This window comes from Methylobacterium tarhaniae, assembly GCF_001043955.1.
GTDB classification, from domain to species: domain Bacteria; phylum Pseudomonadota; class Alphaproteobacteria; order Rhizobiales; family Beijerinckiaceae; genus Methylobacterium; species Methylobacterium tarhaniae.
Genome location: NZ_LABZ01000012.1, coordinates 1 through 57671 on the forward strand (window position 1 = coordinate 1; position 57671 = coordinate 57671).

A 57671-nucleotide genomic window follows, 5' to 3' on the forward strand; every position below is an offset into this window, starting at 1 on the left:
GCGCGCCGGCGCGCGGGGTCGTGAGGGCGGTGGAGAGGCGCAGGATGGCGCGCATGGGATGGGGCATGCTGGAATCGGCGGGAGTGGGGGCGTGGGATCCGGCCTGCATCTATCTCACTCCGCCGGCTCGGGCTGTCGCGCCGGTGCGACAGGCGCCCGCGGACGGTGCCGCGAGAAGGCTGCGATCAGCACCGGCAGCACCACCAGGATCAGGATCGGGGCGAGCAGGATGCCGCCGACCACCACGAGCGCGAGGGGTTTCTGCACCTGCGAGCCGATGCCGGTGGAGATCGCCGCGGGCAGGAGGCCGACGCAGGCCGCCACGCAGGTCATCATCACCGGGCGCATGCGCACGTCGGCGGCGTGGTGGATGGCCTCTGCCCGCGCCCAGCCCTCGTCCATCAGCTGGTTGCAATAGGAGAGCAGGATCACGCCCTCCATGGTCGAGATGCCGAACAGGGCGATGAAGCCGATCGCCGCCGAGACCGAGAACGGCGTCCCCGTGAGGACCAGGGCGAAGATGCCGCCGATCAGCGCCATCGGGATCACGCTCAGGGTCAGCAGCGTGTCGGTGAGCGACGCGAAGTTGACGTAGAGCAGGAGCGCGATCAGCCCGATCGTCACCGGCACCACCAGCTTCAGCCGCGCGATGGCGCCTTGCAGGTTGCTGAACTCGCCGACCCATTCGAGGTGGTAGCCGGCCGGCAGCTCGACCTGTTCGGAAACGCGCCGTTGCGCCTCGATCACCGCGCCGCCGAGGTCGCGCCCGCGCACGCTGAACTTGACCGGGATGTAGCGCTCCTGGTTCTCGCGGTAGATGAAGGCGGCGCCCGACACGAGCTGGACCCGGGCGATCTCCGAGAGCGGCACCTGGACCACGCCGTTCGGCGCGCTCACGCCGACCGTGATGTTGCGGATCGTCTCCAGCGAGCGGCGGTAATCCGGCGCCAGGCGCACCCGCATCGGGAAATGGCGGTCGCTGCCGTACTCGTAGAGGTCGCCGGCGGTCTGGCCGCCGATCGCCGCCGAGATGGTGGTGGCGATGTCGCCGGGAGCCAGCCCGTAGCGGGCGGCCCGCGCCCGGTCGATGTCGATGCGCACCGTCGGCTGGCCGAGCGAGGTGAACACCGCGAGGTCGGTCACCCCCGGCACCGTGGCGAGCGCCGCCTTCACCTCCTCGGCGGTGCGGGTGATCTGCTCGAGGTCGGTGCCGTAGATCTTGACCGAGTTCTCGCCCTTCACGCCGGAGGCCGCCTCCTGGACGTTGTCCTGGATGTATTGCGAGAAGTTGAACTCGATGCCGGGAAGTTCCTCGCGCAGGCGGGCCGACATCTCCTCGATCAGCTTGTCCTTGGTCAGCCCCGGGCGCCACTGGTCGGCGGGCTTCAACGGCGCGAAGATCTCGACGTTGAAGAAGCCGGTGGCGTCGGTGCCGTCGTCGGGCCGGCCCTGGTGCGAGACGACCGTGGTCACCTCCGGGTAGGAGCCGATCAGCTTGCGCATCCGCTCGACATAGGGGTTGCCCGCCTCCAGCGAGATCGAGGCCGGCATCGTGCCGCGGATGTAGAGGTTGCCCTCCTCCAGGGTCGGCAGGAATTCGAGGCCCAAAGTCCGCATCGCCAGCCCGGTGCAGCCGAGCATCGCCACCGTCACCAGGATCGTCAGGATCTGGTTGCCGAGGGTGAAGCCCTGGAGCGGCCGGAACAGGGCCCGCAGCATCTTCACGACGATCGTGTCGCGCTCCTCGACGTGGTTCGGCAGGATCAGCGCCGAGAGCGCCGGCGACACCGTGTAGGTGGCGATGAGGCCCCCGATCAGGGCGTAGGCGTAGGTCTTCGCCATCGGCCCGAAGATGTGGCCCTCGACGCCGGTGAGGGTGAAGAGCGGCAGGAAGCCCACGATGATGATCGAGGCGGAGAAGAAGATCGCCCGGTTCACCTCGCGCGCGGCCGACGCGATCAGCCCGAGCTTGAGCCCGCTGCCGGCTTTCGCCGGCCCCTTATGCTCGGCGAGGTGGCGGAAGATGTTCTCCACCATGATCACCGTCGCGTCGACGATGAGGCCGAAATCGATCGCGCCCAGCGACAGGAGGTTGGCCGATTCGCCCCGCGCCACCATGATGGCGATGGCAAAGCCGAGCGCGAAGGGGATCGTGGCGGCGACGATGATCGCGCTCTTCAGGCTGCCGAGGAACAGCCACTGCACCAGGAATACCAGCACCACGCCGAAGACGAGGTTGTGCATCACCGTATGGGTGGTGGTGTGGATGAGCGCGCTGCGGTCGTAGAGCGGCACCACCTTCACGCCCGGCGGCAGGATGCCGGAAGAATTGATCTTCTCGATCTCGGCCTCGACCCGCTGGATCGTCGGCAGGCTCTTGCCGCCGCGGCTCAGGAGCACGATGCCCTCGACGATGTCGCCGTTATTCTCGTGGCCGACGATGCCGAGCCGCGGCGCGTTGCTGACCTGCACCTCGGCCACGTCCTTGATCAGCACCGGCACGCCGTTGATCTGCGTGATCATGGTGTTGCGGACGTCGTCCATGTCGCGGATCAGGCCGACGCCGCGCACCACCGCCGATTGCTCGCCGACATTGAGCGTCTGGCCGCCGACATTGGTGCTCGAGTTGTTGAGCGCGGAGACGACCTGGACCAGGGTCAGCCCCTGGGCCTGGAGCTTGTGCAGGTCGACCGCAACCTCGAATTCCTTGGTCTTGCCGCCGAAGGCCGAGACGTCGACGACGCCGGGGATCGCCTTGAAGCGGCGCTGCAGCACCCAATCCTGCAGGGTCTTCAGGTCGGTCGAGGAGAAGCCCGGCGGTCCCGTCACCTGGTAGCGCATGATCTCGCCGATCGGGCTCGTCGGGGAGATCTGCGGCTGGGCGTTGTTCGGCAGCGGCGGCAGCTGCGACAGCCGGTTGAGCACCCGCTGCAGCGCTTCCTGGTAGGTGAAGTCGTAGGTGAACTGGATCTTCACGTCCGACAGGCCGAACAGCGAGATCGTCCGCGTCACCGTGGCGTTGGGGATGCCGGCGAGCTGCACCTCGAGCGGGATGGTGATGTAGCGCTCGATCTCCTCGGCCGACTGGCCCGGATTCTGGGTGATGACGTCGACGAGCGGCGGCACCGGATCCGGATAGGCCTCGATGTTGAGCTGCTGGAAGCTCGCGTAGCCGATCCCGAGCATCGCCAGGAACAGCAGCAGCACCAGCACCCGCTGGCGCAGCGCGAAGTCGATCAGGCGGTTCATGCGGGCGCGATCCTCAGGAGGCCGACGATCAGGACGCTTTGTCGCCGGAGGCGGCCCGGTCGATGAACAGGCTGCCGCGGGTCACCACGCGCTCGCCGACCTTGAGCCCGTCCACGACCTGGACGAGGCCGCCGCCGGTGAGGCCCAGCGTGACCTTGCGCGACGTGATGGTGCCGTCGGGCCGCTCGATCCACACCCGGGCCCGGGCGCCCTCGTAGACGATCGCGGAGGCCGGGATCGCCGGGGCGCTCTCGTCGCGGCCGGTCAGGATGGTGAAGGTCGCGAACATCTCGGGCCGCAGCAGGCCCTCGGCATTGTCGATCTCGGCCCGGACCGGCAGGCGGCGCGTCGCCGGGTCGAGGGCGGCCGCCATGTAGCTGATGCGCGCCTTGAACACCCGGTCGGGGAAGCCGATCACGCTGGCCTCGAGTTCCTGGCCGAGCTTGATCCGCGGCACCTCGGTCTCGCGCACGTTGGCGACGAGCCACACCGTCGAGAGGTCGCCGATGACGAAGGCCGGATCGCTGCCCGAGCCGAGATATTGGCCGAGGCCCACCTTGCGCTGCACGATGGTGCCGGCAATCGGCGCCCGGATCTCGGTCTCGGGGCTCATCACCCCGCTCCGCGCGAAGGCGTCGATCTCCGCATCCGACTTGCCGAGGAGGCGCAGGCGGTTGCGCACCGCCTGAAGGGAGGCTTCGGCCGAGCGCTGGTCGCTCTGGGCGGCGATCACGTCGTTCTGCGCCTGCTGCCAGTCCTTCAGCGCCACCGCCTTGGCCTGGAACAGTTCCTGGAGCCGGGCCGCCACGGTCTGGTTCAGCTTGAGCAGGGCGGAGTTCTTGGCGAGCGCGTTCACCGCCGCCTGGTAGTCGTTGAGGGCGGAGACCATGTCGGCGGCCTCCAGGGTGAACAGCACCTGGTTGGCCTTCACCCGGTCGCCAGCCCGGACCATCACCTTGGTCACCCGGCCCGCATAGGGCGAGTAGACCGGGATGTTGTCGTCCTCGTTGACGCCGATCCGCCCTTCCGCGAAGCCCTCGGGCCGGAACTCCCGGGCCTGCACGGTCTGGATGCCGAAGCTCGCGAGCTGCTGCTTCGTCGGCCGGAAGACCGGTGCCGCGTCGGCCTCGGGCGCTTGACCCGAGGTTCCTTGGCCCGAGGTTCCTTGGCCCTCGACCCCCTGGCGCTGCGCCAGGAGGCCTTCGAGCCGCTCGCGCAGGGGGACCAGGGCGGGCACGAACCAGAGTGCCGCGCCCGCGCCCGCGAGGATCAGGATCGCGACGGTCCAGCCGAGGCCGCGCCGCCGCCGCGCCCGAGAGGTCGGGGGCTCCTTGGTCAGGGGATTGTTGGTGTCCATCGCGCGCCGACCGTTCGCCGGGGCGGTGCGGCCGGGTCCTCGGGACCTCCGTGACCCGCCCCGCGACGGGGTGACGTCCGAGCGGTCTCCGGTCCGGCCGACCGGCCCTGTCTGGTATCTCGAATCCGGGATCTGCCGGACCTCCTGCCCTGTCCCAGCGTCAGATCCATGACAGGAGCGGACGACCGAGCGGAATCCGGGCCGGGGTGCCGGGCCTCTCGGACGGCACTCCGCGGTCGTCTCTTGGCGAGCAAATCGAAGCCAAGTCAAGATTGGCCGGGGGCGGTGCGTCCTGCCGTGCGGGCATGGGCCGGAGCCCTGACCCGGGGGGTGCGCCGCAGCGGAAACCGCTTTGCCACAACGGGATTTACGGAGTAGAAACAGTATTTTGCGACGCTCGGATTAAGCCGTTCGGCCAGGGTCGTGCCGAACTGTTAGATCGTGAGGCTTCGGTCCGGCGCCTTGACCCTGCGACGGGTGTGGCCGAATTTCGACGACCAGGCGCGAACGTTCCGCGCGCAGAGCCTCGATGACCCGCATGTCCGTCCGCGACCCGATTCTCCACAGCGTGCCGATCGCCGAGCTGCGCCCGACCCAGATGACGGTCGGCTACCGGGAGGTGGAGGCCAAGCGCCGGCGCTGGCGCGAGATCGACGACAAGGACCGCGAGGCGTTCCTCAGCTCGCACATGATCCCGGTCCTGCTCGGGCCGAAGAAGCGGCGCTACGTGATCGACCACCACCACCTCGCCCGGGCGTTGCAGGAGGAGGGGGTGGAGAACGTGCTCACCACCGTGGTGGCCGACCTGCACCACCTGGAGAAGGACGCGTTCTGGGTCCTGGCCGACCACCGCGCCTGGGTCCATCCCTACGATGCCGACGGCGTGCGCCGGGACGTCGCCGACCTGCCCAAGCGCATCGAGGACCTGGCGGACGACCCCTTCCGCAGCCTCGCCGGCGAGCTGCGCCGGGCCGGGGGCTTCGCCAAGGAGACGACGCCGTTCAGCGAGTTCCTGTGGGCCGATTTCCTGCGCCGGCGCATCAAGCGCAAGGACGTGAAGCAGGATTTCTCCGAAGCCATGGAGGAGGCCCTGTCGCTCGCCCGCTCCAAGGCGGCGGTGTACCTGCCGGGCTGGTGCGGGCCGCACGAGGATTGAGCGCACCTCACAAGACTCCCGCTGCGCCGACGCAGCCATAGCGAGCCACGACAGCGATCGGGAGTTTCGGGGGAGGCACTGAGCCTCAGGCATTCCCGCCCAACTCCCATCAAGTTTATTTGCCGCAGGCCATCCGTCCGGCCTAATCTCCGTTCCGGCGCGACCCTGTCGCGCCGGAACGGGGGACCTCCGTGATGTTCGACTCGCTCCTGAAGAGCATCGGCGCCGACCCGGTCGACAACGAGACCCACTTCTACAAGTTCGTGCCCAAGCCCGACATCACGGCCTACGAGCTCGCCCTGATCCTCCAGCGTTTCGGCGCCCTCACGGCCGGCGCGGCGCCGTTGCATGGCGTGATGCTGATGCCGTGGGAGACCCTGGACGAGGACTACGCCCGGCATTTCGAGCTCGCGCCGCACGGCATGTTCCAGGGCTGACGGCACGGGCGCGATCCGCGCGGCATCGTGGCAACGCTCGGTTTACCATTCCGTCCGATGGTCGGGGCTGGTGAACGAGGGTCCTACGCAAGCCATGATGTCCCGCGCGGAACGCTCGCATCTCGGCGACTGGTGGTGGACCGTCGACCGGGCATTGCTCGCCGGCCTCGGCGTGCTGATGACGGCCGGTCTGGTCTTCCTGATGGCCGGCGGCCCGCCGGTGGCCGAGCGCCTCGGCCTGCCGACCTTCCACTTCCTCAACCGGCAGGTGATGTACCTGCTGCCGACGATCGCGCTGATCCTGGCGGTGTCGTTCCTGTCGCTGCGCCATATCCGGCGCATGGCGCTGGTCACCTACGGCCTCGGCATCGTGCTCTGCATCGCGGCCACCAAGTACGGGCCGGAGATCAAGGGCGCGCATCGCTGGATCCAGTTCGGCCCGATCGGCGTCCAGCCCTCCGAATTCGTGAAGCCCGCCTTCGTGATCCTGGCCGCCTGGGCCTTCGCGGAGGGCGCGCGCCGGCGCGACATGCCCGGCGGCACCCTGGCGATCCTGCTGCTGCCGATGACCATCGTGCCGCTGATCCTGCAGCCGGATTTCGGCCAGACCATGCTGGTCACCATGGTGTGGTGCTGCATGGTGTTCGTGGCCGGGCTGCACTGGTTCTGGGTCGCGGGCCTCGGTGGGGCCGGCCTCCTCGGCGTGGCGGCGGCCTACGAGTTCCTGCCCCACGTGCGCGCCCGCATCACCCGCTTCATGGACAAGGAATCGGGCGACAACTTCCAGACCTTCTGGTCGCAGGAATCCTTCAATTCCGGCGGCTGGTTCGGCACCGGCCCGGGTGAGGGCGTCGCCAAGCGGCATCTGCCCGACGCCCATACCGACTTCATCTTCTCGGTGGCGGGCGAGGAGTTCGGCGTCATCGTGTGCATCGGCATCGTGCTGCTGTTCTGCTTCATCGTGATGCGCGGCCTGGTGCTGGCGCGGCGCAGCGACGACATCTTCTGCCGGCTGGCGATCACGGGGCTCACCGCGCTGTTCGGCCTCCAGGCCTGCATCAACATGGCGGTGAACACCCGGCTGATGCCGGCCAAGGGGATGACCCTGCCGTTCATCTCCTATGGCGGCTCGTCGCTGATCTCGCTCGCCCTCGGGATGGGCTTCCTCATCGCCCTCACCCGGCGCCGCCCGCGCACGACGCTCCTCAACCGCGACGAGGGCCTGGCGCAGTGAGCGTCGCGCCCCGGGGGTGACCGCGGGGCTCCGCCGTGACACACGGAGGCCCGCCGACCTGACCGGAGACCGCATGTTCGAGCCCCGCACCCGATGACCGTCGCCCAGCCCCTCGTCCTGCTCGCCGCCGGCGGCACCGGCGGCCACCTGTTCCCGGCCGAGGCCCTGGCGTTGCGCCTGCGCGAGCGCGGCATCCGGGTCGTGCTCGCCACCGACAGCCGGGTCGCCGCGCTCTCCGGCGAGTTCCCGGCCGCCGAGATCGTCGCGGTTCCCTCCGCCACCCCGTCGAGCGGGCGCTCGCCCCTGCGGCGCGTCACTGCCTTCGCGACCCTCGGGCGCGGCTTCGCGGCGGCGGTCCGGGCGGTGCGCCGCCTCAACCCGGCCGTGGTGGTCGGCTTCGGCGGCTATCCCACCGTGCCGCCGCTCCTCGCCGCGCAGATGCTGCGGGTGCCGACCCTGCTGCACGAGCAGAATGCGGTGATGGGCCGCGCCAACGGGTTCCTCGCCCGCGGCGCCGCGGTCATCGCCACGGGCTTTCCCGAGGTGCGGGGCGTCCCCGCCAAGGCGACGGCGCGGCGCGTCCATACCGGCAACCCGGTGCGGCCGGCGGTGCTGGCGGCCTCCGCGATGCCCTACCCGGCGGTCGGGCCCGACGCCCCGCTCCAGCTCCTCGCCTTCGGCGGCAGCCAGGGCGCCCGGGTGATGAGCGACGTGGTGCCCGACGCCGTGCTGCGCCTGGCCCCCGCCTTGCGCGCCCGCCTCACGGTGATCCAGCAGGCCAGGGCCGAGGATCTGGCCCGGGTGCAGGCGCTCTACGAGGGCGCGGGCCTCGCCGCCTTCACGGCGGCGCCGTTCTTCAAGGACCTGCCGGCCAAGATGGCCTCGTCCCACCTCGTGGTGGCGCGGTCCGGCGCCTCGACGGTGGCGGAGCTGGCGGTGATCGGGCGGCCCTCGATCCTGGTGCCGCTGCCGGGCTCCCTCGACCAGGACCAGGCGGCGAATGCCGCGGTGCTCGGCGGAATCGGCGCCGCCTTTCCCAGACCACAAACGGACTTCACCCCTGAGCGGCTGGCCGCCGATCTCGGCGCGCTGCTCGGCGATCCCGACCGGCTCGCCAGGGCGGCCGCCGCCGCCAAGGGGGCCGGCCTGCCCGACGCCGCCGAGCGCCTCGCCGCCCTGGTGGTCGAGACCGCCCGTGCGGCCCGTTAGCGGCCGCCGAAAGACAACGTTGGCCCGTTAGCGGCCGCCGAAAGATCACGTCGGCCCGCTCGCGGCCGTTCATCGACCCTGCCGGCCGGCTCGCGGCCGCCACACGAGACGATTCAAGGACCCCGACTCCATGAAGCTGCCGAACAAGCTCGGACCCATCCACTTCATCGGCATCGGCGGCATCGGCATGTCCGGCATCGCCGAGGTGATGCACAATCTCGGCTACACGGTGCAGGGCTCGGACGCGTCCGACAACGCCAATGTGCGCCGCCTGTCGGAGAAGGGCATCCGCACCTTCGTGGGCCACCGGGCCGAGAACCTGGCCGACGCCGCCCTGGTGGTGGTCTCGACGGCGATCCGCCGCGACAACCCGGAGCTGGTCTCCGCCCGCGAGCGCCGCCTGCCGGTGGTGCGCCGGGCCGAGATGCTGGCCGAGCTGATGCGCTTCAAGTCCTGCGTGGCGGTGGCCGGCACCCACGGCAAGACCACCACCACCTCGCTCGTCGCCACCCTGCTCGATGCCGGCGGCCTCGATCCCACGGTCATCAACGGCGGCATCATCAACGCCTACGGCACCAATGCCCGCATGGGCGAGGGCGACTGGATGGTGGTGGAGGCCGACGAATCCGACGGCACCTTCCTGAAGCTGCCGGCCGACATCGCCATCGTCACCAACATCGACCCCGAGCATCTCGACCATTTCGGCTCGTTCGACGCGATCAAGGACGCCTTCCGGGCCTTCATCGACAACATCCCGTTCTACGGCTTCGCGGTGATGTGCATCGACCACCCGACGGTGCAGGACCTCGTCGGGCGCATCGAGGACCGGCGCATCGTCACCTACGGCGAGAACCCGCAGGCCGACGTGCGCCTGATCGACGTCGACCTGAAGGGCGGCCAGAGCCGGTTCCGGGTGATGATCCGCGACCGCCGTCCCGGCTTCCGCCTGGAGATGGAGGAGCTGGTCCTGCCGATGCCGGGCAAGCACAACGCGCTCAACGCCACCGCGGCGCTCGCGGTCGCCCACGAGCTCGGCGTGTCGCCGGAGGCGATCCGCAAGGCCCTGGCGAATTTCGGCGGCGTCAAGCGGCGCTTCACCCGCACCGGCGAGTGGAACGGCGTGCAGATCTTCGACGATTACGGCCACCACCCGGTCGAGATCCGGGCGGTGCTGAAGGCCGCCCGCGCCTCGACCGACGGTTGCGTGATCGCGGTGGTCCAGCCCCACCGCTACTCCCGCCTCGCCTCGCTGTTCGACGATTTCTGCACCTGCTTCAACGATGCCGACACGGTGATCGTCGCCCCCGTCTACGCCGCCGGCGAGGCGCCGATCGAGGGGATCGACCGCGACACCCTGGTGGCGGGCCTCACCTCCCGCGGCCACCGCAACGCCATCGCGCTGGAGCGCACGGAGGACCTCGCCGGCATCGTCGGCGGGCTCGCCCGCCCCGGCGACTACGTGGTGTGCTTAGGGGCCGGCAACATCACGCAATGGGCCTACGCGCTCCCGGGCGAGCTCGCCTCGGCCGGCGAGAAGGCGGCGTGAGCCGCCGCCCTCAGGGCGCGTCCGGGACGAGATCCTCGATCTCGACCCCGAGCACCCGGGCGAGCCGCCGGTAGAGCTGGACGTCGCCGATGCTCTCGCCGCGCTCGACCGCGCTGAAGCGCTCCTCCGGCACGCCCGCCTGCCGGGCGAGGTCCGCCACGCTCAAGCCCCGCTTGCCGCGCCAGAAGGCGAGGGGGGTCGGCGCGGCACGCAAGGCGTCGAGGTCGTCCCCGCTCAGAAGCTCTTCCTCGCCGGCCTCCAGGCGCGCGAGGGAGGCGGCGAGGGCGCGGGCATCCGCGGCTTCCTCGGCGAGGTCGCGCAGCCGCTCGAACTCCGCCTCCGGCAGGATCACGATCGCCTCGCCGGAGGGCGTCCTGGTGCGGACGACGGTCATGCCCGGTACCCTATTCGTAGATCGAGCCGCGCGGCCCGACATCGTGCACAATGATCCGCTCGTCCTCGCTCGTGAAGAGGGCGCGCCAATCCCCGACCCGCAGCCGGTGGCCCGGCATTCCCTTCATCGCCCGGATATTGTTGGCGAGCGAGCCGGGATCCCGGGCGACCTGATCGCGCTTTCCCCGGATCAGCGCTTCGGTGTCGGGCGGCATCCGGGCGAGAGCGCGTGCCGCCTTGCGGGTATAGACGACGGTCCTGGCCAACTGCGCCGGCCTTCCTGTGCCCTTGCGTCAACTCTAGAGCGCTCCGCCCCCGCGCGTCGAGCCGGAACCGAACCATGACCTCCGCCGCCATCCTCGCCGCCCTGGAGCCCGCCGCCTTGCGCGGTCGCCTCCTGCCCGACCATCCGCTGGCCGACCTGACCTGGTTCCGGGTCGGGGGGCCCGCCGACGTGCTGTTCACGCCCGCCGACGAGGACGACCTCGCCGCCGCCCTCTCGGCCCTGCCGGCGGAGGTCCCCGTGACGGTGATCGGGCTCGGCTCGAACCTGATCGTGCGCGACGGCGGCGTGCCGGGACTGGTGATCCGCCTCGGCGGCAAGGCTTTCGGATCGATCGCGATCGAGGGAGAGACGATCCGGGCCGGCACGGCCGTGCCCGACATGAAGCTCGCCCGCGCCACGGCGGAAGCCGGGCTCGACGGGCTCGCCTTCTATCGCGGCATCCCGGGCTCGGTCGGCGGGGCGCTCCGGATGAATGCCGGGGCGCATGGCGGCGAGACCACCGACGTGCTGGTCGAGGCCCGGGCCGTCGACCGCTCCGGTGCCCTGCACGTCCTGTCCCATGCCGAGATGGGCTTTGCCTACCGCCACTGCTCCGCGCCCGCCGACCTGATCTTCACCCAGGCGACCTATCGCGCCCGGCCCGGCGACCGGGCCTCGATCGAGGCCGAGATGGACCGGGTCACCGCGGCGCGGGAGGCGGCGCAGCCGATCCGCGAACGCACCGGCGGCTCGACCTTCAAGAACCCCGAAGGGGGCAAGGCCTGGCAACTGGTCGATGCGGCCGGATGCCGCGGCCTGACCCGCGGCGGCGCCCAGGTCTCGGAGATGCATTGCAACTTCCTGATCAACCGCGGCGGCGCCACCGCGGCCGATATCGAGGGCCTGGGCGAGGAGGTGCGGGCGCGGGTGCGCGAGACCTCCGGCATCGACCTGCACTGGGAGATCAAGCGCATCGGCGTGCCGGTGCGCTGATTCGCGAATCACCCGGGCGAGCGCCGCGGCGAGGCCCGGGCGGTAACCATAGGCGCCGTCGCAGGCTCCCGCCGCCGAGGGCGTCCCGCGACCCGCCCAGACCGCTCCCGCCCGGGATGCGCCTCCGCGGACCAGCGTGTAAGTTCCTGAAGAAGCGGCACTTCCCGGTTCCGGTCCGACCGGCCGGCGAGCCCGGACCCGACCCGTCGCCAGGGCGTGGCGCCCCGGCGACGGGGCCCGCCGAGGGTAAGCGATCCCTGTGCGCGAGCCGAAAACTTTACCGGATATTTACCAGCGAGTTCGAGAGTCGGCGTTAACGGCGCATCAAGCACTTGGATGCCGGGCGTGGGCCGTGCCGACCTCTCGCGACGACGACATACCGGCCCCGAGCGCCGGTATGCCCGTGACGCGGCGGGCCGGTGCGCGAAGCCCCCGGACAACCGAGGCAGCCCTGCGCCGGAGTTCGCAGCCCGTGTCGGGTATCGTTTTCGGTGAATTCGCCCCATGGATGGTGGTGGACGCTTCCCTGAGCCGCTGACCGCCTCCGGCTATGCCGGTGCGGAGGCCGGCATGCCCGCTCCCCCTCCCGGGGCGGCGCCGGCCTGGAGCGCTCCCTCGCGCGACTCGCGTATCGGCGATTCGCGGCTCGGTGAGTCGCGTCCCGGCGAGTCCCGCCTCGCCCGCGTCCTGCCGCGGTTCCTCCGCCCGCGCCGCGCCTCGGTGGCGGTGCCGATCGAGCGGCGGATGCCGCGCCATCTCGGGATGGGCCTGGCCTTCGGATTCTTCGGCCTCGTCGCCGTGGCCGGCTTCGTGTCCGGCGGCGGCTACGCCGAGATCTCGGCCCGCTACGGCACCCCCGCCGACATGGCCGCCCGGGCCCTGGGCTTCGGCCTCGACAAGGTCACGATCACCGGGCTCGTGCAGCTGCGCTCGGCCGAGATCCTGAAGGCCGCCGGGATCGACCAGCGCAACTCGCTGCCCTTCCTCAGCGTGGTCGACGTGCGCGACCGCCTGTCCACCGTGCCGCTGATCGGCGCGGTCTCGGTCCGCAAGATCTATCCGCGCGAGCTTCTGATCACCCTGACCGAGCGCGAGCCCAGCGCCCTGTGGCAGCGCAACGGCGAGATCGCCGTGATCGCCGCCGACGGCACGGTGATCGACCAGATGCGCGACGGCCGCTTCGCGAACCTCCCGCTCGTGGTGGGCGACGAGGCGAACCTGCGCACCAAGGAATACCTCGCGCTGATCGAGGCGGCGGGCCCGCTCAAGGACCGGATCCGGGCCGGCACCCTGGTGTCGGGCCGGCGCTGGACCCTCAAGCTCGACGGCATCGACGTGCGCCTGCCCGAGACCGGCGCCCGCGAGGCGGTGGCCCGCCTCGTCAAGCTCGAGGCCGAGTCGCGCCTCCTGGAGAAGGACATCATCGCGGTCGACCTGCGGCTGCCCGACCGGGTGGTGGTGCGGCTGACCGAGGAGGGCGCGGCGGCGCGCCTGGAGGCCCAGAAGAAGTCCAAGAAGCCGAAGGGAACCGAGACATGACCCGCGCGCGAGACGTGACGCCCGCCGGTCGGCTTGAGCTCGGCAGCCCCCAGATCCCCGTTTCCTTCCTGGTGAGCATCGCGTCATGAGTCTCCTCCAGCACGGTCTCACGCCGCGCTTAAAGCCGCTCTCGGCGCGCCGCAGCGCGACCCTGTCGGTGCTCGACATCGGCACCAGCAAGGTCGTCTGCCTCGTCGCCGAGCTGCAGCCGGTCGAGACGCTGGCCACCTTGCGCGGCCGCACCCACCTCGCCCGCATCATCGGCATCGGCCACCAGCGCTCGCTCGGCCTCAAGGGCGGCGCCGTGGTCGACCTCGAGGCGGCCGAGACCGCGATCCGCCAGGCGGTCCACGCCGCCGAGCGCATGGCCCGGGTCGAGGTGCAGTCGGTCATCGTCAGCCTGTCGGGCGGGCGTCTCGGCTCGCAGCATTTCGACGCCAAGGTCCCGGTGCGCACCGGCGCCGTCACCGGCTCGGACGTGCAGCGGGTGCTGGAGGCGGCGAGCACCCACAGCATCAGCCCGGGGCGCGCGGTGCTGCACGCCCTGCCGACCGGCTATTCCCTCGACCAGCAGAGCGCGGTGGTCGATCCGTCGGGCATGCTCGGCGAGCGCCTCGGCGTCGACCTGCACGTCGTGACGGCCGAGATCGCCGCCGCCCGCAACCTGATGCTGGCGGTGGAGAACACCCACCTGCGGGTCGAGGCGGTGATCGCCACGCCCTACGCCTCGGGCCTCTCGGCGCTGGTCGACGACGAGGCCGAGATGGGCGTCGCGGTGGTCGATATGGGCGGCGGCACGACGAGCGTCGGCGTGTTCTCCGGCGGCCACCTCGTCCATTGCGACGCGCTGGCGGTCGGCGGCCACCACGTCACCATGGACATCGCCCGCGGCCTCTCGACCCGGGTGGCGGCGGCCGAGCGGCTCAAGACCCTGTACGGCGCCGCCATGGCGACGGCGTCCGACGAGCGCGACATGATCGCGGTCCACGGCGTCGACGAGGACGAGCGCGACCTGCCGCACCACATCCCGAAGTCGCACCTCGTGCGGATCATCCGCCCGCGGGTCGAGGAGGTGCTGGAACTGGTGCGCGACCGCCTGCGCAATGCGGGCTTCGCCGCCCAGGCCGGGCGCCGGGTGGTGCTCACCGGCGGCGCGAGCCAGCTCGTCGGGCTGCCGGAGGTCGCCCGCCGCATCCTGCAGGGGCAGGTCCGGATCGGCCGGCCGCTCGGCATCAAGGGGCTGCCCGAGGCCGCCAAGGGCCCGGCCTTCTCGGCCGCCGTCGGTCTCCTGGTCTACCCCCAGGTCTCCCACGTCGAGCATTTCGAGCCGCGCGGCCAGTCGGGCAGCGCGGGCCTCGCCCCCGACACCTACCTCTCCAAGGTCGGACGCTGGATCCGGGAGAGCTTCTAACGAGATCGCCTCCCGGCGCGGGCCCCGGAAACGGGCCGCGCCGGACGGGCGGGACGGCAAACGGTGCCACAAGGCGCCACCAGAAACGTAACGATCATCAGAGGCTCGCGCATCATGGCCATCTCCCTGCAAGCTCCGGACATCCGCGAACTGAAGCCCCGCATCACCGTGTTCGGCGTCGGCGGCGCCGGCGGCAACGCCGTCAACAACATGATCGAGTCGGGCCTCCTCGGCTGCGAGTTCGTGGTCGCCAACACCGATGCCCAGGCGCTGACCTCCTCGAAGGCCGAGCGCGTGATCCAGATGGGCATCGGGGTGACGCAGGGCCTCGGCGCCGGCTCGCAGCCCGATGTCGGCCGCGCCGCCGCCGAGGAGGTGATCGACGAGATCCGCGATCAGCTCTCGGGCGCCCACATGTGCTTCATCACCGCCGGCATGGGCGGCGGCACCGGCACCGGCGCGGCCCCGGTCATCGCCCGCACCGCCCGCGACATGGGCATCCTCACGGTCGGCGTGGTCACCAAGCCGTTCCAGTTCGAGGGCGTGCGCCGCATGCGCACCGCCGAGGCCGGCATCAACGAGCTGCAGCAGGCCGTCGACACCCTGATCGTGATCCCGAACCAGAACCTGTTCCGGGTCGCCAACGAGAAGACCACCTTCGCGGACGCCTTCGCGATGGCCGACCAGGTGCTCTATTCGGGCGTCGCCTGCATCACCGACCTGATGGTGAAGGAGGGTCTCATCAACCTCGACTTCGCCGACGTGCGGGCGATCATGCGCGGCATGGGCAAGGCGATGATGGGCACCGGCGAGGCGTCGGGCGAGAAGCGCGCCAACCGCGCCGCGGAAGCCGCGATCGCCAACCCGCTCCTCGACGACGTGTCGATGAAGGGCGCCCGCGGCCTGCTGATCTCGATCACCGGCGGCAACGACCTCACCCTCTACGAGCTCGACGAGGCCGCCACCCGCATCCGCGAGGAGGTCGATTCCGACGCCAACATCATCCTGGGCGCCACCTTCGACGAGAGCCTCGACGGCATCATCCGGGTCTCGGTGGTCGCCACCGGCATCGAGCCGGCCCTGATCAACGCCAACGCGATCGGCTCGCCGGAGATCGCCCAGACCGAGCAGCGCATCGCCGAGGTCGCCGAGCGCCTGCGCGCCGAGGCCCGGGCCCGGGCCGCCGCCCCGTCGGCGCCCCTCAGCCCCTCCTTTCGTCCCGCCGAGGCCCCGGTAGCGCGGGCCCCGGCGCCGGAGCCGGTGGCGCATGCTCCGATGCATGCCCCGATCCCCGCCGCCGAGCCGGCCCGGATGGACCTGTCCGCCGCCCACCAGGCCGCCAGCCTGATGCGCGACGAGGTGCAGATCACCCCGGCCCAGCCGCGCCAGGCCCCGGTCTACGAGCCGGCCCCGGCGCCGCAGCCTGAGCCCCAGATGCCGATGGCCTCCGGCCCGTTCATCCCGCCCTCCCCGGCGGTGGTGCGCGCGCCGCGCATGCCCCGGGTCCAGGACCTGCCGATGCCGGCCCAGAACCAGATCCGGGCCAGCCGCGGCGAGGAGCCGGTGCAGCAGGTGACCCCGGACGCCAAGCGCACCTCGCTGCTGCGTCGCCTCGCCACCGTCGGCTTCGGCGGCCGGCGGGAGGAGGAGGCCGGCCACCCGGCGCAGGCCGCGCAGGCTCCGGCCCACGCCCCGCAGCCGGCACCGCGGCCGATGCCGCAGGCCCCGGTGCACCAGGCTCCGGTGCAGCACCACGCCGCCCCGGCGGCGCCGCGCCAGCCCGCCCCCCAGGCCTACGCGCCGCAGGGCGGCTACCCGGCGCAGCCCCAGGGCTACCGCCCGGCGCAGGGCAACCTCGACCCGCAGGGCCGCACGGTGCCGGCCGGCGCCCGCATGATGGATGACGACCAGCTCGAGATCCCGGCCTTCCTGCGCCGCCAGGCGAACTGAGCCGGATCCGCCCGCCGCCGGTCTCCGCTTTTCGGTGGAGGCCGGGGCGGGCGGACGGGCGCCACGATCCCGCCACGGAGGGCGTCGGTGCCGCCCAAAAGACACACCCCGAGGCCACCCGGCCCCGGGGTTTACGTGTCGTTCAAGTCTCTGATGCATAACGGCTTTCCGCGACCGGGGCCGGGCCGCCAGGCTGTTACAGAGCGTAAGAATCCGTGATTTGGCCGTGCTTGAGAGCGCGACTATAGGTGTCCTACGCACAAGGGCGAAGGCCGCGCGAGACCGCCGGCACTGACACCCACAGGGGCTTCAAGCAACGGACGGATCGCCTCGAACGTGGGCCTGGGAACAGGACACGATGGTGAGTCGCGGCCGAGGGCTGAGGTAATGAGAACAAGTCAGCAGACGACCCTACGCTCGGCGGCGGGCCTTTCAGGCATCGGCGTCCACTCCGGTAACCCCGTCTCGATCACTCTCCATCCCGCGGAGGCGAATCACGGCATCGCCTTCCTGCGTACCGGCCTCCCCGGCGGTCGCGACCGCCTGATCCAGGCCCACCATGCCCAGGTCAGCGCCACCGAGCTCTGCACCGTCATCGGCAGCCGCGAGACCGGCGCCGTCGCCACCATCGAGCACCTGATGTCCGCCCTCTACGGGCTCGGCATCGACAACTGCCTCGTCGAGATCGACGGGCCCGAGATGCCGATCCTCGACGGCAGCGCCGGCCCCTTCGTGACGGCGATCGAGGCGGTGGGCACCCTCTCCTGCGGCACGCCCCGCCGCTTCATCAAGGTGCTCAAGACCGTCCGGACCGAGAAGGGCCGCGCCTATTCCGAGCTGCGCCCGTTCGAGCGCGGCTTCCACCTCGACGTCGAGATCGATTTCGAGAGCCCGGTGATCGGCCGCAGCCGCAAGGCGCTGACCCTCACCCCCGCCGCCTATCGCCGTGAGATCGCCCGCGCCCGGACCTTCGGGATGATGCGCGACGTCGAGCGCTACTGGAAGGCGGGCTTCGCCCTCGGCGCCTCCCTCGAGAACACCGTCGCGGTCGGCGATGGCGGGGTCGTCAACCCCGAGGGCCTGCGCTACCCGGACGAGTTCGTCCGCCACAAGCTTCTCGACGCGGTCGGCGACCTGGCGCTGGCCGGCCTGCCGATCCTCGGCGCCTACCAGTCCTTCTGCGGCGGCCACGGCCTCAACGTCGCGGTCCTCACCGCCCTCTTCGCCGACCGGTCCAACTACGCCATCGTCGAGGGTGCGGCCTCCCGGCGCGAGCCGGTCTTCGCCGAGTTCGGCGTCGGCCTCGGCGCCGCGGTCTACGCGCCCGAGCTCTGAGGCGCCGGGTCCTGCGTTGCGGCAGGGCCACATCCGGATGATTTCGTCGCCGGGTTGCGGCGACGGAGGGAACCTACACCGTTCCGCGCCGTCATGGCGCCCCATTCGCCCCACAGGGTTAAGAGGTTCCTGACCGATGGCCGCCCGCTCCCGGCGCGGTGGCCGTCACGGGCTTGGCGCGCGGCGCCGGCCTGGGCTAAGGGGCTCGTGGATCAGCGGCACGACAGGCCGCCTGCTTGGGGAAGAACCCGAATGCCGTTCGCCCACCCGCTTCGCGACGCGAAGGTGACCGTTCTGCGGACCGTGCTGCTCGCGGCGTGCGGCCTCGGGCTCGCCGGCTGCGACGCGATCGACTCGATCAATCCGTTCGCGAACGAGAAGTACAAGACCGAGGTCGTTCCCGACGTTCCGGCCGACAAGCTCTACAGCCAGGGCCTCGCCAAGCTCGAGGACCGCGACTACGAGGGCGCGACGAAGCGGTTCGAGGACCTCGACAAGCAGTACGCCTATTCCGACTGGTCGCGGAAGGCGGTGCTGATGACGGCCTACGCGAACTACGAGGGCGGCCGCTACGAGGACGCGATCACCGCGTCGAGGCGCTACCTGCAGCGCCACCCGGGCTCGAAGGACGCGGCCTACGCCCAGTACCTGCTGGCGATGTCGCACTACAAGCAGATCCCGGACGTGACCCGCGACCAGGACCGCTCCGAGAAGGCCCTCGTCGCCCTGACCGAGCTGGTGCAGAAGTACCCGACCTCGGAATACTCCGCCGACGCGAAGGCCAAGATCCAGATCACCCGCGACCAGCTCGCCGGCAAGGAGATGGCGATCGGCCGCTACTACCTCGAGCGGCGCAACTTCCCGGCGGCGATCAACCGCTTCCGCGACGTGGTGAGCAAGTACCAGACGACCCGCCACGTCGAGGAGGCGCTGGAGCGCCTGGCCGAGGCCTACATGGCGCTCGGCATCACCGGCGAGGCCCAGACCGCCGCGGCGGTGCTCGGCCACAACTTCCCCGACTCGCCCTGGTACAAGGACGCCTACAACCTGCTCCAGAGCGGCGGCCTGCAGCCGCGCGAGGAGAAGGCGTCCTGGATCAGCAAGGCGTTCCGCGGCGTGATCGGGATGGACACGCGCACCGCCGAGGCGCAGTAAGAGCCCCGCGGCTTAACGTCGACACATGCGGCCGTGGCGCGCACTCGCGCCGCGGCCCGTTCGGCTGTAGATACCCGCCCCGTTCCCTCCTCCACGTCCCGGCAAGGGTGGCATGCTGGTTCAGCTCGCGATCCGCGACATCGTCCTGATCGATAAGCTCGAGCTGAACTTTCGCGAAGGCCTGAGCGTCCTGACCGGGGAGACCGGCGCCGGCAAATCGATCCTCCTCGACGCCTTCACCCTGGCGCTGGGCGGCCGCGGCGACGGGCGCCTGGTGCGCCAGGGCGAGGCGCAGGGTCAGGTGACGGCGGTGTTCGACGTCCCCGCCGACCATCCGGCCCGGGCGCTCGCGGCTGCCGCCGAGATCGACACCGAGGGCGACCTGATCCTGCGCCGCGTCCAGGTCGCCGACGGGCGCACCCGCGCCTTCGTCAACGACCAGCCGGTGGGGGTGCAGGTCCTGCGCGCCATCGGGGCCGCCCTCGTCGAGATCCACGGCCAGCACGACGACCGGGCTCTCTCGGATTCCACCACCCACCGGGCGATCCTCGACGCCTTCGGGGGCCTGGGCTCCCGCCAGGCCGCGGTGGCGGAGAGCGCGCGCCGGGTGCGCCAGGCCCGCGGCGCCCTCAACGAGCACCGCGCCCGGGTCGAGGCCGCCCGCAAGGAGGTCGACTTCCTGCGCCACGCCGTCGAGGAGCTGGCCGCCCTCGATCCGAAGCCCGGCGAGGAGACGGAGCTGGCCGAGCGCCGCACCGCCATGCAGCAGGGCGAGAAGGTCGCCCGCGAGCTCAACGAGGCCCTCGACGCCGTCGCCGGCCAGGGCTCGCCGACCGCCCATCTCTCGGCGGCTTTGCGCAAGCTGGAGCGGCGGGCCGCCCAGGCGCCGGGCCTGGTCGAGCCCAGCATCGCCGCCCTCGACAACGCCCTCGTCGCCCTCGACGAGGCCCGCACCAGCCTGGAGGACGCGCTCCAGGCGGCGGAGTTCGACCCGCGCGAGCTGGAGCGGGTCGAGGAGCGCCTGTTCGGCCTGCGCGCCGCGGCGCGAAAGTACAACGTGGCGGTCGACGACCTCGCGGCCCTGCGCGAGCGATACGAGGGCGACGTCGCGGTCATCGATGCCGGCGAGGAGGCCCTGGGCCGGCTCGAAGCCGACCTCGCGGCGGCCGACGCCGCGTATCTGGAGAAGGCGGGCTCCTTGAGCAAGGGCCGGCGCAAGGCGGCGGCCGCCCTCGACAAGGCGGTGCAGGCCGAGTTGCCGCCGCTGAAGCTGGAGCGCGCCCGCTTCATCACCGAGATCGCCACCGATCCGGAGGCCCGTGATCCGGCCGGCCTCGACCGGGTCGAGTTCTGGGCTCAGACCAACCCCGGCACCCGGCCCGGACCGATGATGAAGGTCGCCTCGGGCGGCGAGCTGTCGCGGTTCATGCTCGCCCTCAAGGTGGTGCTGGCCGACAAGGGCTCCGCCCCGACGCTGATCTTCGACGAGATCGATACCGGCGTCGGCGGCGCGGTGGCGGACGCGATCGGCGCCCGCCTCGCCCGGCTCTCCGCCCGGGTGCAGACCGTCGCCGTCACCCACGCGCCGCAGGTCGCCGCCCGCGCCTCGACGCATTTCCTGATCGCCAAGGAGGCGGTGAAGGGCTCGGACCGGGTCGCCACCCGGGTGAAGCCGCTGGCCGCGGTGCCGCGCCAGGAAGAGATCGCCCGCATGCTCGCCGGCGCCACGGTGACCGAGGAGGCCCGCGCCGCCGCGGCCCGGTTGCTCCAGGCGGCAGAAGCCTGATCCTCGGCCCCGGTCGGAGCGGGATCGGAAGGCGTCGCCGCCCTCGACAGAAGTTGCTGTATGGTTAAGCTCTAGAGGCGATTCGCGAGGGTGCGGCTAGCCTCTCCGATATGGTGAACAAAGAGCAAATTTTAACTCTTTCTTTACCATGCGGCGCGAGACTGCTCGTCTCGGCACGGGTCAGCCTTCCCTCGGACCCGCGCAACGGCACGGGGCCAGTGGTCCGATGACACAGGAAGTGAGTTCGTCGCGAGAGGCCGTTCAGGATCCGGTTCTGCCGGCCATCTGCGTCGAGGCGCAACACCGGCTCGGGCGGACGCTGCGCTCGCTCTACGAGCGCACGGTGGATGGCCAGCCCATCCCCCTCGATCAGGTCGACCTGCTGCTGCGCCTGCGGCACCGCGAGCGCGAGTTGCGGCGTCAGCGCTGACGGCGGATCGGGGATTGCGACCGCCTGGACCGCCACCGGAGCGCGGCGGCCCCGCCGGGCGGCGGAGCCGGTGACGGGACCGGCCGTGCGCCTGTCTCCTGCGATCGATTCAAGCTTGCCGAAGGACCGGTCCCGTGCGGGACCGGCAGGGGAGGGCGGCTCAGCGCCGCCGGCGGTCGCGCACCCGCACCGGAACGAGGGCCGGTGCCTGCGCCCGCGACCCCGCCAAGGCGATGGCGCCCGCGAGGCCGAGCGCGGTGAGGATGCCGGTGACGACCATCGGTGAGGCCGTGAGAAGACCCGCCAGCAGGGCGAGCAGCACGAGGCCGGCACGCAGGGCATTGGAACGGATCATCATCAAGCCTCCATCCAGACGCCGGTGAGAACGTATGGCGCGAAACCGGAGTTCCGCCCGGCCGCTCCCCGGCCGCAAACGGGATGTGGGGTGTCCAACCCGGTTGTGCCACCTGCGACAAACCGGAACCCAAAGTCAGGCTTGACGTTGTCTGCTCACGATCGGCTCGGGACCGGCCAAGTGCCGGAACGCCCGAGCCGACAGATCAGGCAAGAAGGGTCACGCCATGCTGGGTTGGGCTGTCACTTTCCTCGTCGTGGCTCTGGTGGCCGCGCTGTTCGGGTTCGGCGGCATCGCCGGGACGGCCGTCGAGGCCGCCAAGCTCATCTTCTTCGTCGCCGTCGTGCTGTTCGCCATCTCGGCCGTGGTCGGCCTGATGCGGGGCCGCTCGCCGACACTCTGACGTCGGCCGGACCGGTGTTCGACGCCGTCCCTCTCGCGAGGGGCGGCGTTCGACTGTTCGCAGGCAGCGGCAAAAGCGAACGGACGATCACGGCTCGGTCGGCGGCATGTCCGATGACGTCGCCGCGTTGCGCTCGAGTTCGGCGAGCAGGTCGATGAACCGATCGGGAATAGGTTGCTGCATCAGCTCGTCATACATAGCGCGTAGATGCGAGCCGATGCGCCCCTGGACGTTGCGATCGAGCGCGGGCTGCTCGGGCCCGGCGGAGGACTCGTCCTCGGCCTGGGACGCCCGCGGGCCGTGCCCCCCAGGGTCCTGCATCCCCTTGCCATCGTTCATGCCATTCCCCTTCGCCCGTCCTGGACACACGGACAGGGCGATGCCATGGCGCCCGGTATGCCGGGTCGCGCGCTTGCGGCGACAACGCGCGCCGGCGCAGTCAGTTCCGCGCCGGCCCGGAACGAATGCGTCCGCAGGACGTTGAGGGCGTGAGGGCCGACGCGCGAACGACAACACCAAGGGGACCTGAATGTCGACAGCACAACTCGTGGTGCAGCACCTGCCTTACCTGCGCCGCTACGCGCGCGCCCTCACGGGCAGCCAGGTGGCCGGCGATGCCTACGTGGCCGCGACGCTCGAGACGCTCGTGAACGAGCCCGAGACGCTCGGGCGCAGCACCAACGTCAAGGCCGACCTGTTCCGCGTCTTCACCCGGATCTGGAACTCGCTCTCCGTCAACGGCCAGACCGAGCAGACGCAGCACGACCTGCCGGCCGAGGTGCGGCTGGGCCAGATCACTCCGCTGCCGCGTCAGGCCTTCCTGCTCTCCTGCCTCGAAGGCTTCTCCGAGGAGGACGCCGCCACCATCCTGGGCGTCGACGTCTCGGAGGTGCGCGACCTCGTGGACGAAGCCGGCCGCGAGCTCGCCGCCGACATGGCGACCGAGATCCTCATCATCGAGGACGAGCCGCTGATCGCCATGGATCTCGAGGCCCTGGTGGAGGGCCTCGGCCACAACGTCACCGGCGTCGCCCGGACGCGGACCGAGGCGGTCAAGCTCGCCTCGACCAAGCGTCCCGGCCTGATCCTCGCCGACATCCAGCTCGCCGACGGTTCGTCGGGCCTCGATGCGGTGAACGACCTCCTGAAGTCGTTCGAGGTGCCGGTGATCTTCATCACCGCCTATCCCGAGCGCTTCCTCACCGGCGAGCGGCCGGAGCCGGCCTTCCTCATCGCCAAGCCGTTCCAGCCCGCCAACGTCTCGGCGGTGATCAGCCAGGCGCTGTTCTTCCAGCAGAGCGCCCGCCGCCGCGAGGCCCGCGCGAGCGCCTGACGGCGCGTTCTTCCCCCGCGCAACGTTCAAGCGAAGTCCCGGGCCCGCCGCGAGGCGGGTTCCGGGACTTCGCCGTTCTAGAGACCCGATGCGGTCATCGGCCCCGATTTGCTGCCGGAACGCAGCGTCCTCGAAGCGGGCAGGGCGTTCCGCCGGGTGTGGCGGAGGCTTTCGCAAGTCGCCGTTCAGGGACGCGCCGTGAAATCCTTCCCGCGTCCTGCCGGCGGAGGAGGGGGGCGGCCCACGCCGTTTGATCCCGAGCCGAGCCGCGACGACCATTCGGGGGACGTCCGTGCCACCGAACGGCCGAGGTTGCATCCCCGGAGGGAGGATGCCGGCCCGGCGTGCGGACTTCGTCTAGACTTGGCGGTTCCCGGACATCGACATCCAATACAAAAGAACGGGCCGGATCGGGATCCGGCCCGTTGAAAGAGTTTCCGGCCAATGCACAAGGGGAATGCGGGGAGGACCAGGTGGCCGGGTTGTCATATCAACCGGAATCGCACCGGAAAGGTTCCGCGCTGCGGCGGGCGACGATGCTTTTTCATTGCCTGTGGCGAAATTGCTTCGCTCGTGCGTGGGGCGGCGCGTGCGAGCGTCGGTTAACGAACGGTTGACGGGGTCGCCGGCATTCTCCGTATGAACTGTCCCGTCCAGGCACGGGAGCGGGAACTACTTGCGCCGGATCCGCGTTAAGGAAGCATTCTCAAGCTTCGCCGCGAGGGCCACGCGTATGCTCCGCCCGCACTTCTTCTTCGGCATTACGGTTCCGGCTGCGTTCCTCGCCCTGGTCGGGCAACCGCTGATCGAGCATTCCGTCGAGGCGTTCGCTCGTCCGGCCGTGGAGCAGGCGGGTATCAAGGGCGACCGCCTCGCACCGGTCCGCCCGGCCGCGAAGGCGCAGGTTCCGGTGGCGGTCGAGATCACGGGGCTGGGTGCCGCCAAGGTCACCCTGCGCAACGCCGCCGGCGACGTCGTCTATCAGACCGATGCCACCCGCAACACGACCCTCGTCGCGCGCGACACCGCGATCCCCCACGTGACCGTGCGCGAGCGCGCCGGGGCCCCGGTGGCGCAGCGCGATCCGGCCCCCGCGGGCCAGGCCGTGCGGCGGATGCCGGAGGGCTGCGAGGGCGCGATCAGCGGGCTCGCCGGGCACGAGGCCCGCCGCCTGCTGCCGAGCCGCTGCCTGGCCGACGCGGGCGACGTGCTGCCGACCCGCGTTGCGACGCTCTAAGCAGGGTACGCAAAAGTGGTCGCCGGTTTTGCGACAAAAATCTGCGACCAAACGAGAACCTGAGCGGACGAAGCGTTGGCTTGCCAACGCAAGTCCGCTGCGGGCGCCGTGCGCGATTTCGCGAAGGACGGGATCCCCATGATCGATCTGCGCGAATACGAGATGCCCACGCCCCAGCCGCCGGCTCCGGAGCGGGTCCATCGCGATGGTCACGTCGAGCCCGATCTCGACCGGCTCGTCAGCCTGCTCGCCGGCGTCACGGCGGTCCGGCCGGTGGATGACGTCGTCTGCATCCATCTGGCGCGGCGCAACCTCGTGGTCACGGCCCGGCCCCTCGCCGCCTGACCGGGACACGACGCGACGAAGCACCCCGGGGCGCCACGGCGTCCGGGGTGCCTCGTCGCGTCTTGAGACCGGCTTCACGGCCCATGCTGATGCGCCGGAGGCGAGGTGGGCTCCCTCCGGCGCATGAGCGTGGGTCTCAACGGGTCCGCAAGATGCGGTGCGGTGCGTCGGGCCGAAGCCCGGTCGCGCATGTCACTCTTCCGCCGGGCGCTGCGGGCCCGGGAGAGCGCCCTCACTCGTCGGTGGCGCGTCCGCTGCCCGAGGCCTGGCCGCCCTTGCGACCGGCCGACGAGGCCAGTTCGCGATCCTGCGAGAAGGACCGCTTCTCGGCCGGCACGCTGCGGCCGCCCTTGCTGGCGATCTCGCGCTGCCGCTCCAGGTCCATGGATGCGAAGCCGCGCTTCGAAGTCGAATTTCCGGTAGCCATCGTAGCCTCCTTGGCCGGGTTCTCAGTCCGGACAACCTTCAGCGGAAATGATGGTTCCTGCCACGCATGCGGGTCTGCGCACTGAAGGTCCCGAATCGGGGCAGTACAGGGGAACTGGCATGCCCGCGCATCGGGCCGGTGACTTGCACTAACGGTGACTTGCGCTCACGCCGTGCGCGCAGCCAGGCTTGGCCGCAACGGGCCGGCAGGGGCGCGGAACCCGGCGGATGGGCCGGCGTTCGCCCCTGACCCCGCGGAGGCGACCGGCGCCGGGCCTCGATGCCCTGCGGCAGCCCGCCGCATCGAACCGTTGCGGAGCAGCCCGATGACGAACAAGACCATGGTGAGCCGCGAGGCCGCCGCGCATCCCGAGACCGCGCCGTCGCCGAACCGCGCCGCGCCACCGCCGATGCCGGCCGAGGAGGGCAGCCCGCACCCGACCACCACCGAGGAGCCCGGCGACTCGCCCCAGCCGAACCGTCAGTTCGGCGACGAGCCGATCGGCGGCCTGACCACCCGCAAGGAATACACCCGGAGGGATTGAGACGGCGCCGCCGACGGGCCGGTGCGGCGGTTTCCAGTCCCGCTCCGTCCCTCTACACAGGCAGGCGGGATCTGGGGCGGCGGACCACCATGAGCGGCGGGGCGGAAGCGGCGGAGCGGACGGGCGGCGCGGTCCAGGCGGCGGGCGGCACCCCGGCCGTCGAGCGCGAGACCCGCGGGCGCGCCGCCGGACAGGAGGCGGCGGCCGGAGTTCGGGCCGGCAACGACCCGGAGGCCAGCGACGCCTCCGGCGGCCTCGACCGCAGCCTGTTCCGCTACATCTGGCGTCACTCGAAGCGCGACCAGATCCTGATCTGCTGCGTCGTTCTGGCCTCGCTGCCGCTCTACTTCGCCTCCCTCGACCTGCCGCGGCGCATCGTCAACGAGGCGATCCAGGGCCATGCCTTCGAGAAGGGCAACGAGACGGCCAAGTTCCTGGTGCTGCGCCTGCAGATGCCGGACTGGTTCGGCCACGACGTCTCGCTGTTCGAGGGCTTCGACGTCGACCGGTTCGAGCTGCTGTTCGGCCTGTCCTCGATGTTCCTGCTGCTGGTGCTGATCAACGGCGCCTTCAAGTACTGGATCAACGTGGCGAAGGGCGCGCTCGGCGAGCGGATGCTGCGGCGCCTGCGGTTCCAGCTGTTCTCGCTGATCATGCGCTTCTCGCCGGAGGCCCTGCGCCACACCAAGGCCTCCGAGGTCGCCACCATCATCCGCGACGAGGTCGAGCCGATCGGCGGCTTCATCGGCGACGCCTACATCCTGCCGGCCTTCCTGGGCACCCAGGCCGCCACCGCGATGGCGTTCATCCTGCTCCAGAACGTCTGGCTCGGGCTCCTCGCCGCCGGGGTGGTGGGCGTGCAGTTCGTGGTGATCCCCCGCCTGCGGCGCGAGCTCCTGCGCCTCGGACGCCAGCGCCAGCTCGCCTCGCGCCGCCTCGCCGGCCGGGTCGGCGAGGTGGTGGACGGCATCGCGGCGGTGCATTCCAACGGGGCCGAGGCCTGGGAGCGGGCCGAGATCGGCCATCGCCTCGGCGGGTTGTTCGACCTGCGCCTGCGCATCTACCGGCGCAAGTTCATGGTCAAGTTCCTGAACAACCTGCTCGCCCAGATGACGCCGTTCCTGTTCTACTGCATCGGCGGCTACTTCGCCCTCAAGGGCCAGCTCAGCATCGGCCAGCTCGTCGCGGTGATCGCCGCCTATCGCGACCTGCCGCCGCCCCTGAAGGAGCTGATCGACTGGGACCAGCAGCGCCTCGACGTGCAGGTGAAGTACGAGCAGGTGCTGCAGCAATTCCTGCCCGAGCGGCTGATCGGGCTCGACGCGCCGGGCCGCGACGAGACCCTGTGCGGGCGCCTCGCCGCCGAGGGCGTCGGCGTCCAGGAGCCGCACGGGCCGGTGCTGACCAACGTCTCCCTCTCTCTGCCGCTGCCGGCCCTGGTCGGCATCGTCAGCGACGGCGGCCCGGCGGCCTCGACCTTCGCGCGGGTGCTGGCGCGGCGCGTGGTGCCGACCTCGGGGCGCCTCACCCTGAACGACCACGACCTCGCCGAATGGTCCGGCGCGGCGCTCACCCGGCGCATCGCCTATGCGGGGGTCGATCCGATCCTGTTCCCGGGCTCGTTGCGCGACAACATCGTGTACGGCCTCAACCGCCGCCCGCCCGAGGATGCCGCCGTCACCGATGCCAAGGCGCTGGCCGAGGCCCGCCGCACCGGCAACCCGGTCGAGCCCTTCCCGGCCGACTGGACCGACTACGCCCAGGCCGGCGTCGCGGATGCGAGCGCCCTCGACGCCCTGATCCTCGACTGGCTCACCCGCATCGGCATGGGCGAGGAGGTCTACCGCTTCGGCCTCCTCGGCCAGGTCGATCCCGAGCGCCACCCGGACCTCGCCGCCCGGCTGATCGAGGCCCGCATCGCCTTCCGCGAGCGCCTGGCGGCGGAGGGGCACGCCCACCTCGTGGAGCCGTTCGACCCCGCCCGCTACAACCGCCAGGCGACGGTGGCCGAGAACCTGCTGTTCGGCGTGCCGACCACCACGGCGCTGACCGGCCGGGCGCTGGCCGAGCACCCGGTTGTGCGCGTGGTGCTCGACCGGACCGGGCTCGCCGACGACCTCGTCACCATGGGCGAGCGGATCGCCGCGACGATGCTGGAGATCTTCCGCGGCCTGCCGAGCGGGCATCCGCTGTTCGAGCAGTTCTCGTTCCTCTCCGCCGACGAGCTGCCGGAATACGAGGCGATCCTCGCCCGACGCACCGCCACCGAGGCGTCCGCCGAGCGCCACGGCGGCTCGGCCCTCAACCGGATCCGGCGCCGCTGGATCGGGCTCGGCCGCTACGGCTCGGCCGACGCGACCCGGCTCATCGCCCTGCCGCTCGCCTATATCGAGCCCCGCCACCGCCTCGGCCTGATCGACGACGCCTTCCGCGAGCGGCTCGTCGAGGCGCGGGCGGAACTGCGCACCACCCTCGACGAGGCCGGGATGGGAGGCGTCGACTTCTACGACCCGGACCAGGTCTGCGCCGCAGCGCCGTTGCGCGACAACCTCCTGTTCGGCCGCATCAACCAGTCGGTCGCCGACGCCGTCGAGACCGTGACGGCGACCGGCACCGCCCTCGTCCAGGAGATGCAGCTCGCTCCCGCCATCACCCGGGTCGGGCTCGATCATCAGGTCGGCCCGGAGGGGCGCTTCCTGTCGAGCGTCCAGCGGGCGGTGGTGAGCCTGGTGCGGGCCCTGGTCCGCCGGCCGGACCTCCTCGTCCTCGACGGCGCCCTGTCGCCGTTGGGCGAGGCCCGCGCCCGCACCGTGCTGGGCCTGCTGCTGGAGCGGTTCGGCCGCGAGAACAGCCTCGTGGTGGTGCTGCCGAACGACCGTGCGGCCGACCGGTTCGCCCTGGTGCTGCGGGCCGCCGGCACGCAGATCCAGGGTCCGGAAACCCCTGGGCAGGAAACCCCTGGGCAGGAAACCCCTGGGCAGGAAACCCGTGGGCAGGAGATTCCCGCCGGATCCGTCGCGTCCCCCGAAGACATGACAACGGGGGCTGGCGCTGCGGCGCCGGCTGCGGCAGTCTCCGCACGCGCCGAGGACGAGACGGGGCCGGAACCGGCGCGCGTCGAGCAGGATGTGAAGGCATGACGCTTGAGACCGAGGTGCAGTCGCTGCGCCAAGTGCCGATGTTCCGCGAGGTGGACCCGGCCCGCCTGAAGCTCCTCGCCTTCACCAGCGAGCGGGTGCATTTCGCCGACGGCCAGCGCTTCTTCGACCGGGGCGACGCCGCCGATGCGGCCTACCTGATCCTGGAGGGGGAGGCGGCCGTGACCCTGGACGGGCCGCAGGGGCCGATCCGCCTGGCGCTTCTCGGCGCCAACGCCCTCGTCGGCGAGATGGGCATCCTGGCCGACCAGCCCCGCTCCGCCACCGTGACCGCGGTGGTGCCGACGACGGCGCTCCGCATCGACCGACGTGTCTTCCTCGAGCTCCTGAGCCAGTTCCCGCAGATCGCCATCGCGGTGATGCGCGAGCTCGCCCACCGCCTCGAGATGACCAACCAGCAGCTCGCCCAGATGCGGACCGGCTGACACCGACGAGCAACGAGGCGGGCCCGGACAAGAGGCGCGCCCGACGACACCACCGGGGGAACGCCATGGATCTCGCCGCCGGCCTGAAGGGCCGCCACGTCCTCGTCACCGGGGCCTCGAGCGGCCTCGGCGCCCACTTCGCCCGCCTCTGCGCGACCTGCGGCGCCGCCGTCACCGCGGCGGCGCGGCGCAAGGAGAAGCTCGACGCCCTGGTGCGCGACCTGAGCACCGCCGGCGCCCCGGAGGCCCGGGCCGTGGCCCTCGACGTCGCCGACCCGGATTCGGTGACGGCCGCCTTCGCGAGCCTGCACGCCCTGCCGGACGTGGTGGTCAACAATGCCGGCATCGCCGAGGGCGGGGCGGCGATCGACCTCGACCTCGCGGCCTTCGACCGGGTGATCGACACCAACCTGCGCGGGGTCTGGGTGATGTCGACCACCGCCGCCCGGGCTTGGCGGGATGCGGGCCGTGGCGGCGTCATCGTCAACGTCGCGTCGATCCTCGGCCTGCGGGTCACCGGCGGAGTCGGGCCCTACACGGTCTCGAAGGCCGGCGTGGTGCAGATGACCCAGGCGCTCGGCCTCGAATGGGCCCGCTACGGCATCCGGGTCAACGCGCTGGCGCCGGGCTATATCGGCACCGACATCAACCGCGACTTCTTCGAGACGCCGCCCGGCCAGGCGATGCTCAAGCGCATCCCGATGCGCCGGCTGGGCCGGCCGGAGGACCTCGACGGGGCTTTTCTGCTGCTGGCCGGGGATGCGTCGGGGTGGATGACCGGGGCGACATTGCCGGTGGATGGGGGGCATCTGGTTTCGGGGTTGTGAGGGGATTTCCGGAAGCGTTCTTTCCGAGACCTTTTCCTCGGATCGAAACCAGACGCCTTCGGGCAAGGCTCTGCTTCCGCTCCCTCGCGGCCATTCCGGATGTCACGCTTAAGTGTCGGAAAACAGGTGTTTTCCGACATCCAAAATGGTCAGATGACCCTGACGGGCGCTTCATGGGGTTGCTTTCGACCCATTGCAGACGAGCGACCCCTTTGCCGGTAGAACGTCCTGCATGACGGAACACACGAGCATCCATGTGCAGCGCGCCGATCATGTCGGCTTCGCGGTTGGCTCCCTCGACGAGGCACTTCGGTTCTGGATCGATGGGCTCGGCGCACGCCTCGTGCGGACGGGCGAGATGGGGGGCGAGTTCCTCGGTCAGGTCACCGGAGCGCATGGGGCGAAGGTGCGCTTGGCGATCGTTTCGCTGGCGGATCAGACGATCGAACTCCTGGAGTATCAGGGTCCGGACCGACCAAGCGTGCCAGCCAAGCCGTTCGACCCAGGCTTCGCGCATCTGGCCCTTGTGGTCGATGACATCGACGCGCACCTGGTGCGGATCGCCGCCTATGGCTGGAAGGCGCAAGGCACGCCGCAACCGATCGCGAGCGGTGCGCGGGCTGGAACGCGGGTGATCTACGCCGTTGGTCCTGACGGCGCGACGATCGAGTTCATGCAGCCGCCAGCGACCGCCAAGGATCACTGATCCCACCGGGCGGGTGTCCGCTTCCCACCCCATGCAGTCATTCGGCATGTCAGGCCTATGTACGGAAAACATGTGTTTGCCGACAGGGGCGCGCCGATCCCGCCGCGCGCCAACCTCCGCCATGCAGTTTGCGCGATAAACCCTGTCGGATTGATGTTATGGACGGAAAAGTCGGTTGAGGGGCGTCCCGTACATGCTGGTCGGGTACAGGCAGGTATCGACCGCCAATTTCCATCCACGGCAGTCCTTTGCCCTGTCACGCTGACCGGGCTTGGACATAAAACCGCGCACGCTCAAGGAGGATCGATTTTCGCGTAGCCGAAGCAGTCGCGCCGTGGTCGCCGTCGGCAAGGGCCCGAAAATCGAAAACGCCACCGTTACACCACCGGATAAGTAATGAACTCCAGCAACGACCCATCCGGGTCCCGAAAGTAGACGCTGATCCCCTCCCCGACAGCCCCATGACGCGGCACCGGCCCCAGTTCGACCGGCACGCCGTGGCGCTCGAGATGGACGAACGCCTCCTCGATCGGGCCGTGCCAGCGGAAGCAGAGGTCGCTGTTGCCAGGGGCCACCGGGATCCGGGCCCGCGGCTCGCCGATCTGGCCCGGACCGTGGCAGTTCAGCTGCACGCCGCCGAAGCGGTAGGCGTAGCCCCGCCCGACCGGGATGAGCTCGGCGCCGAGGACGTCCCGGTAGAAGGCGTTGGAGCGCTCCCAATCCGAGACGTGGATGACGCAATGGTCGAGATGGATCGCCGGGCGGACGATCGTCTCCGGGATGGCGCTGACGAGGTCGGGAAGGGTCTCGGTGTCCGGCATCGGGGGGCTCCGGCGTGCAGACCCCTAACGTAACGCCGCCGCGGCGCCGGTGAACAGCGGGGCGGCAGAAATGTCGCCTCGCCGTGCCGGCACGGGCCGCTGAGCCCGGTCAGGCTCGCCAGAACGGCTTGCGGCTCTCCCGCCGCACCGCGTCCGGATCGAGGCCGGTATCGCGCATCTGCGCGGGTGTGAGGTCGGCGAGGATCCGGCGGTCCCGGGCGCGTCGCCACCAGAGGCCCAGGAGCGCGGGGCGAGGCGGGCGAGGACCGGAGGCGGAGCGGGGAAGGGGCAGCGAGAGGGCGGGCATGGGGGTCGATCCGAGCGTGGGAAGCAGTCCGGCCGGGATTGCGCCGCCAGGAATGTACCGATACGAAGGTCGGAGCAATCGAAACATTGTCCTCGGATCAATGATGGTCGGACTCGATTACCGGGGGATCGCCGATGCGGTGGCGGCGGAGATCGCCGACGGGCGGCTCCGCCCGGGCGACAGGCTGCCGCCGCAGCGCGACTTCGCCTATGCCCGCGGCATCGCCGTCTCGACGGCGAGCCGGGTCTATGCCGAGCTGGCCCGGCGCGGCCTCGTCCTCGGCGAGGTCGGGCGCGGCACCTACATCCGCTCCGATCTCGGTGCGCCCGAGCCGATCCGGCCGGAGCCGCCGCCGGCCGCCCTCGATCTCCAGCGCACGATGTCGCGCCTGCCCGAGCAGGAGGCCTTGCTCGCCGAGACCCTGGCGGGCCTCGGGCGCGGGGCGGTCGATGCGGCGCTCACCCTCTACGGTCCGGCCGGCACGCCGCAGGCTCAGGGCGTCGCCGCCCGCTTTCTCGCGCAGGGCGGCTTCGCGCCCGATCCGGCCGGCCTCCTGTTCACCGGCAACGGGCGCCAGGGGCTGGCCGCCGCCCTGGCGGCGCTCGCCCCGCCCGGGGAGCGCATCGGCTGCGAGCCGCTGACCTATCCGGTGGTCAAGGGCATCGCGGCCCGGCTCGGCATCGCCCTCGTGCCGCTGCCCCTCGACGGCGAGGGGGTGCGGCCGGAGGCGATTCTCCAGGCCCACCGCACCGCGCCCCTGAGCGGGCTCTACCTCCAACCGACTTTGCAGAACCCGCTCGGGCTGACGATGGGGCCCGGACGCCGGGCGGAGATCGCCGCGGTGCTGGCGCAGACGGGGCTCACCCTCGTGGAGGATGCGGTCTACGGCTTCCTGCGCGAGACCGCTCCCATCGCCGCCCTGGCGCCCGACCGCACGATCCTGGTCGACAGCCTGTCGAAGCGTGTGATGCCGGGCCTGACCGTCGGGATGATCGTGAGCCCGCCGGAGATGGCGGACCGCCTCGCGGCCTCGGTGCGCCAGGGTGGATGGAGCGCGATGGGAGTCGCGCTCGCCGCCGGCACGCGCTGGATGGAGGACGGGTCCGCCGCCCGGCTCGCCCGCGCCAAGCGGACCGACGCCGCCGAGCGGCAGGCGATCGCGCGGGCCGGCCTCGCCGGCCTGCCGGTGACGGGGGACGCGGCGGCCTATCACCTCTGGCTCACGCTGCCGGAGACCTGGCGGGCCGAAGCCTACGCCGCGGCGGCCCTGAGGCGCGGCATCGCGCTCATCCCCGCCTCCTCCTTCGCGGTCAGCCCGGGCCATGCCCCGAACGCCGTCCGGCTCGCCCTCGCGGCGCCGCCGCGGGCCGATCTCGCGCGGGCGCTCGAGGCCCTGCGCCGGCTCGCCCTCGCGGGGGACGACCAGATGGTCGAGTAGGGCGGGCGCCCGTCACTGCGGCAGGCGCGCCGGCTGGCCCTGAGGCGGGCCGACGCCGGAGGCGCCCTCGGGAGGCGGAGTGCGCCTTGATGACGAGGCTGGCGCCTCCCAGGGGCCGGAATGACGAGGCTGGCGCCTCCCAGGGTCCGGATTGCGCGCGCCACCACCGCCGTCCAGGGCGACCGGTCCGGTTCTGCGCGATGGAACAAGCTCCCGACGCCGTGGCCCGGTCGTCCTTGCGCGCTGCCCGTTGCGCGTGTCGGTGGCGTCGCTGTTGCAGGGGCCGGCGCGGCTGTCCGGCGCCGCGCCGGCCATCCCCGCGTCAGCCGGCCACGTCGTGCTCGATCGCCCCGAAGATCGAGTGCCCGCCGGGATCCTTCATCTCGATCCGCAGGCGGTCGCCGGTTGCGAGATAGGGCGTGCGGACCCAGCCGCCGGTCAGGGCCTCGGCGGCGCGGGCCTCGGCCAGGCAGGCATAGCCGGCACCGCCCTCGGCGGCAGGGCGGCCCGGGCCGCCATCGATGCCGCGGTTCGAGACCGGGCCGGCACTGACGATCGTGCCCGCACCCAGGGCGCGGTGACGCGCCGCCTCCGCCACCAGGGCGACGAGGCCGCGTCCCAGATCGGTGCCGGCATCGGGGCAGCCGAGCGCCTTGCCGTTGCGGCTCACGAGCAGCGGGCGGTGCAGGCTGCCGTCGCGCCAGGCATCCCCGAGCTCGTCGGGGGTCACCACCACCGGTGCGAGGCTCGCGGCGATGGCCGGCGCCTCCGCCCCGTCGAGATCGAGCCCGTCCGGCCGCAGGCGGTCGTGGCGGATCACCTCCGCCACCAGCGTCACCAGCCGGACCGCGTCCTCCGCGGCGACCGTGTCGGCGCCCCGGAGCAGGTCGCCGGTGATCGCCGCGAGACCCGCCGAGAGGTCGAGGGAGGCCGCCGGATCGTCGACGGCGAGGGGATCGCGGGGGCCGAGGAACCCGTCGGAGGCGGCGTCGCGCAAGGTCCCCGCCTCGCCGGCCGGCGCCTCGGCGCCCGCGGCCTGGCGCAGCAGCGCCGCGTAGCCGGGCCAGGCGGCGGCGTGCCGGCGGGCATAGGCACGGGGGAGGGGAGCGGCGCAATCGTGCTCGTGAAAGCGGAACGAGGGCACCGAGCCGTGCTCGAGCTGCTCGGCCAGGGCGCTCAGGGCGGGAGCGTGGCGCTCCCACTCGTCGAGGGCCCGCTGCAGCGTCGGCACCACGATGAAGGCGTCGGTGGCGCGGGTCAGGTCGCGCGAGACCACGACGAGGCGGCCGTCGCGGCCGTGCTTGAGGCTGGCGAGCTTCATTCAGCGTCCCTCCTGTCGCCCGCTCACGCGGGCGGGGCGGCCCGATTCTTCGGGCGCGTTGCCCCATCATGGACCGCCCCGGCCGCGGAGGCTACGGCCGAGACGGCCGGGGCGGTCCCTCACGTCAGGTCGGGGGATCAGATCGTTCCGTGGACGAGGCCGTGGATGAAGCCGAGCTTGCCGATCACCGGCGGCGCCAGCACGAAGGGGTAGAGGTCGCCCTGGCCCATCGCCCGGTTGACGCTGTTGAGGGCGAAGACGAAGGGCAGCCAGGCGGCCACGATCTGCTCGATGCTCTGCGCCTCGTAGGGGTCGAAGTCGATCCGCGCGGCGAGCTCGCCCCCCGCGTCGAGGAGCGGGTGGACCTGCATGCCGAAGGCGCTCGCCATCTCCAGCGTGTCGACGATGTGCAGGTAGTGGGCCCAGGTCTCGGCGAAATCCTCCCACGGATGGGTGGTGGCGTAGGCCGAGACGAAGTTCTCCTGCCAGTTGGCCGGCGTGCCCTGCTCGTAGTGCCGCTGGAGCGCCGCGTTGTAATCCTGCGAATCGTCGCCGAACACCGCCCGGCAGGCCTCGAGCCGGCCGGCATCGCGCACCAGCAGGTCCCAGTAATGGTGGCCGACCTCGTGGCGGAAATGCCCGAGCAGCGTGCGATAGGGCTCGCCCATCTCGCGCCGGCGCTTCTCGCGCTCGGCGTCGTCGGCCTCGACGAGGGCGATGGTGATCACGCCGTTGTCGTGGCCGGTCATCACCTTCGGGCCCTGGTTCTCCGGCGGATCGGCCAGGAAGTGGAAGATCAGCCCGTGCTCGGGATCCTCGGCCCGGGTCTTCAGCGGCAGGTTCCAGCGCAGGAGGCTGTAGAAGAGCCGGTGCTTGGCGAATTCCATCTCGCGCCACTTGGCGAGGAAGTCCGGGTTCGACACGTCGGGGATCGTGCCGTTGTGGCGGCAGGCGAGGCAGAAGGTGTCGCCCGAGCCCGGTGGCACCAGCCAGTTGCAGGTGTCGTGCACCGCGTTGGCGCAGAACCGGCTCGGCCGGTCGGGCACGGCGAGCGGCGTCCAGTCCTCGCCTCCGGCGGGCGTGAGCGCCGAGAGGGTGCGGGTCTCCGGCAGGTAGGCGAGGCGGTGGCCGCAGCGCTGGCAGGTCCGGTTCTCGAAATACAGGATGTTGCCGCAGGACTGGCACTGGAACAGCTTCATCGGAATCTCCACCGGGCATACGGCCCGCCGCACGGTGCAACGAACGTGCTAGGGGGGCGGGGGTTGCGATGCCGCCTCGCCCGGAGTCGCATCAAGGCTCGAGGTCGTGGATCGGCCGTTCGCATCGGCCCCGGAGGCCGATGAGTCCCCAAGCGATGCGGCGTGCCGAAGGGGGGCCCGCCATCGCCTCCGGATTCCTGACCGACCCGTCGACATCGCCATGCGAGATGGCGGTGCCCAATCCACCATGCACGATCTCGTTCCGGACCCGCGCCAGGGACCTCGGGCGGCGGGCATCGTCGTCGGACGAGGATTGGACCGTCATGGCACGCGTCTCCATCCGCGACTGTCGTCGACCATCATGGGACGACCGGAGGGTCCGCGGCGACGGCTCGCGCGTGGGCGATCGGGCCTGGTCGCGCCGATGCCCAGCCTGTCGTCGCCCGCACGCCAGGTCACCGGGAAGCCGGGCATCACGGCGGCCACCCATGTCCCCCACGCCCTCACATCCCGCCCGGAAATCCCCTATCACCAGACCGCAAACCCGAACCGGGCCGGCACAAGGTCCGCGCGAGAGGAGACGCCGATGGCGATGAACGGGGCCGAGAGCCTGGTGCGCACCCTGGTGGCGGGGGGCGTGGAGGTGTGCTTCACCAATCCGGGCACCTCGGAGATGCACTTCGTCGCCGCCCTCGACCGGGTCGAGGGGATGCGGGCGGTCCTGTGCCTGTTCGAGGGCGGGGCGACGGGTGCGGCCGACGGCTATGCCCGCATGGCCGACAAGCCGGCCTCGACGCTGCTGCATCTCGGGCCGGGCCTCGGCAACGGCATCGCCAACCTGCACAATGCGCGCCGCGCCCGCTCGGCCGTCGTCAACATCGTGGGCGAGCACGCCACCTATCACCGCACCTTCGACGCGCCGCTCACCTCCGACATCGAGGGGCTGGCCGGCCCGGTCTCGGCCTGGCTCCGCACGGGCCTGAGCGCCAAGGCGGTGGCGGCGGACGGGGCGGATGCGGTCGTCGCCGCCCGCACGGCGCCCGGCGGCGTCGCCACCCTGATCCTGCCCGCCGACACCGCCTGGGAGGAAGGCTCCGGCATCGCGCCCCTGCCGGCGATCCCGGAGCGGCCGCGGGCGAGCGACGAGGCGATCGCGCACGCGGTCGCGGCCCTGCGCAGCGGCGAGCCGGTGCTGCTCCATCTCGGCGACCGGGCGGTGCGCGACGAGGGACGGCGCATCGCCGCCCGCATCGCGGAAAAAACCGGCGCCAAGCTCCTGGCCATGACCTCGAACGCCCGCATCGACCGGGGCGCCGGCACGGTGCCGATCGAGCGCCTGCCCTATCCGGTCGATCCGGCCCGGGAGGTGCTGGCGCCCTACAAGCACGTGATCCTCATCGGCGCGACGCTGCCGGTGGCGTTCTTCGCCTATCCGGGCAAGCCGAGCGCGCTCGCTCCCCCCACCTGCGACGTCTTCGCCCTCGCCACCCCCGAGCAGGACCAGATCGACGCCCTGGAGCGCCTGGCCGAGGCGGTCGGCGCGCCGCCCGAGGCGCCGCTTCCCTCCGGCCCCCGTCCCGCCCTGCCGGCGAGCGGACCGCTGGACCAGGATTCGATCGCCCGGGTGCTCGGCGCGCTGATCCCCGAGGGCGCCATCATCTGCGACGAGTCGGTCACGACGGGGCGCAACTTCTTCGCCTCCACCCATGCGGCGGCGCCCCATACCTGGCTCCAGCTCACGGGTGGCGCGATCGGGCTCGGCATCCCGATGGCGACCGGCGCCGCGGTGGCCTGCCCGGACCGCAAGGTGATCTCGCTCCAGGCCGACGGCAGCGCCCTCTACACCGCCCAGGCGCTCTGGACCCAGGCGCGCGAGCGCCTCGACGTGGTGACGCTGATCTGGGCGAACCGCTCCTACGCGATCCTGCGCCACGAGCTGACCAATGTCGGCGCGAATCCGGGTCGCAAGGCGATCGACATGCTGACCCTCGACGATCCGCCGATCGACTGGGTGAGCCTGTCGCGGGGCTACGGCGTCGAGGCGCGCCGGGTCGAGACCCTGGCCCAGCTCGTCGACACCCTGACGGGGGCGCTCGCCCGGCGCGGCCCGTTCCTGATCGAGGTGGCGCTGGGATAGCGGCGGCGCACGATCCCGGTCTCGCGGCTCACAGATTCGTGATTGAGCCGGCTTAAGTTAACTTCCCGGAAGAGGCTGGGGGTCTAGCACATGACGGTTCGGGTTCGGATCGGACGAGATGATCGGCAGTGCGAAAGGCGACGGCACGGACGGGCTGCTGCACCGCTGGCGTGCCGCCCGGGCCGCCGCCCGCGGGCTGCCGGCCTACGAGGAACTGGTCCTCGGTAATCTCGGCCGCATGGCCGGCCGCGCCGCCCTGGTGGGTGGACCGGCCGGCAGGCCCCACCTGCTCTGGGTGGGCGAGGAATTCGAGGGCTGGCTCGGCCGCGAGGGGGCGGGCCTCGCCCTCGACGACTTGCCGGGGGGGCTCGCGCATTCCTTGCGCGACGTCGTCGGCGACGCGCTCGCCGCCGGCGAACCGGTTCAGGCGCATTGCGCGCAGGTATCGGGCGGCGTCGCCTACACGACCGGAATGCTCGGCCTGCCCCTCGCGACGTGGAGGGGCGAGCGCCTGGTGCTCCTGTGCCTCGCCGGCGAGACCGCGCGGACGAACCTCCTCAAGACCCTGTTCCGCTCGACCCGGCAAGGCATGGTGGCCGGGGCGGCTCTGCGCGACGAGAGCGGCGCGGTGCAGGATTTCCGGATCCTCGCCCTCAACGCCGCCGCGGCCGCGATGCTGCGCGCCACCGTCGAGACGGCGCAGTGGCAGCGCCTGACCACCCTGATGCCGCATCTCAAGGGCTCGCCTACCCTGGAGCGCCTGGTGGCGGCTCTCGAGGGCACGACCGGCGCCTTCGAGGGCTCCTATCCGCGGCCCGACGGGAGCGTGCTGCACCTGCGCGTCGAGGTCGCGGCGATCGGCGAGCTGATCGGCGTCACCCTCACCGATATCGGCGACCTGAAGGCGCGGGAGGCCTCGGCCCGCCTCCTGTTCGAGCATAACCCGGTCCCGATGTGGCTCTCGGGAGAGGGCGGGGCGGTGCTGGCGGTGAACGACGCCGCCACCGGCCATTACGGTTTCTCCCGCGAGGACTTCCTGCGCCTCTCGGCCGGCGACCTCGTGGTGCCGGAGGCCAAGGGGTCGTACGCCCCGGCTCCGTCCCAGCGCCACCGCCGGTCCGATGGCAGCCTGATCGACGTCGAGGTCTTCTCCGGCCCGATCCCGTTCGAGGGCCTGAGCGCCACCCTGACGGCCTGCGTCGACGTGACCGAGCAGCGCCGGGCCGAGCGGCGCATCGCCCACATGGCCCATCACGACGCCCTCACGGGGCTGCCGAACCGCGTCCTGTTCCACCAGCGGCTGGCCGAGGCGGTGGCGGCGGGTCTGCCGCTCGGCCTGCTCTGCCTCGACCTCGACCACTTCAAGCTCGTCAACGACACCCTCGGCCACCCGGCCGGCGACGCCCTGCTGCGCGAGGTCGCCGAGCGCCTGCGCGCCTGCCTCGACGCCGATGGGCTGGTGGCGCGACTCGGCGGCGACGAGTTCGCGATCCTGGGCCCCGGAGGGCGGGACGTCCTCCTCGGCCTCGCCGACCGGATCATCGCCGCCCTCGGCCGCCCCTTCGCGCTCGACGGCCAGGACGTCACGATCGGGGCGAGCGTCGGGATCGCGCTGGCGCCCGAGCACGGCGACGACCCCGACGGGCTCCTGCGTAAGGCCGATACCGCGCTCTACGCCGCCAAGGCCGACGGGCGGCGCACGCGGCGCCTGTTCGAGCCCGCCATGGATGCGGCGCTGCAGAGCCGGCGCGCCCTGGAACGCGACCTGCGGGCGGCGATCGCCGCCGAGGCGCTGGAGGTGCATTACCAACCCCTCGTCGCCACGGGCAGCCTCGCGGTGACGGGCTGCGAGGCGCTGCTGCGCTGGCGCCATCCGGACCGGGGCTTCGTCTCGCCGGGCGCGTTCATCCCGGTGGCCGAGGAGACCGGGCTGATCGCGCCCCTGGGCGAGTGGGTGCTGCGTCGGGCCTGCCGCGAGGCCGCCGGCTGGCCGGGCGGCGTGCGGGTCGCCGTGAACCTGTCGCCGGCGCAGTTCCGCACCCCCGACCTCGTCGGGACCGTGGCGCGGGCGCTCGCCGAGTCGGGCCTCGACCCGGCCCGGCTCGAGCTCGAGATCACCGAGCAGGTGATGCTGGAAGAGAGCACCGCCAACGTGGCGGTGCTGCACCGGCTGCGCGGTCTCGGGGTGCGGATCGCCATCGACGATTTCGGCACCGGCTACGCCTCGCTGAGCTACCTGCAGGCCTTCCCGTTCGACAAGATCAAGATCGACCGCTCGTTCACCGCGGCGGTCGGCCGCGAGGCCACCGCGGTGGCGATCGTGCAGGCGGTGATCGGGCTCGGCGCCAGCCTCGGCATCACGACGCTGGCGGAGGGCGTCGAGACCGAGGCGCAGCTCGCCTTCCTGCGGCGCAGCGGTTGCGGCGAGGTGCAGGGCTTCCTGTTCAGCCGGCCGGTGCCGGCGGACGAGCTGCGCGGGCTGCTCGCGGCCTCGGCGGTGCCCTGGGCGGCGGCCGCCTGATTGTCGCCGCCCGTTTCCCGGACGTTGAGTCCGTGAAGACACAACCTGCGCGGTCGGGAACGGCTAGGCATGGGAAAACTCCCCTGGGGAAAACTCCCCTCGGGAAAACTCCCCTCGGGAAAACTCCCCGTGGGAAAACTCCCCTTGCCGAAAGGTCACGCCCGCATGCTCCCGCGCCGTCTCGTCCTCGCCCTCCTCGCCGGGCTGCCGCTCGCGGCCTGCAACACCCGCGGGCCAGCGAATGTCGCGGCGGCGGATCCGGACGCGGCCTGGTACATCGGCAGCATGCCCGACCAGCCCTACGACGTGCCGCTGGTCGACCGCAGCCGGATGGATCCGAAGTACCGGCGCCAGACCGTCGCCTATACCGGCCTGGAGAAGCCCGGCACCGTCGTGGTCGATATCGACGAGCGCTTCCTCTACCTCGTCCAGGAGGGCGGCCAGGCGATGCGCTACGGCGTCGGCGTCGGCAAGCTCGGCTTCTCCTGGAAGGGCACCGCCACGGTCGGCCGCAAGGGCGTCTGGCCCGATTGGGGCCCGACCGCCAAGATGGTCAGCCTCAACCCCGACCTGCCGCGCCTGCGCAAGGGCGGCCTCGACAACCCGCTGGGCGCCCGCGCCCTCTACCTCTACCAGGGCGGCCGCGACATCCTGTTCCGCATCCACGGCACCAACGAGCCCTGGAGCATCGGCGAGCAGATGTCCTCGGGCTGCGTGCGCATGCTCAACGAGGACGTGGTCGACCTCTACAACCGGGTGCCGGTGGGCACGACCGTGCTGGTGAAGCGGAACGGGAAGTACCGGGCGTAGGAGGGCCGCCGCGCCGGAGGGCGCGGCGCCGCGTCATGGTCCTCCCATCATGGGGGTGGCCCGCCGGTACGAGCGAGGGGCGGAGGCCTCACTCCGCCGCCGTCGCCATCGCCTCGGCCGGGTTGCGGAAGCGGGCCAGCAGAGCCGCTTCCTCGGCCTTCGCCGCCGCGAGGTTCTTCGCCTTCACCGGGCCGTAGCCGCGGATGCGCTGGGGCAGGCTGGCGAGGCCGATCGCGGCGGCGTGGTTGGCCGGGGTGAGACCGCGGACGATCTCGGCCATCAGCGCCTCGAAGTCCTGCACCAGGCGCCGTTCCTCGCGCCGTTCCCGGGTGTAGCCGAACGGGTCGAAGGCCGTGCCGCGCAGGGCCTTCATCCGGGCGAGAACCCCGAAGGCCTTCATCATCCAGGGCCCGAAGGTCGTCTTGCGCGGCCGGCCGGTGGCGGGATCGCGGCGGGCGAGCAGCGGCGGGGCGAGGTGGAACTCGTAGCGCAGGCCCTCGCCCTCGAAGGTGCGCTCCACCTGCGCCTGGAAGCTGCCGTCGGTGTAGAGCCGGGCGACCTCGTACTCGTCCTTGTAGGCCATCAGCCGGAAGAGCGAGCGGGCGGCGGCGTCCGCGAGCGCCTCCTGGCCGGGCAGGATCGCAGCTTCCCGGGCCCGTAAGGCCGCCACGGCCGTCGCGTAGCGGGCGGCATAAGCGGCGTCCTGGTAGGCGGTCAGGAAGGCGACGCGCTTGGCGATGACGCCGTCGAGGTCCGGCGCCAGCTCCGGAGCCGGGGCTTCGACCGCCCGCATCGTCTCGGGGGAAGCCGCCGCGCGCCGCCCCCAGGCGAAGGCCGCGAGGTTCATCGCCACCGCCTCGCGGTTGAGCTCGATCGCCTTGACGAGGGCGTCTCGCGAGAGCGGCACCCGTCCGCGCTGCCAGGCATAGCCCAGCATGAACATGTTGGCGGCGAGCGCATTGCCGAGCGCCGAGACGGCGAGGCTGGTCGCATCGGTGAAGTCGGCGTGCTCGACCCCGGCCGCCTCGCGGATCGCCCGCTTGATCCGCTCGGCCGGCAGGGAGAAATCGGGCCGGCGGGTGAACTCGCCCGGCATCACCTCGGCGGTGTTGATGACGAGGTGGGTGCGGCCCTTCGTGATCGCCGACAGCACCTTGCGGTGGCCGCTCACCACGAGGTCGCAGCCGAGCACCAGGTCGGCGGCGCCCGCACCGACCCGGATCGCGTGGATGTCCTCCTGCCTTCGGGCGAGGCGCACATGGCTGAACACCGCCCCGCCCTTCTGGGCGAGGCCGGCCATGTCGATCATCCCGAGGCCCTTGCCCTCGAGATGCGCCGCCATGCCGAGGATCGCCCCGATCGTCACCACCCCGGTGCCGCCGACGCCGGTGACGATCAGGTTGTAGGTCCCGGCGATCTCCGGGATCGCGGGCTCCGGCAGGCCCGCATCCGGCGCCTCGGTGCCCGCCGCCGCCGGGAGTCCGGCCGGCTGGCTGCGGGGCTTCGCTCCATGCACCGTCACGAAGGACGGACAGAAGCCCTTCACGCAGGAAAAGTCCTTGTTGCAGCCCGACTGGTCGATGCGGCGCTTGCGGCCGAACTCGGTCTCGACCGGCTGCACCGCGACGCAGTTCGACTGCACCGAGCAGTCGCCGCAGCCCTCGCAGACGAGTTCGTTGATGATCACACGCTTGTCCGGGTCGGGATAGGCGTTGCGCTTGCGGCGGCGGCGCTTCTCGGAGGCGCAGGTCTGGTCGTAGATCATCACCGAAACGCCCGGCACCTCGGCCAGCTCGCGCTGGACCGCATCCAGCTCGTCGCGGTGGTGGATCGTCAGCCCGTGCGGCCAGGCGACCGTCGCCGGGTACTTGTCCGGCTCGTCGGTGACGAGGGCGATGCGCTCGACGCCCTCCGCCCGCACCTGCGCGGCGATGCGGTCGACGGTCAGCCCTCCCTCGTGCGGCTGGCCGCCGGTCATCGCCACCGCGTCGTTGAACAGGATCTTGTAGGTGATGGTGGTGCCGGTATCGACGGCCCAGCGGAGCGCCAGCGAGCCCGAATGGTTGTAGGTGCCGTCGCCGAGATTCTGGAAGACGTGGCCGCGCTTCGAGAAGCTGTTCTCGCCGATCCAGTTCGCGCCCTCGCCGCCCATCTGGGTGAAGCCGTCGGTACTGCGGTCCATCCACTGCGCCATGTAGTGGCAGCCGATGCCCGCATAGGCCCGCATCCCCTCTGGCACCTTGGTCGAGGAATTGTGCGGGCAGCCGGCGCAGAAATGCGGGATCCGCGCGGCGATGTCGGCGGTCGCTGCCAGCCGCTCCTGCGCGCCCTGCAGCCGGGCGACGCGCCCCGCGAGGTCGTCGTTGCGGTGGTAGCGCAGCAGGCGCTCGCCGAGCGCCACCGCGATGTCGTTGGGGTCGAGGGCGCCCTTCACCGGGAAGAGCCAGTTCCCCTCTTCATCCCGCTTGCCGATGCAGACGGGCTGGTGGCGCGACCCGTACAGCTCCTCGCGCAGCTGCACCTCGATCAGCGAGCGCTTCTCCTCCACCACCATCACGAGGTCGAGGCCGTCCGCGAACTCCGCCAGTTCCCGCCGCGACAGCGGCCACGGGCAGGCGACCTTGTAGAGGCGCAACCCCATGTCGTTGGCCTTGACCTCGTCGAGGCCGAGGTCGTCCATCGCCTGGCGCACGTCGAGATAGGACTTGCCGACCGTGATGATGCCGATCTTCGGCTGGCGCCCGCCGGTGAGCACGATCCGGTTGAGGTTGTTGGCGCGCACGAAGGCCAGCATGGCGTCGCGCTTGAAGTCCTGGAGGCGGGCCTCCTGCTCCAGGATGCCGTCCGGCGTGCGGATGTTGAGCCCGCCCGGCGGCATCAGGAAGTCGTCGGGAAGGACGATCTTCACCCGGTCGAGGCGCGCATCGACGCTCGCGGTCGATTCGATGTTCTCCTTCACGCATTTGAATGCGACCCAGGTGCCGCAATAGCGGCTCATCGCGTAGCCGTAGAGGCCGTAATCCAAGATCTCCTGCACGCCGGCCGGGTTCAGGATCGGCGACATGACGTCGACGAAGTGGAACTCCGATTGATGCGCGACGGTGGAGGATTCCGCCGTGTGGTCGTCGCCCATCAGCGCCAGCACGCCGCCATGGCGCGAGGTGCCGGCCATGTTGGCGTGGCGGAAGACGTCGCCGGAGCGGTCGACCCCGGGGCCCTTGCCGTACCAGAGGCCGAACACGCCGTCGTAGCGGCCCTCGCCCCGCATCTCGGCCTGCTGTGCGCCCCAGATCGCGGTGGCGGCCAGTTCCTCGTTGAGGCCGGGCTGGAACACGATGCCGGCCTGGTCGAGAACCGTCTTCGCCCGCACCAGGTTCTGGTCGAGCCCGCCGATCGGCGAGCCGCGATAGCCCGACACGAAGCCCGCGGTGTTGAGCCCCGCCGCCCGGTCGCGGGCCTGCTGCATCAGCAGCATCCGGATCACCGCCTGGGTGCCGGTAACGAAGACCTGATCGCGGGAGAGATCGTACTTGTCGTCGAGGCTGACCGGCCGAAGGGACGGGGTGGTCGCGGGCGAACCCATCGCGTGTTCCTCTCCTCCTCGCGCGGTGCGGACCGGTTTGACCGGCCTCTCGGGACCACGCCGATTAAGTCAGGAAGGCTGACATTTCCGGCCGGTCCCGTCAACGCGCCCTGGAGGCGTTCCAGACAGCTCAACCTTGCCGCCTCTCCGGATTCGCGGCATCACGGCGGCCCCTCTCGGGCCCTCGCGCCCGCTCAAGACCGGATGACCTCGCGATGATCCGCTCCGACATCCTCGCCGCGATCGGCGGCACGCCCTTGATCCGTCTCAAGCGCGCCTCGGAGGAGACCGGCTGCACCATCCTGGGCAAGGCCGAGTTCATGAATCCCGGCCAGTCGGTGAAGGACCGCGCCGCCCTGTTCATGGTCGAGGCCGCGGAGCGCGCCGGCACCTTGCGGCCGGGCGGCACCATCGTCGAGGGCACGGCGGGCAATACCGGCATCGGCCTCGCCCTGGTCGGCGCCGCGCGCGGCTATCGCACCGTGATCGTGATCCCCGACACCCAGTCGGCGGAGAAGAAGCAGGCGCTGCGGCTCGCCGGGGCCGACCTCGTCGAGGTACCGGCGGTGCCCTTCGCCAACCCCAACAATTACGTGAAGGTGGCCGGCCGCCTCGCCGAGCGCCTCTCCGCCACAGAGCCCGGCGGCGCCTTCTTCGCCGACCAGTTCGACAACACGGCCAACCGCGAGGCCCACATCGCCACGACGGGTCCCGAGATCTGGGAGGCGACCGAGGGGAAGGTCGACGGCTTCATCTGCGCGGCCGGCACCGGCGGCACGCTGGCCGGCACCGCGGCGGCGTTGCGCGCCCGCAACCCGGCGGTGACGATCGGGCTCGCCGATCCCGACGGCTCGGCCCTGCATCCCTATTACGCCACCGGCGAACTCAAGGCCTCGGGCAGCTCGATCACCGAGGGCATCGGCCAGGGCCGCATCACCGGCAACCTCGCGGGCTTCCGGCCCGACATCTCCTTCGGCATCCCCGATGCCGAGGCGCTGCCGCTGGTCTTCGGCCTGCTGGAAGAGGAGGGCCTGTGCCTCGGCGGCTCGTCGGGGATCAACGTGGCGGGGGCGATCCGGCTCGCCCGCCATCTCGGCCCCGGCCACACCATCGTGACGATCCTGTGCGATTACGGCACCCGCTACGCCTCGAAGCTGTTCGATCCGGGCTTCCTGCGCGCCCGCGACCTGCCGGTGCCGCACTGGCTCGCGAGCCCGCGAACGATCGATCCGGGGCTGGTGCCGACGGGAGCCTGACGACCCCCGCAAATATTTTTTCACGCCTCCGCGCGGCCCAAGATCCGCGTCGGGCGTGTCCGAGGTGAGGCGGCGAAGAACGAGGCGTCGCCGCCGTCCCGCCGTCCCGGATCGGCCGGCCCTGCCGCTCCCCGAAGCGGTTTCGCTGCGCCCGGCGGGCCATCGCGAAAAGATGTGAGCCTGCCTGATCCTGGTGCCCGGCAGGACAGGATTCCGCGATCCCGCCCGGCCCGGGCCGAATGCCGGCGCCGGGCGCCGTTCGTCCTGCCGTCCACTCCCGTTCATCGGACAAATCAGAACTGTATTGTCCGTCGATCGACGTGCTGCGTTGCAAGCACAGAGGCGTGCCGTACCCGGTCGATCGGCTCATTAAAGACTTGTTAACCGTGATTGCGCAGCTTTTCCCGGTCGTCAGAACAAGAGACACCCGGGGGCCCTCGTCACCAGGAGGAAAAGCAGCATGGCGCCAGCGACCACCCTCGCGGAGGCCGAGCGCAAGCTCGTCATCGAGACGCTCATCCGTTGCCGTGGCAACCGTACCCACGCCGCCAAGATGCTCGGCATCTCGGTGCGCACGGTGCGCAACCGGATCGCGGAATACAGGAGGATCGGCGTCTGCCTGCCGATCTACCGCGACGTCGTCTGGGCCGACTGGTCGGACGGAGAGTTCTCGCTGGAGGAGACGGGGCTGGGAATGTCGGCGGAGGTGGGTGCCTGACGGAGCCGGGACGCCGGATGGCAGGCTCGGGCAGGACGGTAACGACCCTGTCGGGCGCTTCTCCGAATCGTCCCACCCTCGACCTCGTCCCGAGGTGCCGGGCGATCGGAGGTCGCTCAGCCTCGAAGGAGGGTTCCAGAGGCCACGGAGATGACTGGAGCCCTCCTTCGAGGCTCGCTTCGCTCACACCTCAGGATGAGGTCGCGGGCGGGATGGGGAGATAGCCCCGCAGCCCTCAGATCTCGCTCCGCCGCAACAAATAATCCAACCCTCCCACCCGGTACCACCGGTACCCGTACCCCTCCAGCAGCACGCGGTGCCGGTCGTCGTCGTCGGCCCGGCTGCGCTGGCCGGTGAGGAGGTCGATCAGGTGCCGGCCTTCGCCGTCTAGGCCGGTGGCGAAGGTGATTTCCTTCGGCTCCGCCGCGAAGTTGTGCAGGCAGAGAACCGCGTTGTTGCGCCAGTCGTAGCGCAGGGCGAGCACGCTCGTGTCGCCGGTCTCGAGGGCGGTGAAGTCGCCCCAGCCGATCTCCGGCACTTCCTTGCGCATGCGGATGACCCGCTCCATCCAGTTGAGGAGCGATTCCGGCGCGCAGCGCTGCGCCGCGGCGTTGACGTGGGCGTAGGCGTAGGGCCCCTCATGGATCGGCGGCGATTCGGGGCTGTCGCTGAGCGTGAAGCCGCCCTGCGGCTCGTCCGACCACTGCATCGGCGTGCGGGCGCAATCGCGTTCCGGCAGCGAGAGGTCGTCGCCCATGCCGATCTCGTCGCCGTAGCGCAGGACGGGCGTGCCCGGCAGGGTGAACATCAGGCTGTAGGCGAGTTCGATCCGGCGCCGGTCGCCGCCGAGCATCGGCGCGAGGCGCCGGCGGATGCCGCGGTCGTAGAGCTGCATGTCCGGGTCGGGCCCGAATTCCTGGAAGACGGTCTGGCGCTGCTTCTCGGTCAGGCGGCCGAGGTCGAGCTCGTCGTGGTTGCGCAGGAAGATCGCCCATTGGCCCGAGGGCGGCCGGTTCCAGGTCTTCTCCAGCGCCTTCACCAGCGGCCGCGCATCGGCGGAGGCCAGCGCGTAGAACAGGGCCTGGTTGACCTGGAAGTTGAACATCATGTGCATGCGGTCGGCGTCGTCGCCGAAATAATCGAGGTCCTGGCGCGGCAGGATGTTGGCCTCGGCCAGGATGATCGCGTCGCCCTGGCGCCATTGCAGGAACTCGCGGAACAGCCGCAGCAACTCGAACTGCTCGCGCGGCTCGCCCGAGACCTCCGGCCCCTTCTCGGCGATCACGAACGGCACCGCGTCCATCCGGAAGCCCGAGACGCCGAGCTGGATCCAGAACCCCATGATCTTCAGGATCTCGGCCTGGACGTGCGGGTTGGCGGTGTTGAGGTCGGGCTGGAAATCGTAGAAGCGGTGGAAGTACCAGGCCTTCGCTTCCTTGTCGTAGCTCCAGGTGCTCTTCTGCACCCCCGGGAAGACCATGCCCTGGTCGGCATGCGGCGGCTTCGTCTTCGACCAGACGTACCAGTCGCGGGTGCGGGCGTTCGGGTCGGAGCGGGCGGCCTGGAACCAGGGATGCTGGTCGGAGGTGTGGTTGACCACGAGGTCGATCAGCACCCGCATCCCGCGCTGCTTGGCGGCGTGGGTGAAGGCGACGAAGTCGCCGAGCGTGCCGTAGCGCGGATCGACGCCGTAATAATCGGCCACGTCGTAGCCGTGGTCGCGGTTCGGCGAGGGCTGGAACGGGTGCAGCCAGATCGCCGTCACGCCGAGCCCGAGCAGATAGTCGAGGCGCCGCTCCAGCCCCTCGAAATCGCCGACGCCGTCGCCGTTGGCATCCATGAAGGAGCCGACCGAGAGGCAGTAGATCACCGCGTTCTTGTACCAGAGGTCCTCGATCACCCCGGTTCCCCCTCAACCTCGACGATGCATGCGAGCCATCACAACTAGGGCAAGCGCGAACCAAGCGTAGCCTTGGCGCAGGCTTAGGCAGAATGGCGCCGATGAGGGCGGGGATGCCGACAAAAAGCGGGCAAACGGCCACGGAATCCGGCGCGTGCCCACAATTTGAGCCCGGATCTCCGGGAACCTTTCCCGAAAAATGCCTTGGCACGCGCCTTGCGGATCCGCCCCCGGCCGCTGCGGCCCAGGGAGACGATGAACATGACGTGGAAGGGTTGGCTCTCGCGCGCCGCGGTCGCGGGCGGGTTGGCGCTCGGCACGCTGACGACCACGGTCGCCTCGGCGCAGGAGACCATCAAGGTCGGCATCCTGCACTCGCTCTCGGGCACGATGGCGATCTCCGAGACGACGCTCAAAGACGTCATGCTGATGCTCATCGACGAGCAGAACAAGAAGGGCGGCGTGCTCGGCAAGAAGCTCGAGGCGGTGGTCGTCGATCCGGCCTCGAACTGGCCGCTCTTTGCCGAGAAGGCGCGCGAGCTGATCGCCAAGGACAAGGTCTCGGCGGTGTTCGGCTGCTGGACCAGCGTGTCGCGCAAGTCCGTTCTGCCGGTGTTCAAGGAGCTGAACTCGATCCTGTTCTACCCCGTCCAGTACGAGGGCGAGGAGAGCGAGCGCAACGTGTTCTATACCGGCGCCGCCCCGAACCAGCAGGCGATCCCGGCCGTCGACTACCTGATGAAGGAGGAGAAGGTCGAGCGCTGGGTGCTGGAGGGCACCGACTACGTCTATCCCCGCACCACCAACAAGATCCTCGAAGCCTACTTGAAGGCCAAGGGCGTGAAGCCCGAGGATATTTCCATCAACTACACCCCGTTCGGCCAGTCCGACTGGCAGACCCGGGTCGCCGCGATCAAGAGCTTCGGCTCGGCCGGCAAGAAGACCGCGGTGGTCTCGACCGTCAACGGCGACGCCAACGTGCCGTTCTACAAGGAGCTGGCGAACCAGGGCATCAAGGCGACCGACATCCCGGTCGTGGCCTTCTCGGTCGGCGAGGAGGAGCTGGCCGGCATCGACACCAAGCCGCTGCTCGGCCACCTGGCCGCCTGGAACTACTTCATGTCGATCGACACGCCGGCCAACAAGGCGTTCATCGAGAAGTGGCACGCCTACACCAAGAACCCGAAGCGCGTCACCAACGACCCGATGGAGGCCCACTACATCGGCTTCAACATGTGGGTGAAGGCGGTCGAGAAGGCCGGCACCACCGATCCCGACAAGGTGATCGCGGCGCTTCCGGGCATCAAGCAGGACAACCTGACCGGCGGCACCTCGGAGATGCTGGCCAACCACCACATCACCAAGCCGGTCTTCATCGGCGAGATCAAGGATAACGGCCAGTTCGACGTGGTGTGGAAGACCGACGGCCTGATCCCCGGCGAGGCCTGGTCGAAGCAGCTCGACGGCTCGAAGGACCTCGAGGCCGACTGGGTCAAGCTCAATTGCGGCAACTACAACACCAAGACCAAGAAGTGCGGCGGCGCGTGAGCGTGTGACCAAGCGGCGAGCGCCACGGCGCTCGCCGCCATGAGCGCGGGACCCCTCTTCCACACGGGAGGGGGGAGGACGCCACAATCCTCTTCCGGACACCCCTTGTATGCGCCGCTGCCTCGTCCTTCTCCTCGTCGCCTGGTGCGCCGTGCTGGCCCTGCCCGCCGCCGCGCAGACCGGGTCCGATGCCGCCTATGCCCGGCTCGCCGGCGACAGCTATTCCGACATCGAGGCCGGCATCGCCGCGCTTTCCACCAGCGGCGACCCGAAGGCCGGGCCGGTATTGCGGGCGCTGACCGACAACCGCCTGCTCTACCGCCCCGACGACAAGGCGCTCGCCATCAAGGACGGCGCCAAGGTCACCGACGCCCGCACCGGCGCCGCGATGAGCGCGGACGGCCTCAAGCCCGTGCGGGTCAACAACCGGGTGCGGCGCGCGATCGACGCGGCCCTCGGCACCCTGAACCTGCTCGCGCCCGATCCGGCCACTCGCCGCATCGCCGCCGACGCGGTGTTGAAGGCCCGCGACGCGGCCGCTCTCCCGGCCCTCGACGCCGCGCTCGCCCGCGAGTCGGATGCGGGCGTGAAGCGGAGCCTCCAGGAGGCCCGAGCCGCCGCGCTGCTCGCCAAGCCCGGCGCCCCCGAGATCGAGCGGCTCTCGGCCATCGACACCCTCCAGGCCCGCGGCGACTCGGAAGCGCTCGCCATCCTGCGCGGCCTCTCGGCGGATCCCGCCCAGAGCGTGCGCGACGCCGCCGCCCGTGGGATCTCAGGCATCGAGACCCGCCAGGCGCTGATGGCGAACGTGCAGAACGCCTGGTACGGCATCTCTCTCGGCTCGGTGCTGCTGCTCGCCGCCATCGGCCTCGCCATCACCTTCGGGGTGATGGGCATCATCAACATGGCGCATGGCGAGATGGTGATGCTCGGCGCCTACACCACCTACCTGGTGCAGGAGCTGATCCGCCAGAACGCTCCCGGCCTGTTCGACTGGTCGCTGCCGATCGCGATCCCGCTCGCCTTCCTCGCCGCCGGCGCCGTCGGCATCCTGATCGAGCGCAGCGTCATCCGCCATCTCTACGGCCGGCCGCTGGAGACGCTGCTCGCCACCTGGGGCATCAGCCTGATCCTGCAGCAGGCGGTGCGCTCGGTGTTCGGCCCGACGAACCGCGAGGTCGGCGCGCCGTCCTACATGTCCGGCGCCTTCGACCTGTTCGGCCTCTCGATCACCTGGGGCCGGCTGTGGATCGTGGTTTTCGCGCTTGGCGTCTTCATCGCCCTCAACCTGATCCTGAAGGCGACCTCGTTCGGCCTGAAGACCCGCGCCGTCACCCAGAACCGCCGCATGGCCGCCGCCATGGGCATCCGCACGCCCTGGATCGACGCCTTCACCTTCGGCCTCGGCTCGGGCATCGCGGGCGTCGCCGGCGTCGCGCTCTCGCAGATCGACAACGTCTCGCCGAATCTCGGCCAGGGCTACATCATCGACTCGTTCCTGGTCGTGGTCTTCGGCGGCGTCGGCAACCTGTGGGGCACGCTGGTGGCGGCTCTCACCCTCGGCGTCGCCAACAAGTTCCTGGAGCCCTATGCCGGCGCGGTGCTCGGCAAGATCCTGCTCCTCGTCTTCATCATCCTGTTCATCCAGAAGCGGCCGCGCGGCCTGTTCGCGCTCAAGGGCCGGGCGGTGGAGGCCTGACCATGCTGCTCTCCCGCATCGACAAGCCGGGCTGGATCTTCCTCGGCGTTCTCGCCGCCGCCTGCATCGTGGTGCCGGCCCTCAACCTGCTGACCGCGCCGGGCTCGGCTTTCCACGTGCCGACCTACGCCGTCTCCCTGATGGGCAAGTACCTCGCCTACGCGATCCTGGCGCTGAGCCTCGATCTCGTCTGGGGCTATTGCGGCATCCTCTCGCTCGGCCACGGCGCGTTCTTCGCGCTCGGCGGCTACGCCATGGGCATGTACCTGATGCGCCAGATCGGCCCGCGCGGCGTCTACGGCAACCCGGTCCTGCCCGACTTCATGGTCTTCCTGAACTACAAGTCCCTGCCCTGGTACTGGCACGGCTTCGATTGGTTTCCCTTCGCGGCCGTGATGGTGCTGCTGGTGCCGGGGATCCTCGCCTTCGTGTTCGGCTGGCTCGCCTTCCGCTCGCGGGTGACCGGCGTCTACCTGTCGATCATCACCCAGGCGATGACCTTCGCGCTGATGCTCGCCTTCTTCCGCAACGACATGGGCCTCGGGGGCAACAATGGGCTCACCGACTTCAAGGACATCCTCGGCTTCAGCGTGCAGGCGCAGGGGACCCGCGTCGTCCTGTTCGTCCTGACCGCATTGGCGCTGGCCCTGGCCTATCTGGTCGCCCGGTTCATGACGACCTCGGCCTTCGGCAAGGTGCTGATCGCGATCCGGGACGCCGAGTCCCGCACCCGCTTCCTCGGCTACCGCACGGCGCACTACAAGGTCCTGGCCTTCACCGTCTCGGCGATGATGGCGGGCGTCGCCGGCGCCCTCTACGTGCCGCAGGTCGGCATCATCAACCCGTCCGAGTTCGCCCCCGCCAACTCGATCGAGGCGGTGATCTGGGTCGCGGTCGGCGGCCGCGGCACCCTCGTCGGCGCAGCCCTCGGCGCGGTGCTGGTCAACTACGCCAAGACCCTGCTCACCGGGGCGATGCCGGATGCCTGGCTGTTCGCGCTCGGCGCCCTGTTCGTCGTCGTCACCCTGTTCCTGCCCAAGGGCATCCTCGGCACCCTGACCGAGCGCCTCGGCGCGCGGCGGGCCCGAATCCGGATGGACATCCCCCCAGCCCTGGCCGAGGAGGGCCGCGGATCATGAGCGCGGCGGTCGCCCTGCACCCTTCCGACCCGGTTCACGAGAAGCGCCTCACCCAGGCCCTGCTCTACGTCGACGACATCAAGGTCACCTTCGACGGCTACCGGGCCCTGCGCGGCCTGTCCCTGACCCTGATGCCCGGCGAGATGCGGGCGATCATCGGTCCGAACGGCGCCGGCAAGACCACGATGATGGATTGCATCACCGGCAAGACCCGGCCCGATACCGGACAGGTGATCTATGACGGCATGCACGACCTGACCCGGATGGACGAGGCGGCGATCGCCGAGCTCGGCATCGGCCGCAAGTTCCAGAAGCCGACGGTGTTCGAGAGCCAGTCGGTCGCCGACAACATCCTTCTGGCGCTCAAAGGTCCTCGCGCCGCGACCGCCTCGCTGTTCGGCTGGCGCAACCGGGTCGAGCGGGCGCAGATCGACGCCATCCTGGAGACCGTGGGGCTGATCGCCCATCGGGCCCGGCCGGCGGCCGACCTCTCGCACGGCCAGAAGCAGTGGCTGGAGATCGGCATGCTGCTCGCGCAGGATCCGAAGCTCCTCCTCGTCGACGAGCCGGTGGCCGGCATGACCGACGCCGAGACCGAGGCGACGGCGACGCTTCTGCGCCGCATTGCGAAAGACCACGCGGTGATCGTCGTCGAGCACGACATGCACTTCGTGCGCGCCCTCCAGTGCCGCGTCACCTGCCTGCACGAGGGCGCGGTGCTGGCCGAGGGCTCGATCGATTCGGTCTCGGCCGACCCGCGGGTGGTCGAGGTCTATCTCGGCCGCTGAGAGTGCCCGTGGCGGCGAAGGCCTGTCGGGCACTTTCATCGACAACGCTTCCCGTCATCCCGGGGCCGCGCAGCGGAACCCCGGATCCATCACCGCCGACGATGCAGGGTGCAGCGGAACGCGGCTCGCTCCGTCACGATGAGTCGGCGGTGATGGATCCGGGGTTCTCAGCCCGGCGAGCCCCGGGATGACGAGGAGGGTGGCAATTCCGTCGGACGAGCCGAGCAGGCTCTGAGGATTTCTTCCATGCTCTCCGTCGAGACCATCGATCTCCATTACAGCGCGGCGCAGGCCCTGCGCGGCGTCTCGCTCCAGGCCGAACCCGGCAAGGTGACGGCGGTGCTCGGTCGCAACGGCGTCGGCAAGACCTCGCTGATGCGCGCCATCGTCGGCCAGCAGCCGGTGTCGAAGGGCGCGGTCAAGCTCGACGGCCGCGACATCAGCCGCCTCGCGCCTTACGACCGCGCCCGCCAGGGCATCGCCTTCGTGCCGCAGGGCCGCGAGATCTTCCCGCTGCTCACCGTAAAGGAGAACCTGGAGACGGGCTTCGCACCGTGCAAGCGCCGCGACCGCTACGTGCCGGCCGAGATCTACGACCTCTTCCCGGTCCTCAAGGACATGCTGGGCCGGCGCGGCGGCGATCTCTCGGGCGGCCAGCAGCAGCAGCTCGCCATCGGCCGCGCCCTGGTGACGCGCCCCCGCGTCCTCGTCCTCGACGAGCCGACGGAGGGCATCCAGCCCTCGATCATCAAGGATATCGGCCGGGCGATCGACTATCTGCGGGGCAAGGGCGACATGGCGATCGTGCTGGTCGAGCAGTATTTCGAATGGGCCCGCGACCTCTGCGACACCTACGCGGTGATGGATCGCGGCCAGGTGGTCGAGGCCGGGCCGCGCTCGGGCATGGTCGAGGCGCAGGTGCGGCGATGGCTGTCGGTGTGAGATAGCGCTCAACCACCTTGCCTTTCGCCGCTCGCGGGCTTATCTCCGCGACAACAGTTCTGTTCGTGGCCGTGAGGCTGCGGTGCGGGAGTGGGTCCCCCCGGGGCCCGCTCTTTTTTATTGCCGCAAGCCTCCCCGGGCGCGAGCCGAACGCCAGATTGCCTCCCCTCCAAGGGCCCCTCTCGCGGGGACCCCGCCGCGGCACCGACCTCATGACCGACGCCCCAGACCAGAACCCGGCCGAGAAGCGCCTCATCACCGAGAGCGGCGTCGCCGCTCGCGTCGCGCAGATCATCGAGCCCGCCATCGAGGGCCTCGGCTTCCGCCTCGTGCGGGTGAAGGTCTCCAGCCAGAGCGGCTGCACGGTGCAGATCATGGTCGAGCGGCCGGACGGCACGATGTCGGTGGACGAGTGCGAGACCGTCAGCCGCACGATCTCGCCGATCCTCGACGTCGACGACCCGATCGGCGGCGCCTACTACCTCGAGATCTCCTCGCCGGGCATCGACCGGCCGCTGGTCCGGGCGGGCGACTTCGCCCGCTGGGCCGGCTACGAGGCGAAGGTCGAGCTGGCGACGCCGCTCGACGGCCGCAAGCGATTCCGCGGCATCATCCGGGCCCCGGAGGGCGACACGGTCCGCATCGACCTGCCCGACGCCAAGGAGGGCACCCCGTCCTCCTACGACCTCAACTTGCGCGACATCGGCGAGGCCCACCTCGTCCTCACCGACGCACTGGTGCGCGAATCCCTGCGGCGCGGCTCGGCCCCGCCGCAGGACGACGAGGATGACGAGGACGAGGGCACGAGCCCCTCCGTCACCCACTGAAGAACGCTCCGGACCCGTAACGAGTCGAAACCCAGGAAGGACTGAACCGATGGCCGTCGTCAGCGCCAACAGGCTCGAACTCCTCCAGATCGCCGAGGCGGTCGCCCGCGAGAAGGTCATCGACCGCTCGATCGTGCTCGGCGCCATGGAGGAGGCGATCGCCAAGGCCGCCCGCTCGCGCTACGGCGCCGAGACCGACGTGCATGCCGAGATCGATCCCCGCACCGGCGCACTGCGCCTGTCGCGCCACCTCCTGGTGGTGGACGAGGTCGAGAACGACGCCCGCGAGATCGACCTGCCGTCGGCCCGCCGCCACAACCCGGCCGCCCAGGTCGGCGACGTGATCTCCGACACCCTGCCGCCCTTCGATTTCGGCCGCGTCGCCGCCCAGTCGGCCAAGCAGGTGATCGTCCAGAAGGTCCGCGACGCCGAGCGCGACCGCCAGTACGACGAGTACAAGGACCGCATCGGCGAGGTCGTCAACGGCCTGGTCAAGCGCGTCGAGTACGGCAACGTCATCGTCGATCTCGGCCGCGGCGAGGGCATCGTGCGCCGCGACGAGTCGATCCCGCGCGAGACCTTCCGCCCCGGCGACCGCATCCGCGCCTACCTGTTCGACGTCCGCCGCGAGGTGCGCGGGCCGCAGATCTTCCTCAGTCGCTCCCACCCGCAATTCATGGCCAAGCTCTTCGGCCAGGAAGTGCCGGAGATCTACGACGGCATCGTCGAGGTGAAGGCGGTCGCCCGCGATCCGGGCTCGCGCGCCAAGATCGCGGTGATCTCGCGCGATTCCTCGATCGACCCGGTCGGCGCCTGCGTCGGCATGCGCGGCTCGCGCGTCCAGGCGGTGGTCGGCGAGCTGCAGGGCGAGAAGATCGACATCATCCCGTGGTCGCAGGACCAGGCGACCTTCATCGTCAACGCGCTCCAGCCGGCCGAGGTGGTCAAGGTGGTGCTCGACGAGGAGGCCGACCGCATCGAGGTGGTGGTGCCCGACGACCAGCTGTCGCTCGCCATCGGCCGGCGCGGCCAGAACGTGCGGCTCGCCTCCCAGCTCACCGGCTGGGACATCGACATCCTGACCGAGGCCGAGGAATCGGAGCGCCGGCAGAAGGAGTTCGTCGAGCGCACCAACACCTTCATGCAGGCCCTCGACGTCGACGAGACCGTGGGCCAGCTCCTCGCCGCGGAAGGCTTCCGCTCGGTCGAGGAGATCGCCTATGTCGAGCCGTCGGAACTCGCCAACATCCAGGGCCTCGACGAGGAGACCGGGGCCGAGATCCAGGCCCGCGCCCTCGACTATCTCAACCGCATCGAGGCCGAGAACGATGCCCGCCGCATCGAGCTCGGCGTCGCCGACGAGCTGCGCGACATCGACGGCATCACCACCCCGATGATGGTGGCGCTGGGCGAGAACGACGTGAAGACCGTCGAGGACCTCGCCGGCTGCGCCACCGACGACCTCGTCGGCTACACCGAAGGCCGCGGGCCCGAGGCGGTGCGCCATGCCGG

47 protein-coding genes and 1 pseudogene (1 of these 48 running past the window's edge) are annotated in these 57671 nt (G+C 70.8%); 35 read left to right on the forward strand and 13 right to left on the reverse strand.

The window, feature by feature from the left end:
* Positions 1–114 precede the first annotated feature (114 nt).
* On the reverse strand, positions 115–3249 hold the full coding sequence (locus tag VQ03_RS01785; protein ID WP_048449145.1) for an efflux RND transporter permease subunit: 3135 nt from the start codon (positions 3247–3249) through the stop codon (positions 115–117).
* 28 nt (positions 3250–3277) lie between these two features.
* On the reverse strand, positions 3278–4606 hold the full coding sequence (locus VQ03_RS01790; protein ID WP_048449146.1) for an efflux RND transporter periplasmic adaptor subunit: 1329 nt from the start codon (positions 4604–4606) through the stop codon (positions 3278–3280).
* Positions 4607–5144: 538 nt separating this feature from the next.
* Here VQ03_RS01790 and VQ03_RS01795 point away from each other — a divergent pair.
* The 5 genes from VQ03_RS01795 (at position 5145) to murC (ending at position 10188) form a co-directional block, all read left to right on the forward strand.
* Entirely contained in the window at positions 5145–5762 is a 618-nt protein-coding gene (locus VQ03_RS01795) for a ParB-like protein (protein WP_048449147.1), read from the forward strand.
* Between the two features lie 194 nt (positions 5763–5956).
* Complete coding sequence (locus VQ03_RS01800) at positions 5957–6199, forward strand: hypothetical protein (RefSeq protein WP_048449148.1); 243 nt, start codon at positions 5957–5959, stop codon at positions 6197–6199.
* Between the two features lie 94 nt (positions 6200–6293).
* On the forward strand, positions 6294–7433 hold the full coding sequence (locus VQ03_RS01805) for an FtsW/RodA/SpoVE family cell cycle protein (RefSeq protein WP_048449149.1): 1140 nt from the start codon (positions 6294–6296) through the stop codon (positions 7431–7433).
* A gap of 93 nt (positions 7434–7526) precedes the next feature.
* Entirely contained in the window at positions 7527–8642 is a 1116-nt protein-coding gene (locus VQ03_RS01810; RefSeq protein WP_048449150.1) for a UDP-N-acetylglucosamine--N-acetylmuramyl-(pentapeptide) pyrophosphoryl-undecaprenol N-acetylglucosamine transferase, read from the forward strand.
* Positions 8643–8772: 130 nt separating this feature from the next.
* A complete protein-coding gene (murC, locus tag VQ03_RS01815) occupies positions 8773–10188 on the forward strand; it encodes a UDP-N-acetylmuramate--L-alanine ligase (RefSeq protein WP_048449151.1) in 1416 nt (471 codons plus the stop codon).
* A gap of 10 nt (positions 10189–10198) precedes the next feature.
* On the opposite strand, the gene VQ03_RS01820 is transcribed toward murC, so the two are convergent.
* A complete protein-coding gene (locus VQ03_RS01820; RefSeq protein ID WP_048449152.1) occupies positions 10199–10582 on the reverse strand; it encodes a helix-turn-helix transcriptional regulator in 384 nt (127 codons plus the stop codon).
* Positions 10583–10592: 10 nt separating this feature from the next.
* Positions 10593–10847: a type II toxin-antitoxin system RelE family toxin gene (locus tag VQ03_RS01825; protein ID WP_245291930.1), complete on the reverse strand. Its 255-nt coding sequence runs from the start codon at positions 10845–10847 to the stop codon at positions 10593–10595.
* 74 nt (positions 10848–10921) lie between these two features.
* On the opposite strand from VQ03_RS01825, the gene murB reads away from it, so the two are divergent.
* The 8 genes from murB to VQ03_RS01865 all read left to right on the forward strand — a co-directional run bounded on the left by murB (position 10922) and on the right by VQ03_RS01865 (position 21445).
* Complete coding sequence (gene murB / locus VQ03_RS01830) at positions 10922–11839, forward strand: UDP-N-acetylmuramate dehydrogenase (RefSeq protein WP_048449153.1); 918 nt, start codon at positions 10922–10924, stop codon at positions 11837–11839.
* 504 nt (positions 11840–12343) lie between these two features.
* The gene (locus VQ03_RS01835) at positions 12344–13378 is read left to right on the forward strand and encodes a cell division protein FtsQ/DivIB (RefSeq protein WP_053078355.1); all 1035 of its coding nucleotides are present in this window, start codon (positions 12344–12346) and stop codon (positions 13376–13378) included.
* An 85-nt stretch (positions 13379–13463) separates the two neighbouring features.
* The gene (gene ftsA, locus VQ03_RS01840; RefSeq protein ID WP_048449154.1) at positions 13464–14789 is read left to right on the forward strand and encodes a cell division protein FtsA; all 1326 of its coding nucleotides are present in this window, start codon (positions 13464–13466) and stop codon (positions 14787–14789) included.
* Between the two features lie 114 nt (positions 14790–14903).
* A complete protein-coding gene (ftsZ, locus tag VQ03_RS01845; protein ID WP_048449155.1) occupies positions 14904–16739 on the forward strand; it encodes a cell division protein FtsZ in 1836 nt (611 codons plus the stop codon).
* A 387-nt stretch (positions 16740–17126) separates the two neighbouring features.
* Complete coding sequence (gene lpxC, locus VQ03_RS01850) at positions 17127–18074, forward strand: UDP-3-O-acyl-N-acetylglucosamine deacetylase (protein WP_048449156.1); 948 nt, start codon at positions 17127–17129, stop codon at positions 18072–18074.
* 252 nt (positions 18075–18326) lie between these two features.
* Positions 18327–19229 (forward strand): outer membrane protein assembly factor BamD, encoded by a 903-nt coding sequence (locus tag VQ03_RS01855; protein ID WP_048449157.1) that lies wholly within the window; start codon positions 18327–18329, stop codon positions 19227–19229.
* Between the two features lie 112 nt (positions 19230–19341).
* The gene (gene recN, locus VQ03_RS01860; RefSeq protein ID WP_048449158.1) at positions 19342–21015 is read left to right on the forward strand and encodes a DNA repair protein RecN; all 1674 of its coding nucleotides are present in this window, start codon (positions 19342–19344) and stop codon (positions 21013–21015) included.
* Positions 21016–21253: 238 nt separating this feature from the next.
* A complete protein-coding gene (locus tag VQ03_RS01865; RefSeq protein ID WP_048449190.1) occupies positions 21254–21445 on the forward strand; it encodes a hypothetical protein in 192 nt (63 codons plus the stop codon).
* Positions 21446–21605: 160 nt separating this feature from the next.
* Here the strand turns inward: VQ03_RS01865 and VQ03_RS01870 are convergent, their stop codons facing one another.
* A complete protein-coding gene (locus VQ03_RS01870) occupies positions 21606–21803 on the reverse strand; it encodes a hypothetical protein (RefSeq protein WP_048449159.1) in 198 nt (65 codons plus the stop codon).
* A gap of 223 nt (positions 21804–22026) precedes the next feature.
* On the opposite strand from VQ03_RS01870, the gene VQ03_RS31425 reads away from it, so the two are divergent.
* On the forward strand, positions 22027–22203 hold the full coding sequence (locus VQ03_RS31425; protein WP_048429091.1) for a DUF1328 domain-containing protein: 177 nt from the start codon (positions 22027–22029) through the stop codon (positions 22201–22203).
* Between the two features lie 87 nt (positions 22204–22290).
* On the opposite strand, the gene VQ03_RS01880 is transcribed toward VQ03_RS31425, so the two are convergent.
* On the reverse strand, positions 22291–22542 hold the full coding sequence (locus VQ03_RS01880; protein ID WP_048449160.1) for a NepR family anti-sigma factor: 252 nt from the start codon (positions 22540–22542) through the stop codon (positions 22291–22293).
* Between the two features lie 190 nt (positions 22543–22732).
* Here VQ03_RS01880 and VQ03_RS01885 point away from each other — a divergent pair, with 190 nt between their 5' ends.
* The 3 genes from VQ03_RS01885 to VQ03_RS01895 all read left to right on the forward strand — a co-directional run bounded on the left by VQ03_RS01885 (position 22733) and on the right by VQ03_RS01895 (position 25118).
* On the forward strand, positions 22733–23536 hold the full coding sequence (locus VQ03_RS01885) for a response regulator (protein WP_048429093.1): 804 nt from the start codon (positions 22733–22735) through the stop codon (positions 23534–23536).
* Between the two features lie 733 nt (positions 23537–24269).
* Entirely contained in the window at positions 24270–24773 is a 504-nt protein-coding gene (locus tag VQ03_RS34420; RefSeq protein ID WP_048449161.1) for a hypothetical protein, read from the forward strand.
* A 138-nt stretch (positions 24774–24911) separates the two neighbouring features.
* Positions 24912–25118, forward strand: a complete 207-nt coding sequence (locus VQ03_RS01895; RefSeq protein WP_048449162.1) for a hypothetical protein — start codon at positions 24912–24914, stop codon at positions 25116–25118.
* Between the two features lie 232 nt (positions 25119–25350).
* Here VQ03_RS01895 and VQ03_RS01900 read toward each other — a convergent pair whose 3' ends face one another.
* Positions 25351–25545, reverse strand: coding sequence for a con-10 family general stress protein (locus tag VQ03_RS01900; protein WP_048429096.1), 195 nt, complete (start codon positions 25543–25545; stop codon positions 25351–25353).
* 325 nt (positions 25546–25870) lie between these two features.
* On the opposite strand from VQ03_RS01900, the gene VQ03_RS01905 reads away from it, so the two are divergent.
* The 5 genes from VQ03_RS01905 (at position 25871) to VQ03_RS01925 (ending at position 31205) form a co-directional block, all read left to right on the forward strand.
* On the forward strand, positions 25871–26089 hold the full coding sequence (locus VQ03_RS01905; RefSeq protein ID WP_048449163.1) for a hypothetical protein: 219 nt from the start codon (positions 25871–25873) through the stop codon (positions 26087–26089).
* 89 nt (positions 26090–26178) lie between these two features.
* A complete protein-coding gene (locus tag VQ03_RS01910; protein WP_083467716.1) occupies positions 26179–29229 on the forward strand; it encodes an ABC transporter ATP-binding protein in 3051 nt (1016 codons plus the stop codon).
* Positions 29226–29672, forward strand: coding sequence for a Crp/Fnr family transcriptional regulator (locus VQ03_RS01915; RefSeq protein WP_048449164.1), 447 nt, complete (start codon positions 29226–29228; stop codon positions 29670–29672). Before VQ03_RS01910 ends, VQ03_RS01915 begins: the two co-directional genes overlap by 4 nt.
* Positions 29673–29737: 65 nt before the next feature.
* Entirely contained in the window at positions 29738–30499 is a 762-nt protein-coding gene (locus VQ03_RS01920; RefSeq protein WP_048449165.1) for an SDR family NAD(P)-dependent oxidoreductase, read from the forward strand.
* A gap of 232 nt (positions 30500–30731) precedes the next feature.
* Complete coding sequence (locus VQ03_RS01925) at positions 30732–31205, forward strand: VOC family protein (protein ID WP_048449166.1); 474 nt, start codon at positions 30732–30734, stop codon at positions 31203–31205.
* A gap of 377 nt (positions 31206–31582) precedes the next feature.
* On the opposite strand, the gene VQ03_RS01930 is transcribed toward VQ03_RS01925, so the two are convergent.
* Positions 31583–32026: a VOC family protein gene (locus VQ03_RS01930; RefSeq protein ID WP_048449167.1), complete on the reverse strand. Its 444-nt coding sequence runs from the start codon at positions 32024–32026 to the stop codon at positions 31583–31585.
* Positions 32027–32135: 109 nt separating this feature from the next.
* Positions 32136–32333, reverse strand: coding sequence for a DUF1127 domain-containing protein (locus VQ03_RS01935; protein ID WP_048449168.1), 198 nt, complete (start codon positions 32331–32333; stop codon positions 32136–32138).
* Between the two features lie 103 nt (positions 32334–32436).
* On the opposite strand from VQ03_RS01935, the gene VQ03_RS01940 reads away from it, so the two are divergent.
* Complete coding sequence (locus VQ03_RS01940; protein ID WP_048449192.1) at positions 32437–33771, forward strand: aminotransferase-like domain-containing protein; 1335 nt, start codon at positions 32437–32439, stop codon at positions 33769–33771.
* 322 nt (positions 33772–34093) lie between these two features.
* On the opposite strand, the gene VQ03_RS01945 is transcribed toward VQ03_RS01940, so the two are convergent.
* Together VQ03_RS01945 and VQ03_RS01950 are read right to left on the reverse strand one after the other, a co-directional pair.
* Complete coding sequence (locus VQ03_RS01945; protein WP_048449169.1) at positions 34094–35092, reverse strand: fumarylacetoacetate hydrolase family protein; 999 nt, start codon at positions 35090–35092, stop codon at positions 34094–34096.
* A 137-nt stretch (positions 35093–35229) separates the two neighbouring features.
* Positions 35230–36291 carry a zinc-binding metallopeptidase family protein gene (locus VQ03_RS01950; protein ID WP_048449170.1) on the reverse strand — a complete coding sequence of 354 codons (1062 nt, stop codon included), beginning with the start codon at positions 36289–36291 and terminating at the stop codon, positions 35230–35232.
* Between the two features lie 586 nt (positions 36292–36877).
* On the opposite strand from VQ03_RS01950, the gene VQ03_RS01960 reads away from it, so the two are divergent.
* The 3 genes from VQ03_RS01960 (at position 36878) to VQ03_RS01970 (ending at position 41759) form a co-directional block, all read left to right on the forward strand.
* Positions 36878–38428, forward strand: coding sequence for an acetolactate synthase large subunit (locus tag VQ03_RS01960; RefSeq protein WP_048449172.1), 1551 nt, complete (start codon positions 36878–36880; stop codon positions 38426–38428).
* Positions 38429–38546: 118 nt separating this feature from the next.
* Entirely contained in the window at positions 38547–40949 is a 2403-nt protein-coding gene (locus VQ03_RS01965; protein ID WP_083467717.1) for a putative bifunctional diguanylate cyclase/phosphodiesterase, read from the forward strand.
* Positions 40950–41114: 165 nt separating this feature from the next.
* Complete coding sequence (locus VQ03_RS01970) at positions 41115–41759, forward strand: L,D-transpeptidase (protein WP_048449173.1); 645 nt, start codon at positions 41115–41117, stop codon at positions 41757–41759.
* An 88-nt stretch (positions 41760–41847) separates the two neighbouring features.
* On the opposite strand, the gene VQ03_RS01975 is transcribed toward VQ03_RS01970, so the two are convergent.
* Positions 41848–45342, reverse strand: a complete 3495-nt coding sequence (locus tag VQ03_RS01975; RefSeq protein WP_048449174.1) for an indolepyruvate ferredoxin oxidoreductase family protein — start codon at positions 45340–45342, stop codon at positions 41848–41850.
* Positions 45343–45557: 215 nt separating this feature from the next.
* Here VQ03_RS01975 and VQ03_RS01980 point away from each other — a divergent pair, with 215 nt between their 5' ends.
* Positions 45558–46598, forward strand: a complete 1041-nt coding sequence (locus VQ03_RS01980) for a cysteine synthase A (RefSeq protein ID WP_048449175.1) — start codon at positions 45558–45560, stop codon at positions 46596–46598.
* 460 nt (positions 46599–47058) lie between these two features.
* Positions 47059–47316, forward strand: coding sequence for a helix-turn-helix domain-containing protein (locus tag VQ03_RS01985; protein WP_048449176.1), 258 nt, complete (start codon positions 47059–47061; stop codon positions 47314–47316).
* A gap of 235 nt (positions 47317–47551) precedes the next feature.
* Here the strand turns inward: VQ03_RS01985 and VQ03_RS01990 are convergent, their stop codons facing one another.
* A complete protein-coding gene (locus VQ03_RS01990) occupies positions 47552–49216 on the reverse strand; it encodes an alpha-amylase family protein (protein WP_048449177.1) in 1665 nt (554 codons plus the stop codon).
* Positions 49217–49477: 261 nt separating this feature from the next.
* On the opposite strand from VQ03_RS01990, the gene urtA reads away from it, so the two are divergent.
* The 7 genes and pseudogenes from urtA to nusA all read left to right on the forward strand — a co-directional run.
* Entirely contained in the window at positions 49478–50764 is a 1287-nt protein-coding gene (urtA, locus tag VQ03_RS01995) for an urea ABC transporter substrate-binding protein (RefSeq protein WP_048449194.1), read from the forward strand.
* A gap of 109 nt (positions 50765–50873) precedes the next feature.
* Positions 50874–52463, forward strand: coding sequence for an urea ABC transporter permease subunit UrtB (gene urtB / locus VQ03_RS02000; RefSeq protein WP_048449178.1), 1590 nt, complete (start codon positions 50874–50876; stop codon positions 52461–52463).
* Positions 52464–52465: 2 nt separating this feature from the next.
* A complete protein-coding gene (gene urtC / locus VQ03_RS02005) occupies positions 52466–53602 on the forward strand; it encodes an urea ABC transporter permease subunit UrtC (protein ID WP_048449179.1) in 1137 nt (378 codons plus the stop codon).
* Positions 53599–54390 (forward strand): urea ABC transporter ATP-binding protein UrtD, encoded by a 792-nt coding sequence (urtD, locus tag VQ03_RS02010; RefSeq protein WP_048449180.1) that lies wholly within the window; start codon positions 53599–53601, stop codon positions 54388–54390. The genes urtC and urtD overlap by 4 nt, the downstream gene beginning before the upstream one ends.
* A gap of 246 nt (positions 54391–54636) precedes the next feature.
* Entirely contained in the window at positions 54637–55332 is a 696-nt protein-coding gene (gene urtE / locus VQ03_RS02015) for an urea ABC transporter ATP-binding subunit UrtE (protein ID WP_048449181.1), read from the forward strand.
* 212 nt (positions 55333–55544) lie between these two features.
* A pseudogene (rimP, locus tag VQ03_RS02020) lies at positions 55545–56135 on the forward strand (ribosome maturation factor RimP); the annotation flags it as partial.
* A 73-nt stretch (positions 56136–56208) separates the two neighbouring features.
* Positions 56209–57671 carry the 5' portion of a transcription termination factor NusA gene (gene nusA / locus VQ03_RS02025; RefSeq protein ID WP_048449183.1) on the forward strand. The gene runs 235 nt beyond the window's last position, so 1463 of the gene's 1698 nt are visible here — the first part of the coding sequence; its start codon is at positions 56209–56211; the stop codon falls past the right edge of the window.

Coding starts and splice junctions, on each gene's coding strand:
- VQ03_RS34420 (WP_048449161.1), top strand. CDS start 24,270: ATGCTCCGCCCGCACTTCTTCTTCGGCATTACGGTTCCGGCTGCGTTC.
- VQ03_RS01960 (WP_048449172.1), top strand. CDS start 36,878: ATGGCGATGAACGGGGCCGAGAGCCTGGTGCGCACCCTGGTGGCGGGG.
- urtA (WP_048449194.1), top strand. CDS start 49,478: ATGACGTGGAAGGGTTGGCTCTCGCGCGCCGCGGTCGCGGGCGGGTTG.
- VQ03_RS01870 (WP_048449159.1), bottom strand. CDS start 21,803: ATGATGATCCGTTCCAATGCCCTGCGTGCCGGCCTCGTGCTGCTCGCC.
- VQ03_RS01855 (WP_048449157.1), top strand. CDS start 18,327: ATGCCGTTCGCCCACCCGCTTCGCGACGCGAAGGTGACCGTTCTGCGG.
- urtB (WP_048449178.1), top strand. CDS start 50,874: ATGCGCCGCTGCCTCGTCCTTCTCCTCGTCGCCTGGTGCGCCGTGCTG.
- VQ03_RS01940 (WP_048449192.1), top strand. CDS start 32,437: ATGGTCGGACTCGATTACCGGGGGATCGCCGATGCGGTGGCGGCGGAG.
- murB (WP_048449153.1), top strand. CDS start 10,922: ATGACCTCCGCCGCCATCCTCGCCGCCCTGGAGCCCGCCGCCTTGCGC.
- ftsZ (WP_048449155.1), top strand. CDS start 14,904: ATGGCCATCTCCCTGCAAGCTCCGGACATCCGCGAACTGAAGCCCCGC.
- VQ03_RS01885 (WP_048429093.1), top strand. CDS start 22,733: ATGTCGACAGCACAACTCGTGGTGCAGCACCTGCCTTACCTGCGCCGC.
- urtD (WP_048449180.1), top strand. CDS start 53,599: ATGAGCGCGGCGGTCGCCCTGCACCCTTCCGACCCGGTTCACGAGAAG.
- VQ03_RS01985 (WP_048449176.1), top strand. CDS start 47,059: ATGGCGCCAGCGACCACCCTCGCGGAGGCCGAGCGCAAGCTCGTCATC.
- urtE (WP_048449181.1), top strand. CDS start 54,637: ATGCTCTCCGTCGAGACCATCGATCTCCATTACAGCGCGGCGCAGGCC.
- VQ03_RS01785 (WP_048449145.1), bottom strand. CDS start 3,249: ATGAACCGCCTGATCGACTTCGCGCTGCGCCAGCGGGTGCTGGTGCTG.
- VQ03_RS31425 (WP_048429091.1), top strand. CDS start 22,027: ATGCTGGGTTGGGCTGTCACTTTCCTCGTCGTGGCTCTGGTGGCCGCG.
- VQ03_RS01945 (WP_048449169.1), bottom strand. CDS start 35,092: ATGAAGCTCGCCAGCCTCAAGCACGGCCGCGACGGCCGCCTCGTCGTG.
- recN (WP_048449158.1), top strand. CDS start 19,342: ATGCTGGTTCAGCTCGCGATCCGCGACATCGTCCTGATCGATAAGCTC.
- VQ03_RS01920 (WP_048449165.1), top strand. CDS start 29,738: ATGGATCTCGCCGCCGGCCTGAAGGGCCGCCACGTCCTCGTCACCGGG.
- VQ03_RS01965 (WP_083467717.1), top strand. CDS start 38,547: ATGATCGGCAGTGCGAAAGGCGACGGCACGGACGGGCTGCTGCACCGC.
- VQ03_RS01935 (WP_048449168.1), bottom strand. CDS start 32,333: ATGCCCGCCCTCTCGCTGCCCCTTCCCCGCTCCGCCTCCGGTCCTCGC.
- VQ03_RS01980 (WP_048449175.1), top strand. CDS start 45,558: ATGATCCGCTCCGACATCCTCGCCGCGATCGGCGGCACGCCCTTGATC.
- VQ03_RS01820 (WP_048449152.1), bottom strand. CDS start 10,582: ATGACCGTCGTCCGCACCAGGACGCCCTCCGGCGAGGCGATCGTGATC.
- VQ03_RS01810 (WP_048449150.1), top strand. CDS start 7,527: ATGACCGTCGCCCAGCCCCTCGTCCTGCTCGCCGCCGGCGGCACCGGC.
- VQ03_RS01790 (WP_048449146.1), bottom strand. CDS start 4,606: ATGGACACCAACAATCCCCTGACCAAGGAGCCCCCGACCTCTCGGGCG.
- murC (WP_048449151.1), top strand. CDS start 8,773: ATGAAGCTGCCGAACAAGCTCGGACCCATCCACTTCATCGGCATCGGC.
- VQ03_RS01800 (WP_048449148.1), top strand. CDS start 5,957: ATGTTCGACTCGCTCCTGAAGAGCATCGGCGCCGACCCGGTCGACAAC.
- VQ03_RS01975 (WP_048449174.1), bottom strand. CDS start 45,342: ATGGGTTCGCCCGCGACCACCCCGTCCCTTCGGCCGGTCAGCCTCGAC.
- VQ03_RS01805 (WP_048449149.1), top strand. CDS start 6,294: ATGATGTCCCGCGCGGAACGCTCGCATCTCGGCGACTGGTGGTGGACC.
- VQ03_RS01910 (WP_083467716.1), top strand. CDS start 26,179: ATGAGCGGCGGGGCGGAAGCGGCGGAGCGGACGGGCGGCGCGGTCCAG.
- VQ03_RS01925 (WP_048449166.1), top strand. CDS start 30,732: ATGACGGAACACACGAGCATCCATGTGCAGCGCGCCGATCATGTCGGC.
- VQ03_RS01930 (WP_048449167.1), bottom strand. CDS start 32,026: ATGCCGGACACCGAGACCCTTCCCGACCTCGTCAGCGCCATCCCGGAG.
- urtC (WP_048449179.1), top strand. CDS start 52,466: ATGCTGCTCTCCCGCATCGACAAGCCGGGCTGGATCTTCCTCGGCGTT.
- VQ03_RS01950 (WP_048449170.1), bottom strand. CDS start 36,291: ATGAAGCTGTTCCAGTGCCAGTCCTGCGGCAACATCCTGTATTTCGAG.
- VQ03_RS01895 (WP_048449162.1), top strand. CDS start 24,912: ATGATCGATCTGCGCGAATACGAGATGCCCACGCCCCAGCCGCCGGCT.
- VQ03_RS01905 (WP_048449163.1), top strand. CDS start 25,871: ATGACGAACAAGACCATGGTGAGCCGCGAGGCCGCCGCGCATCCCGAG.
- VQ03_RS01915 (WP_048449164.1), top strand. CDS start 29,226: ATGACGCTTGAGACCGAGGTGCAGTCGCTGCGCCAAGTGCCGATGTTC.
- VQ03_RS01970 (WP_048449173.1), top strand. CDS start 41,115: ATGCTCCCGCGCCGTCTCGTCCTCGCCCTCCTCGCCGGGCTGCCGCTC.
- VQ03_RS01900 (WP_048429096.1), bottom strand. CDS start 25,545: ATGGCTACCGGAAATTCGACTTCGAAGCGCGGCTTCGCATCCATGGAC.
- VQ03_RS01795 (WP_048449147.1), top strand. CDS start 5,145: ATGTCCGTCCGCGACCCGATTCTCCACAGCGTGCCGATCGCCGAGCTG.
- lpxC (WP_048449156.1), top strand. CDS start 17,127: ATGAGAACAAGTCAGCAGACGACCCTACGCTCGGCGGCGGGCCTTTCA.
- VQ03_RS01835 (WP_053078355.1), top strand. CDS start 12,344: ATGGATGGTGGTGGACGCTTCCCTGAGCCGCTGACCGCCTCCGGCTAT.
- VQ03_RS01880 (WP_048449160.1), bottom strand. CDS start 22,542: ATGAACGATGGCAAGGGGATGCAGGACCCTGGGGGGCACGGCCCGCGG.
- ftsA (WP_048449154.1), top strand. CDS start 13,464: ATGAGTCTCCTCCAGCACGGTCTCACGCCGCGCTTAAAGCCGCTCTCG.